This window comes from Streptomyces sp. NPDC000941, from assembly GCF_053599555.1.
The window spans coordinates 1-53,409 of the sequence record NZ_JBSFMM010000059.1 but is presented as its reverse complement, the minus strand read 5'-3'; the positions used below and the strand labels follow the sequence as shown (position 1 = coordinate 53,409).

General features: G+C 70.8%; 55 protein-coding genes. 36 read left to right on the top strand and 19 right to left on the bottom strand.

What is annotated here, in order from left to right:
* Positions 1-120: 120 nt before the first annotated feature.
* Positions 121-339, bottom strand: a complete 219-nt coding sequence (locus ACWDSL_RS20715; RefSeq protein ID WP_450487384.1) for a hypothetical protein — start codon at positions 337-339, stop codon at positions 121-123.
* A 272-nt stretch (positions 340-611) separates the two neighbouring features.
* On the opposite strand from ACWDSL_RS20715, the gene ACWDSL_RS20710 reads away from it, so the two are divergent.
* The 4 genes from ACWDSL_RS20710 to ACWDSL_RS20695 all read left to right on the top strand — a co-directional run bounded on the left by ACWDSL_RS20710 (position 612) and on the right by ACWDSL_RS20695 (position 4,740).
* On the top strand, positions 612-1,976 hold the full coding sequence (locus ACWDSL_RS20710; protein WP_450487382.1) for an NYN domain-containing protein: 1,365 nt from the start codon (positions 612-614) through the stop codon (positions 1,974-1,976).
* 82 nt (positions 1,977-2,058) lie between these two features.
* Entirely contained in the window at positions 2,059-3,078 is a 1,020-nt protein-coding gene (locus ACWDSL_RS20705) for an ABC transporter ATP-binding protein (RefSeq protein ID WP_450487380.1), read from the top strand.
* A 130-nt stretch (positions 3,079-3,208) separates the two neighbouring features.
* Positions 3,209-4,009, top strand: coding sequence for an ABC transporter permease (locus ACWDSL_RS20700; RefSeq protein ID WP_450487390.1), 801 nt, complete (start codon positions 3,209-3,211; stop codon positions 4,007-4,009).
* A gap of 59 nt (positions 4,010-4,068) precedes the next feature.
* Positions 4,069-4,740 (top strand): DUF2567 domain-containing protein, encoded by a 672-nt coding sequence (locus tag ACWDSL_RS20695; protein ID WP_450487378.1) that lies wholly within the window; start codon positions 4,069-4,071, stop codon positions 4,738-4,740.
* A gap of 117 nt (positions 4,741-4,857) precedes the next feature.
* Here the strand turns inward: ACWDSL_RS20695 and ybaK are convergent, their stop codons facing one another.
* The 3 genes from ybaK to ACWDSL_RS20680 are packed head-to-tail and all read right to left on the bottom strand — an operon-like array spanning position 4,858 to position 7,739.
* Complete coding sequence (gene ybaK / locus ACWDSL_RS20690; RefSeq protein WP_450487376.1) at positions 4,858-5,358, bottom strand: Cys-tRNA(Pro) deacylase; 501 nt, start codon at positions 5,356-5,358, stop codon at positions 4,858-4,860.
* 14 nt (positions 5,359-5,372) lie between these two features.
* Positions 5,373-6,113 carry an LON peptidase substrate-binding domain-containing protein gene (locus ACWDSL_RS20685; protein WP_450487374.1) on the bottom strand — a complete coding sequence of 247 codons (741 nt, stop codon included), beginning with the start codon at positions 6,111-6,113 and terminating at the stop codon, positions 5,373-5,375.
* A gap of 33 nt (positions 6,114-6,146) precedes the next feature.
* Positions 6,147-7,739, bottom strand: a complete 1,593-nt coding sequence (locus ACWDSL_RS20680) for an oxidoreductase (RefSeq protein WP_450487372.1) — start codon at positions 7,737-7,739, stop codon at positions 6,147-6,149.
* Positions 7,740-7,908: 169 nt separating this feature from the next.
* Between ACWDSL_RS20680 and hisD the strand changes: the two genes are divergently transcribed.
* From hisD to hisF, 8 genes are all read left to right on the top strand, one after another.
* On the top strand, positions 7,909-9,234 hold the full coding sequence (hisD, locus tag ACWDSL_RS20675) for a histidinol dehydrogenase (RefSeq protein ID WP_450487370.1): 1,326 nt from the start codon (positions 7,909-7,911) through the stop codon (positions 9,232-9,234).
* Positions 9,231-10,349, top strand: a complete 1,119-nt coding sequence (locus tag ACWDSL_RS20670; RefSeq protein WP_450487368.1) for a histidinol-phosphate transaminase — start codon at positions 9,231-9,233, stop codon at positions 10,347-10,349. The genes hisD and ACWDSL_RS20670 overlap by 4 nt, the downstream gene beginning before the upstream one ends.
* Positions 10,346-10,939, top strand: coding sequence for an imidazoleglycerol-phosphate dehydratase HisB (gene hisB, locus ACWDSL_RS20665; RefSeq protein ID WP_450487366.1), 594 nt, complete (start codon positions 10,346-10,348; stop codon positions 10,937-10,939). Before ACWDSL_RS20670 ends, hisB begins: the two co-directional genes overlap by 4 nt.
* Positions 10,936-11,100, top strand: a complete 165-nt coding sequence (locus ACWDSL_RS20660; protein ID WP_450487364.1) for a hypothetical protein — start codon at positions 10,936-10,938, stop codon at positions 11,098-11,100. The genes hisB and ACWDSL_RS20660 overlap by 4 nt, the downstream gene beginning before the upstream one ends.
* Positions 11,097-11,762, top strand: a complete 666-nt coding sequence (gene hisH, locus ACWDSL_RS20655; RefSeq protein WP_450487362.1) for an imidazole glycerol phosphate synthase subunit HisH — start codon at positions 11,097-11,099, stop codon at positions 11,760-11,762. Before ACWDSL_RS20660 ends, hisH begins: the two co-directional genes overlap by 4 nt.
* 61 nt (positions 11,763-11,823) lie before the next feature.
* A complete protein-coding gene (priA, locus tag ACWDSL_RS20650; protein WP_014180482.1) occupies positions 11,824-12,555 on the top strand; it encodes a bifunctional 1-(5-phosphoribosyl)-5-((5-phosphoribosylamino)methylideneamino)imidazole-4-carboxamide isomerase/phosphoribosylanthranilate isomerase PriA in 732 nt (243 codons plus the stop codon).
* Complete coding sequence (locus tag ACWDSL_RS20645) at positions 12,552-12,959, top strand: RidA family protein (RefSeq protein WP_450487359.1); 408 nt, start codon at positions 12,552-12,554, stop codon at positions 12,957-12,959. Before priA ends, ACWDSL_RS20645 begins: the two co-directional genes overlap by 4 nt.
* Complete coding sequence (hisF, locus tag ACWDSL_RS20640) at positions 12,956-13,729, top strand: imidazole glycerol phosphate synthase subunit HisF (protein WP_450487357.1); 774 nt, start codon at positions 12,956-12,958, stop codon at positions 13,727-13,729. The genes ACWDSL_RS20645 and hisF overlap by 4 nt, the downstream gene beginning before the upstream one ends.
* Before the next feature lie 58 nt (positions 13,730-13,787).
* On the opposite strand, the gene ACWDSL_RS20635 is transcribed toward hisF, so the two are convergent.
* The 3 genes from ACWDSL_RS20635 to ACWDSL_RS20625 form a co-directional block, all read right to left on the bottom strand.
* Entirely contained in the window at positions 13,788-15,242 is a 1,455-nt protein-coding gene (locus ACWDSL_RS20635; RefSeq protein ID WP_450487355.1) for an outer membrane protein assembly factor BamB family protein, read from the bottom strand.
* Positions 15,243-15,371: 129 nt separating this feature from the next.
* A complete protein-coding gene (locus ACWDSL_RS20630) occupies positions 15,372-16,292 on the bottom strand; it encodes an MBL fold metallo-hydrolase (protein ID WP_450487353.1) in 921 nt (306 codons plus the stop codon).
* A gap of 234 nt (positions 16,293-16,526) precedes the next feature.
* Positions 16,527-17,282 carry a TetR/AcrR family transcriptional regulator gene (locus tag ACWDSL_RS20625; protein WP_450487351.1) on the bottom strand — a complete coding sequence of 252 codons (756 nt, stop codon included), beginning with the start codon at positions 17,280-17,282 and terminating at the stop codon, positions 16,527-16,529.
* Between the two features lie 118 nt (positions 17,283-17,400).
* Here ACWDSL_RS20625 and ACWDSL_RS20620 point away from each other — a divergent pair, with 118 nt between their 5' ends.
* From ACWDSL_RS20620 to ACWDSL_RS20600, 5 genes are all read left to right on the top strand, one after another.
* Positions 17,401-18,000, top strand: coding sequence for an NADPH-dependent FMN reductase (locus ACWDSL_RS20620; protein ID WP_450487349.1), 600 nt, complete (start codon positions 17,401-17,403; stop codon positions 17,998-18,000).
* A 17-nt stretch (positions 18,001-18,017) separates the two neighbouring features.
* Positions 18,018-19,598, top strand: a complete 1,581-nt coding sequence (locus ACWDSL_RS20615) for an MDR family MFS transporter (protein WP_450487347.1) — start codon at positions 18,018-18,020, stop codon at positions 19,596-19,598.
* A gap of 41 nt (positions 19,599-19,639) precedes the next feature.
* Positions 19,640-20,758 carry an NADH:flavin oxidoreductase gene (locus ACWDSL_RS20610; protein WP_450487345.1) on the top strand — a complete coding sequence of 373 codons (1,119 nt, stop codon included), beginning with the start codon at positions 19,640-19,642 and terminating at the stop codon, positions 20,756-20,758.
* 184 nt (positions 20,759-20,942) lie between these two features.
* Positions 20,943-21,503 carry a hypothetical protein gene (locus ACWDSL_RS20605; protein WP_450487343.1) on the top strand — a complete coding sequence of 187 codons (561 nt, stop codon included), beginning with the start codon at positions 20,943-20,945 and terminating at the stop codon, positions 21,501-21,503.
* 70 nt (positions 21,504-21,573) lie between these two features.
* Entirely contained in the window at positions 21,574-21,915 is a 342-nt protein-coding gene (locus ACWDSL_RS20600; RefSeq protein WP_089511400.1) for a nuclear transport factor 2 family protein, read from the top strand.
* A gap of 76 nt (positions 21,916-21,991) precedes the next feature.
* Here the strand turns inward: ACWDSL_RS20600 and ACWDSL_RS20595 are convergent, their stop codons facing one another.
* A complete protein-coding gene (locus ACWDSL_RS20595) occupies positions 21,992-22,732 on the bottom strand; it encodes an SDR family oxidoreductase (RefSeq protein WP_450487341.1) in 741 nt (246 codons plus the stop codon).
* A 100-nt stretch (positions 22,733-22,832) separates the two neighbouring features.
* On the opposite strand from ACWDSL_RS20595, the gene ACWDSL_RS20590 reads away from it, so the two are divergent.
* Positions 22,833-23,174: an ArsR/SmtB family transcription factor gene (locus ACWDSL_RS20590; protein WP_450487339.1), complete on the top strand. Its 342-nt coding sequence runs from the start codon at positions 22,833-22,835 to the stop codon at positions 23,172-23,174.
* Positions 23,175-23,397: 223 nt separating this feature from the next.
* Positions 23,398-23,529 (top strand): hypothetical protein, encoded by a 132-nt coding sequence (locus ACWDSL_RS20585; RefSeq protein ID WP_450487337.1) that lies wholly within the window; start codon positions 23,398-23,400, stop codon positions 23,527-23,529.
* Positions 23,530-23,630: 101 nt separating this feature from the next.
* On the opposite strand, the gene ACWDSL_RS20580 is transcribed toward ACWDSL_RS20585, so the two are convergent.
* The 5 genes from ACWDSL_RS20580 to ACWDSL_RS20560 form a co-directional block, all read right to left on the bottom strand.
* Positions 23,631-24,194 (bottom strand): hypothetical protein, encoded by a 564-nt coding sequence (locus tag ACWDSL_RS20580; protein ID WP_450487335.1) that lies wholly within the window; start codon positions 24,192-24,194, stop codon positions 23,631-23,633.
* A gap of 19 nt (positions 24,195-24,213) precedes the next feature.
* Entirely contained in the window at positions 24,214-24,708 is a 495-nt protein-coding gene (locus ACWDSL_RS20575) for a hypothetical protein (RefSeq protein ID WP_450487333.1), read from the bottom strand.
* 562 nt (positions 24,709-25,270) lie between these two features.
* Positions 25,271-25,825, bottom strand: coding sequence for a hypothetical protein (locus ACWDSL_RS20570; protein ID WP_450487331.1), 555 nt, complete (start codon positions 25,823-25,825; stop codon positions 25,271-25,273).
* Positions 25,826-25,844: 19 nt separating this feature from the next.
* Positions 25,845-26,027 (bottom strand): hypothetical protein, encoded by a 183-nt coding sequence (locus tag ACWDSL_RS20565; protein ID WP_450487329.1) that lies wholly within the window; start codon positions 26,025-26,027, stop codon positions 25,845-25,847.
* Positions 26,028-26,194: 167 nt separating this feature from the next.
* Positions 26,195-26,914 carry a FadR/GntR family transcriptional regulator gene (locus ACWDSL_RS20560; RefSeq protein WP_450487327.1) on the bottom strand — a complete coding sequence of 240 codons (720 nt, stop codon included), beginning with the start codon at positions 26,912-26,914 and terminating at the stop codon, positions 26,195-26,197.
* Positions 26,915-27,116: 202 nt separating this feature from the next.
* Between ACWDSL_RS20560 and leuA the strand changes: the two genes are divergently transcribed.
* Positions 27,117-28,931, top strand: coding sequence for a 2-isopropylmalate synthase (gene leuA, locus ACWDSL_RS20555; protein WP_450487325.1), 1,815 nt, complete (start codon positions 27,117-27,119; stop codon positions 28,929-28,931).
* A 133-nt stretch (positions 28,932-29,064) separates the two neighbouring features.
* Here leuA and ACWDSL_RS20550 read toward each other — a convergent pair whose 3' ends face one another.
* Positions 29,065-29,697, bottom strand: coding sequence for a TIGR03085 family metal-binding protein (locus ACWDSL_RS20550; protein ID WP_450487323.1), 633 nt, complete (start codon positions 29,695-29,697; stop codon positions 29,065-29,067).
* Positions 29,698-29,814: 117 nt separating this feature from the next.
* A complete protein-coding gene (locus ACWDSL_RS20545) occupies positions 29,815-30,837 on the bottom strand; it encodes a hypothetical protein (protein ID WP_450487321.1) in 1,023 nt (340 codons plus the stop codon).
* A 135-nt stretch (positions 30,838-30,972) separates the two neighbouring features.
* Here ACWDSL_RS20545 and hisI point away from each other — a divergent pair, with 135 nt between their 5' ends.
* The 14 genes from hisI to ACWDSL_RS20475 all read left to right on the top strand — a co-directional run bounded on the left by hisI (position 30,973) and on the right by ACWDSL_RS20475 (position 47,858).
* Entirely contained in the window at positions 30,973-31,338 is a 366-nt protein-coding gene (gene hisI, locus ACWDSL_RS20540; protein WP_385628309.1) for a phosphoribosyl-AMP cyclohydrolase, read from the top strand.
* Between the two features lie 11 nt (positions 31,339-31,349).
* Positions 31,350-32,864 carry an anthranilate synthase component I gene (locus ACWDSL_RS20535; RefSeq protein ID WP_450487319.1) on the top strand — a complete coding sequence of 505 codons (1,515 nt, stop codon included), beginning with the start codon at positions 31,350-31,352 and terminating at the stop codon, positions 32,862-32,864.
* A gap of 79 nt (positions 32,865-32,943) precedes the next feature.
* The gene (locus ACWDSL_RS20530) at positions 32,944-33,636 is read left to right on the top strand and encodes a TIGR02234 family membrane protein (protein WP_450487317.1); all 693 of its coding nucleotides are present in this window, start codon (positions 32,944-32,946) and stop codon (positions 33,634-33,636) included.
* A 110-nt stretch (positions 33,637-33,746) separates the two neighbouring features.
* Positions 33,747-33,995, top strand: a complete 249-nt coding sequence (locus tag ACWDSL_RS20525; RefSeq protein WP_450487315.1) for an HGxxPAAW family protein — start codon at positions 33,747-33,749, stop codon at positions 33,993-33,995.
* Between the two features lie 238 nt (positions 33,996-34,233).
* Positions 34,234-34,644, top strand: coding sequence for a DUF2752 domain-containing protein (locus ACWDSL_RS20520; RefSeq protein ID WP_450487388.1), 411 nt, complete (start codon positions 34,234-34,236; stop codon positions 34,642-34,644).
* Between the two features lie 203 nt (positions 34,645-34,847).
* Positions 34,848-35,657, top strand: a complete 810-nt coding sequence (gene trpC, locus ACWDSL_RS20515) for an indole-3-glycerol phosphate synthase TrpC (RefSeq protein WP_450487313.1) — start codon at positions 34,848-34,850, stop codon at positions 35,655-35,657.
* A 7-nt stretch (positions 35,658-35,664) separates the two neighbouring features.
* On the top strand, positions 35,665-35,823 hold the full coding sequence (gene trpM, locus ACWDSL_RS20510) for a tryptophan biosynthesis modulator TrpM (protein WP_450487311.1): 159 nt from the start codon (positions 35,665-35,667) through the stop codon (positions 35,821-35,823).
* Positions 35,824-36,667: 844 nt separating this feature from the next.
* A complete protein-coding gene (gene trpB / locus ACWDSL_RS20505; protein WP_450487309.1) occupies positions 36,668-37,900 on the top strand; it encodes a tryptophan synthase subunit beta in 1,233 nt (410 codons plus the stop codon).
* A complete protein-coding gene (trpA, locus tag ACWDSL_RS20500; RefSeq protein WP_450487307.1) occupies positions 37,900-38,709 on the top strand; it encodes a tryptophan synthase subunit alpha in 810 nt (269 codons plus the stop codon). Before trpB ends, trpA begins: the two co-directional genes overlap by 1 nt.
* Positions 38,710-38,790: 81 nt before the next feature.
* Positions 38,791-39,555, top strand: coding sequence for a DsbA family protein (locus ACWDSL_RS20495; protein WP_450487305.1), 765 nt, complete (start codon positions 38,791-38,793; stop codon positions 39,553-39,555).
* Between the two features lie 78 nt (positions 39,556-39,633).
* Positions 39,634-40,647 carry a prolipoprotein diacylglyceryl transferase gene (lgt, locus tag ACWDSL_RS20490; RefSeq protein WP_450487303.1) on the top strand — a complete coding sequence of 338 codons (1,014 nt, stop codon included), beginning with the start codon at positions 39,634-39,636 and terminating at the stop codon, positions 40,645-40,647.
* A 178-nt stretch (positions 40,648-40,825) separates the two neighbouring features.
* The gene (locus tag ACWDSL_RS20485) at positions 40,826-41,557 is read left to right on the top strand and encodes a VIT1/CCC1 transporter family protein (RefSeq protein ID WP_450487301.1); all 732 of its coding nucleotides are present in this window, start codon (positions 40,826-40,828) and stop codon (positions 41,555-41,557) included.
* A 330-nt stretch (positions 41,558-41,887) separates the two neighbouring features.
* The gene (gene gltB, locus ACWDSL_RS20480; protein ID WP_450487386.1) at positions 41,888-46,405 is read left to right on the top strand and encodes a glutamate synthase large subunit; all 4,518 of its coding nucleotides are present in this window, start codon (positions 41,888-41,890) and stop codon (positions 46,403-46,405) included.
* A complete protein-coding gene (locus tag ACWDSL_RS20475) occupies positions 46,398-47,858 on the top strand; it encodes a glutamate synthase subunit beta (protein ID WP_450487299.1) in 1,461 nt (486 codons plus the stop codon). Before gltB ends, ACWDSL_RS20475 begins: the two co-directional genes overlap by 8 nt.
* 366 nt (positions 47,859-48,224) lie before the next feature.
* Here the strand turns inward: ACWDSL_RS20475 and ACWDSL_RS20470 are convergent, their stop codons facing one another.
* A complete protein-coding gene (locus tag ACWDSL_RS20470; RefSeq protein ID WP_450487297.1) occupies positions 48,225-49,652 on the bottom strand; it encodes a zinc ribbon domain-containing protein in 1,428 nt (475 codons plus the stop codon).
* Positions 49,649-50,263 (bottom strand): IS607 family transposase, encoded by a 615-nt coding sequence (locus ACWDSL_RS20465; RefSeq protein WP_450487295.1) that lies wholly within the window; start codon positions 50,261-50,263, stop codon positions 49,649-49,651. The genes ACWDSL_RS20470 and ACWDSL_RS20465 overlap by 4 nt, the downstream gene beginning before the upstream one ends.
* 18 nt (positions 50,264-50,281) lie before the next feature.
* Between ACWDSL_RS20465 and ACWDSL_RS20460 the strand changes: the two genes are divergently transcribed.
* Entirely contained in the window at positions 50,282-50,851 is a 570-nt protein-coding gene (locus ACWDSL_RS20460) for a hypothetical protein (RefSeq protein WP_450487293.1), read from the top strand.
* A gap of 89 nt (positions 50,852-50,940) precedes the next feature.
* Here ACWDSL_RS20460 and ACWDSL_RS20455 read toward each other — a convergent pair whose 3' ends face one another.
* Positions 50,941-51,414, bottom strand: a complete 474-nt coding sequence (locus tag ACWDSL_RS20455) for a PPOX class F420-dependent oxidoreductase (protein WP_450487291.1) — start codon at positions 51,412-51,414, stop codon at positions 50,941-50,943.
* Between the two features lie 45 nt (positions 51,415-51,459).
* On the bottom strand, positions 51,460-52,356 hold the full coding sequence (locus tag ACWDSL_RS20450) for a hypothetical protein (RefSeq protein WP_450487289.1): 897 nt from the start codon (positions 52,354-52,356) through the stop codon (positions 51,460-51,462).
* A gap of 221 nt (positions 52,357-52,577) precedes the next feature.
* On the opposite strand from ACWDSL_RS20450, the gene ACWDSL_RS20445 reads away from it, so the two are divergent.
* Positions 52,578-53,375: a S1 family peptidase gene (locus tag ACWDSL_RS20445; RefSeq protein WP_450487287.1), complete on the top strand. Its 798-nt coding sequence runs from the start codon at positions 52,578-52,580 to the stop codon at positions 53,373-53,375.
* Positions 53,376-53,409: the final 34 nt, after the last annotated feature.

Sequence of the window (53,409 nt, the reverse complement as noted above, 5' to 3'; positions counted from 1 at the left end):
GGGGGTGCGGGGGCCCCTTTCGGGGGGGGGGGGCCGGGCGCGGGGGGGGGGTTAAACCCACATCTCTGGGGGGGGGGCCCCCCCCCCGGGCCCCGCCCCTCAACCGCCGTGCGGCGGCGGTCAATTGTGGCCGAAGCTCTTCTGCCGGTCCTTACGGGCGGTGCTCGAAGGGGCCGTCGCCGGGCCGCCCTCCGACTGCATGGCCTGCGACTGCGCGTCCGCCTGGGAGTTCTGCGAGTTCTGCGCCTGCTCACCCTGACGGTCGGCCATCCCGCGGCCCTGGCGCTGCTGCTGCTGCTGTTGCTGCTGCTTGCGGTCGCGGTTCCGGTTCTTAGCCATGGTGCTGTGCCTCCAGTTGGGATCGCCCCCCAAGGGAAGAGCCCTCCGGGAAGAAACACTGACACGCCCGGGCGCAGGATGCATTTCGGGCAATTACCGTGAGTGAGAAGGAGGGTCTTCGAGGGTAGGCCGTATCCGCCACGCCAGTGATCCAGTTCGGACTGATAACCCCGGTACGGTCGGGCAGACTCCAGTTGAGACCGAAGACAGGAAAACGAGCACGGCTGTGCACGGGGGGCAACCGAGGACTGCTTCAGGAAAGAGGGTGGAACGTGGACCGCTGCGTCGTCCTGGTGGACGCCGGGTATCTGCTGGGCGCCGCCGCGAGCCTGCTCGCCGGGGAGCCGGCCCGGTCCCGCATCTCCGTCGACCACGCGACCCTCATCCAGGGGCTGCGCGAGCGCGCCGAAGCCGAGACCGAGCGACCGCTGCTGCGCATCTACTGGTTCGACGGAGCCCCCGACCGCGTCCCCCAGCCCGAGCACCGGCGGCTGCGCGTCATGCCCCGGGTCACCGTCCGGCTGGGCGCCCTGACCCGCAGCGACGGCCGCTGGGCGCAGAAGGGCGTGGACGCCGCCATGCACGCCGAGCTCACCGAGCTGGCCCGTAACCGCGCCTGTTCCGACATCGTGCTCGTCACCGGCGACGGCGATCTGCTGCCCGGCCTGATGTCCGCCAAGGAACATGGCGTGGCCGTCCACCTGTGGGCCGTCCAGGCCGCCGACGGCGACTACAACCAGTCGGAGGACCTGGTCGCCGAGGCCGACGAGCGGCGGGTCCTGGACCGTGCCTGGATCACCCGGGCCGTCCGCGCCAAGGACCTCACCGGGGCGTGCGCGCCCGTCTCCGAGCCCCGGCCGGAGATCGCGGCCATCCTCTCCGCCCCGCTGCCCGAGACCGCAGCCGCGGCCGCCGCGGGCGCGGTGAGCGGTGTCTCCGGGGTGCCGGGCGTCCCCGGCGACCTGGCACCGGGCCGTAACGGCGCCACGCGGCCGGGTGGCGCGCCCACGCGCGCCGCGGGCGCCCCCGGGCGGGCCGCGGCCCCTGCGGGCGGCTCCGGCGCCGTCGCCGGCGGCCCCGGCACCGCTCCCGCGGACGACACGGAGGCGGGCTCCGCCCCCGGTGGCAGAGGTGTGCCCACCCCCAAGGACCTCGCCGACCTCGGCCGCGGCCCCGCAGGCGGTCAGACGGGCGCCCAGCCCGCCCCCAGCGCCACCCTGCGCTGGTCCTCCGACAAGGGCTGGATCGAGCGCGGCTCCGGCACCGGGCTCGGCGAGCCGCCCGAGACCGCCGGGCTGCCCATGCTGGCCCAGCTCACCAGCCCCGAGCAGCGCTGGGCCGACCGCGAGGAGGACATCACCACCGTCAGCGGCGACCCCTTCGAGGTGGGCCAGGTCTTCGCCCGCCGCTGGATCGAGCGGCTCTCCGACCCGGGCCACCTCCAGCAGCTCTCCACCGAATACCCGCGCATCCCGCACCGCATCGACGGGGAACTGCTGCGCTACGCGGCCCGCTTCGGACTGCTCGCCCACAAGGACGACCAGATCGACGAGCACGACCGTTATGCGATCCGGGCCGGCTTCTGGCGCGAGATCGACACCCGTACGGCCGCCGACCACGCCCCGGCCGCGGATTGACGGCGCCCGGCGAACCGAGCCCTGAAAAGAGGTGCTGACCCGAGAGCAGGCGCGGATGATTGGGCGCGTACCCTCATAGCTCGTGAGGACGGGCGCGAAACAGGCTGCGGGCGGCGATGTGGTGTGTACCGTGCGCGGCCTGGTCAAGACCTATCCGGCCGCGCGCCGCCGCAGGGGCGTGCCCGCCGCGCCCGCCGTCCGGGCCAGCGACGGCATCGACCTCGATGTGGGCCGCGGTGAGGTGTTCGGGCTGCTCGGCCCGAACGGCGCCGGGAAGTCCACCCTGGTGCGCCAGCTCACCGGGCTGCTCCGCCCCGACGAGGGCAGCGTCCGGGTGCTCGGCCACGATCTCGTACGCCACCCCGAGCGCGCCGCGCGCCTCCTCGGCTATCTGGGGCAGGACTCGACCGCACTGGACGAGCTGACCGTCGCGCTCGCCGCCGAGACCACGGGGCGGCTGCGCGGGCTTGATGTCCGCGCGGCCCGCGCGGAGCGGGACGCGGTGATCGGGGAACTGGGCCTCGGCGAGGTGGCCGGGCGCCCGCTCAAGAAGCTCTCCGGCGGGCAGCGGCGGCTGGCCTGCCTCGCCGCCGCGCTGGTCGGGGAGCGGCCGCTGCTGGTACTGGACGAGCCGACCACCGGGATGGACCCCGTCGCACGGCGGGCCGTATGGGCCGCCGTCGACCGGCGGCGGGCGGAGCGGGGCGCGACGGTGCTGCTGGTCACCCACAATGTGATCGAGGCGGAGACCGTCCTGGACCGGGTGGCGGTGCTGGAGCGCGGCCGGGTCATCGCCTGCGACACCCCGGCCGGGCTGAAGGCGCTGGTCGCCGACGAGGTCCGGGTGGAACTCGTATGGCGCGGGGAGCCGCCGCTCGAGGTGCCCGAGGTCGCGGCGCTGCGGGAGGCCGCGCTGGCCTCCGGGCGGCGCTGGACGCTGCGGATGGCCCCGGAGCAGGCCCGGGCCGCGATCGCCGCGGTGACCGGCGGCCCGGCTTTCGCCGCGCTGGACGACTTCACGCTCGCCACGCCCAGCCTGGAGGACGTCTATCTCGCGCTCGGCGGCCGCTCGGAGGGGGCGGAGGGGCTGGTGAAGGCGTGAGGACCGTAGGGACCGCCGTAAGCACCGCCGTAGGCACTGCCGACCCCGCACGGGGCGCGGCCGGTACGGGGAACAGGAGCAGCGCAAGGTGAGTGTCGTGCCCGCGGAGGCCGTGTCCGGCGGAGAAGCCCTGACCCAGGCCGCCGAGGCGCCATGGCCCGGCGGAGACGCCGCCCCCGCCCCTCTGGCGGCGCGGGCGCGGCTGCTGCCCGCGCTGGCCGCCGTCTACCGGGCGCAGCTGTCCAGGGCCCGGGTGGCGCGGATCCCGCTGCTGTTCGTGGCGACCTTCCAGTCCGTGGGGATCATGATCCTGATGCGTGGGGTCGTGGACGGCGGGATGGAGGCGCGGTCCGTGGTCGCCGGGTCCAGCGTGCTGGTCGTGGCGTTCGTCGCGCTGAACCTGCTGGCGCAGTACTTCGGACAGCTGCGGGCGAGCGGCGGGCTCGACCACTACGCGACCCTGCCGGTGCCGCCCGCCGCCGTCGTACTCGGCGCCGCCGCCGCGTACGCCTCCTTCACCGCGCCCGGGACGCTGGTCACCGCGGTGGTGGGGAGCGCGCTGTTCCAGCTGCCGATGGCGCATCTGTGGGTGCTGGTCGCGGTGATCCCGCTGTCCGGCGCCGCCCTCGCGGGCCTGGGCGCGGCGCTCGGGCTGCTCGCGCCCCGCCAGGAACTGGCCACGCTGTGCGGGCAGTTGGGCATGTCGGCCGCGCTGTTGCTGGGCGTGCTGCCCGCCGAGCGGATGCCCGCGCCGGTGTCGTACGCGCGCGATGTGCTGCCCTCGACGTACGGTGTGGAGGCGTTGGCGCGGTCCTTCGACGGGAACCCCGACTGGCTGGTGGTCTGCGCGGACCTCGGGGTGTGCGCGGGCGTCGCGGTGATCTCGCTGACCGCCGCGACCTGGGCGTATCGGCGCGCGGCCGTGCGCTGACGCGCCGCGGCGGGCCTCCCGCCGCCCGATGTACGTCCGCCGCCTGGCACCATGACGGGGTGACCGCACCGTTGACTCCGCACGATCAGCCCGGGCAGCCTTCGCCGCACGACCCGTCTCCGCTGGGAGGTGCAGTGCCTTACCCCACCGCCCCGGACCCCTCCGGGCCGGGCCCCTCGGCTCCTGACTACTCAGAGCCCGGCCCCGAGCTGCGCGCCGAGCTGGTGCAGGCGGCGCTGGTGGCGATCGGGGTGGCGGTGTCCGGGGTGCTGCTCGGGCTGGTGTGGCTGTGGCTGGCGCCGCGGATTCCGCTGGTCTGGATCGGCGACGGGATCTACCCGAAGGACGCCGAGGGCGAGCAGGCGATGGGGGCGGACGGGGTGTTCACGCTGTGGGCGCTGGCCTTCGGGGCCGTGTCCGCGGGGCTCGCCTTCCTGTTCTTCCGGCGGGGCGGTGTCGCGCTGGTCGTGGGGCTGGCGATCGGCGGGGTGCTGGCTTCGGTGATCGCCTGGCGGCTCGGTGTATGGCTCGGACCCGAGGCGAGCATCGAGGCGCACGCCAAGGCGGTGGGCAAGGGCGTGACGTTCGACGCGCCGCTGAAGCTGGGCGCCAAGGCGGCGCTGCTGGCGTGGTCGTTCGCGGCCATGGCGGTGCACCTGGGGCTCACATCGCTCTTTGGGCCGCGAGACGAAGAGCCCATGGCGCAGCCGGCCCCGGCCCCTGGCGAGTGAGCCGAAGGGGCGCGGCCGCTGTCGAAAGTGGAGAGCGCGCGGAGGCCGCGAGGTACGAGTGGCCGAGCACGGTCGACCGTCGACAGGGGCTGTAGCGCCCCGGAGGCGAACCGAGCCCTAAAAAAGGGGGTTGCGCGCGATCGGCGCCAGCACCGCGTCCGTGAGCGCCGCGAGGTCCCCCGGCGACAGCTCGACCTCAAGACCCCGCCGCCCCGCCGAGACGCAGATCGTCCCGTGCCCGGCCGCCGACGCGTCCAGGGCCGTGGGCAGGCGCTTGCGCTGGCCGAGCGGGGAGATCCCGCCCAGCACATAGCCCGTGGTGCGCTCGGCCGCCGCCGGGTCCGCCATCGCCGCGCGCTTGCCGCCCACCGCCGCCGCCAGGGCCTTGAGGTCGAGCGTGGCGGAGACGGGCACGATCGCGACGGTCAGGCCGCCGTCGACGCTTGCGATGAGGGTCTTGAAGACCCGGGCCGGGTCCACGCCGAGGGCCTGTGCGGCCTCCTCGCCGTACGAGGGGGCCGCCGGGTCGTGCTCGTAGGCGTGCACCGTGAAGGCGGTGCCGGCGGCGGTCAGGGCGGTGGTGGCCGGGGTGCCGGCGGAGCTCTTCTTCTTGGCCATATCCGGTGCGCGCCTCAGTTGGGGCTGGTGGGGTGGCGGGTCAGATCGACCGCGGGAAGCGAGGGGAGCTTACCGATCACCGCGCTCTCCGCGCGCAGCAGTTTCAGCTCCTCGGCCAGCCGGGTGGCCGTGTCCGGGGCCTGCAGCAGCCGCTGCTTGGTCGGCGTGTCGAGTACGGCGGCGGCCGCGACCAGATAGGAGAGCACGGACGGCTCACCCGGCAGGTCCTGCTGGGCGGCCAGGGTCCGCTCGCGGGCCCCGGCGAGCCGCTTCTGGTACGTACGGAAGGCGCGTACGACACCGGAGGCCAGCACCCCGGCCCCGTCCCCCGGCTTCTCGTCGAGCTCGTCGATCTCGGCCGTCAGATACGGGCCCGAGGCGTCGACCGAGCGCAGTTGGAAGCGGGTGGTGCCGGTGGCGAGCACTTCGAAGGTGCCGTCCTTCTGCTCCCGGATGGTGGCCGCGTCCGCGACACATCCCACCGCGTGGAAGGACTTCATCGGCTCAGGCCCGAACCCGGCCGCCGCGCCGCGTTCGGGGTCGGCGGTGGGGTCCGGGAGGCCGAGTGCCGTCGGTGCGACCTCGCGGCCGTCCCGGATGGCGATGACACCGAAGCGGCGCGGCGCGTCTTCGGGGATCGCCAACAGTTCGCGCATGATGGCGCGATACCGCTGCTCGAAGACGTTCAGGGGCATGACGAGCCCCGGGAACAGCACCGTGTTCAGCGGGAAGAGCGGTAGGCGCGCGGAGGTCACGGGCGTTAAGCCTAATGGCCCCGCGCGCCCCGATCACTGGCGGCGCAGCAGTCGGGAGGCTCCGGCGGCCACTGTGGTGGCCAGGATCCAGCCGAGCATGACCATCACGATGGCCGCCCATTGGACCGCGCCGTCGGGTTTCCAGTAGCCGTCCTGGCCCAGATCGATCACCGGGAGCAGCAGGTCGAGGGTGTACAGCGAGGCGTTCCAGTTCGGCGACTCGCCCGGCTTGATGGGGTCCGGCCGGTTGTGGGCGAAGAACACCGAGCCGATCGCCCAGAGCACCGCCATCCACACCGCCGCCCGGCCGGGGCGGTAGCCGTAGGCCACGGTCCAGTCCTGGAGATATCCCCACAGTTTCCCGGCCGGCGGCAGCGTTTCGCGGCGCCGCCGCTCCTTGGCGAGCAGCACCTCGCGCGCCTCCGAGTCCTCGCCGCTGGTGCGCATCGCCGTGGCGAGCATTTCGTACGGCCCCCGGGAGAACTCCGGGGTCGCGGCCGACACCCACTCCAGCCGCCGGGCGAGTGGGAAGTGGCCGACCGGGATCAGACACTCGTAGGAGAAGCCCGCCATGGTCAGCCCGCCGGGGCCCGGCCAGCTGACCGACTTGTCCACCAGGTTGACCACCCGCGCACCGGAGAGGATCACCCGTCCGCGCTGCGGCCGCTCGCCGACGAACCGCAGCTCGGGCGTCTGGATGCGGCGCAGCGACAGCTCCTGGTCGTTCTCCATGACGAAGCGGGCCTGGTCGAAGTCGACCGCGTCATTGAACCGCCCGTCGTCCAGGCGGATCCCGCCCTCGCATTCGAAGCGCTGGATACGCGTCCCGCGCGTCGGCGTGTTGCTGGTGCCGTACGGCGGGGTGGAGCTGCCGTAGCTGCTCACCCCGGCGGCGGTGAGGTAGAGGCTGCGCTCGACGGTCAGCTGCGGGGCGTTCAGCGCCCGGCGGCCGTACGGATTGCGCAGCTGGGCGCCGCGCAGGCTGAGCGACACGCCGATCTGCGCACCGCGCATGCTCAGCTCGCCGTGTGACTCGATCATCTCGGCCTGAAGGTCCTGGCCGACGGTCAGTCCGTCGGCGCTGATCGACTGGCCGCGCCGGTCCCGGCGCACCACTAACTGGTTGAGCAGCAGATCCGTGCCTATATGGGCGTCGGTGAGCCGGATGCCGTGCTCCACGACACAGCGCGGCAGATGCAGATCGCCCTCGGTGCGCACCCGGGCCGCCTCCAGCCGGGGCAGGGCGCAGCCGACCAGCCGGAGGGTGGTGAAGTGGGCTTCGGGGAGCAGCACCTCCCGCTCGAAGCGGCAGTTCTTCATCTCCACATACGGCTCGACGGTGGCGCCGGCCAGGTCGAGCGTGCCCGTGATGTGCACCCCGTTGAGCTTGAGCGCGGCGACCCGGCCCGGCTGCGGGGGAGGGCCGTCGAGCAGCAGCAGGGCCACGACCCGGGCGCGCACACTGCGCTCGGGTCCCCAGGCGTAGGGACCGGAGGGGTCGTTGCGCTGGGGGTGGGAGGTGCGCAGATCGTGGGTGCTGCCGTTGCGGAACGCCTGCCACATGCCCCACTCCGCGGTGGTCAGGTCGAGCCCCGGGGGTGGATCGCCGTCGCGTGGCTCGGTCACAGCCGTGTTCCCTCCTGTTCTCCGTACCCCCGTACGGATCCCCATGCCCGCTGAGTAACCGCTTGAACGCTTGCGGTCAGGGTCAACTTCCAGGGTCAACTTAGGGGGTACGTATCACTCACTGATACGGGGGGCAGGCCGCCGGTGCGGGTCTGAGACAATTGATCGCGTGATCTCCCGTATCGATCTGCGCGGTGCCGCCTTCCCGGAGGGCGGGATCGACCGCGACCTGTTGCCCCGTGCCGAGCTCGACGTCGAGGCCGCCCTGGAGAAGGTGCGGCCGATCTGCGACGACGTGCGCCATCGCGGCACCGCGGCGCTGGTCGACTACGCGCAGCGGTTCGACGGAGTGACCATCGAGCGGGTGCGAGTGCCCCAGGAGGCGCTGACGCGCGCCCTCGAGGAGCTGGACCCGGCCGTACGGGCTGCCCTGGAGGAGTCCATCCGGCGGGCCAGGCTGGTCCACCGCGAGCAGCGCCGCACCGACCACACCACACAGGTCGTGCCGGGCGGCACGGTCACCGAGCGCTGGGTGCCGGTCGAGCGGGTGGGGCTCTATGTGCCGGGCGGCCGGTCCGTCTACCCGTCCTCCGTTGTGATGAATGTGGTGCCCGCGCAGGAGGCCGGGGTCGGCTCGATGGCCGTCGCCTCGCCGCCCCAGCGTGACTTCGGCGGGCTGCCGCACCCCACGATCCTGGCGGCGTGCGCGCTGCTCGGCGTGGACGAGGTGTACGCGGCGGGAGGTGCCCAGGCCGTCGCCATGTTCGCGTACGGCACCGAGGAGTGCCGCCCGGTCTCCCTGGTCACCGGGCCCGGAAACATCTGGGTGGCCGCGGCCAAGCGGCTGCTCAAGGGGCGTATCGGCATCGACGCCGAGGCCGGTCCGACCGAGATCGCGATCCTCGCCGACGCCACCGCAGACCCGGTGCATGTCGCCGCCGACCTGATCAGCCAGGCCGAGCACGACCCGCTGGCCGCCTCGGTGCTCGTCACCGACTCCGAGGAGCTGGCCTCGACGGTCGAGAAGCAGCTGGACGTGCAGGTCGCCGCGGCCAAGCACGTCGAGGACCGGATCCGCCCGGCGCTGACCGGGCGCCAGTCCGGCATCGTGCTGGTCGACGGCCTCGACCAGGGCCTCGCGGTCGTGGACGCGTACGCCGCCGAGCACCTGGAGATCCAGACCAGGGACGCGGCGGCGGTCGCGGCCCGGGTGCGGAACGCCGGGGCGGTCTTCGTCGGGCCGTACGCGCCCGTCAGCCTCGGCGACTACGCGGCCGGGTCCAACCATGTGCTGCCCACCGGCGGCTGCGCCTGCCACTCCTCGGGGCTTTCGGTGCAGTCCTTCCTGCGCGGCATCCATGTCGTGGACTACACGCGGGAGGCGCTGGCGGAGGTCGCCGGCCATGTGGTGACACTCGCCGAGGCGGAGGATCTGCCCGCCCACGGCGCCGCGGTGAAGGCAAGGTTCGACTGGAAGGTGCCAGGGGACAAGTGACCCGGATCGACGATCTCCCCATCAGGGACGAGCTGCGCGGCAAGTCCCCGTACGGCGCCCCTCAGCTGGACGTGCCCGTACGGCTGAACACCAACGAGAATCCGTACCAGCTGCCCGAGGCGCTGGTGGCCCGGATCTCCGAGCGGGTCGCCGAGGCGGCCCGCCACCTCAACCGCTACCCGGACCGGGACGCGATCGAGCTGCGCACCGAGCTCGCGAAGTATCTGACCCGCACCGCCGGGCACGAGGTCGGTGTGGCCGATGTGTGGGCCGCCAACGGTTCGAACGAGGTGCTGCAGCAGCTGCTGCAGACCTTCGGCGGACCCGGGCGCACCGCCATCGGCTTCGAGCCCTCGTACTCGATGCACGCGCTGATCTCCCGCGGCACCGGCACCGGCTGGATCTCCGGCCCGCGGAACCCCGACTACACCATCGATGTCGACGCGGCCCGCGCGGCCATCGCCGAGCACCGCCCCGACGTCGTCTTCGTCACCTCGCCGAACAACCCGACCGGCACCGCCGTCGAGGCCGAGACCGTCCTGGCCCTGCACGACGCGGCCCAGAAGGCGCGGGCGAGGGCGGCCGGGGCGCTGGTGGTGATCGACGAGGCGTACGGCGAGTTCAGCCACCGCCCCTCGCTGCTTCCGCTGATCGAGGGACGGCCGCGGCTGGTCCTCACCCGGACGATGTCCAAGGCGTTCGGCGCGGCCGGGCTGCGGCTCGGCTACCTCGCCGCCGACCCGGCGGTGGTGGACGCCGTCCAGTTGGTCCGGCTGCCGTACCACCTGTCCACCGTCACCCAGGCCACCGCGCTGGCCGCCCTCGAACACACCGATACCCTGCTCGGGTACGTCGAGGCGCTCAAGGCCGAGCGCGACCGGCTGGTGCGCGAGCTGCGCGCACTCGGCTGCGAGGTGACCGAGTCGGACGCCAACTTCGTACAGTTCGGCCGCTTCGAGGACGCCCAGAAGGCGTGGCAGGCCCTGCTGGAGCGGGGGGTCCTGGTCCGTGACCTGGGCGTACCGGGCATGCTGCGGGCCACCGCGGGCACCCCGGCCGAGAACGACGCGTTCCTCGACGCGGTCCGCGAACTGATGAAGGAGACAAGCGCATGACCCGCGTGGGCCGTGTGGAGCGCACCACCAAGGAAACCTCGGTCGTCGTCGAGATCGACCTCGACGGCGTCGGCAAGGTCGACGTCTCGACGGGCGTCGGCTTCTACGACCACATGCTCGACCAGCTCGGCCGCCACGGCCTCTTCGACCTCACCGTCAAGACCGAGGGCGACCTGCACATCGACACCCACCACACCATCGAGGACACCGCCCTCGCGCTCGGCGCCGCGTTCAAGCAGGCGCTCGGCGACAAGGTGGGGATCTACCGCTTCGGCAACTGCACGGTGCCGCTGGACGAGTCGCTGGCCCAGGTGACCGTCGACCTCTCGGGCCGCCCGTACCTGGTGCACAGCGAGCCGGAGAACATGGCGCCGATGATCGGCAGCTACGACACGACGATGACCCGGCACATCCTGGAGTCCTTCGTCGCACAGGCGCAGATCGCCCTGCACGTCCACGTCCCGTACGGGCGCAACGCCCACCACATCGTCGAATGCCAGTTCAAGGCGCTGGCGCGGGCGCTGCGCTATGCGAGCGAGCGCGATCCGCGGGCAGCGGGCATTCTTCCCTCTACGAAGGGCGCCCTGTGAGCGGTCTTTCCACTGCCTTTATCGTTGTCGGCCTGTTTCTGCTCGGCGGGGTCTACTCCTTCGTCAAGCAGGGTCTGCCCAAGAGCGTCATCGTGCTGCTCGGCATCGGCGCCACGATGTCGCTCATGGCCGGAATCCTTCGGCTGGAGGTCTGGAATTGACCGCGGGCGCGAAGAAGGCCGCCAAGGCCGCCAAGAAGGTCGTCGTCTTCGACTACGGCTTCGGTAATGTACGGTCCGCCGAGCGGGCCCTCGCCCACGTCGGCGCTGACGTCGAGATCACCCGTGACTTCGACCGCGCCACCGCCGCCGACGGCCTTCTGGTTCCCGGCGTCGGCGCCTTCGCCGCCTGTATGAAGGGGCTGCGCGAGGCTCGCGGCGACTGGCTCGTGGGGCGTCGGCTGGCCGGCGGGCGGCCGGTGATGGGCATCTGCGTCGGCATGCAGATCCTCTTCGGGCGCGGTATCGAGCACGGCGTCGAGGCCGAGGGCCTGGACGAATGGCCGGGCACCGTCGAGCAGCTGAACGCCCCCGTCGTCCCCCACATGGGGTGGAACACGGTCAAGGCGCCCGAGGACTCCCAGCTCTTCGCGGGCCTGGACGACGACGCCCGGTACTACTTCGTGCACTCCTACGCGGTCCGCACCTGGGAGCTCGAAGTGACCAACCCGAACATCCGCGCCCCCAAGGTCACCTGGGCCACGCACGGCGAGCCGTTCGTCGCCGCGGTCGAGAACGGGCCGCTGTGGGCGACCCAGTTCCACCCCGAGAAGTCCGGCGACGCCGGGGCGCAGCTGCTGCGCAACTGGCTCGACACGCTCTGACCGTCGGCCCGACCCGCCCTGGCCTTCCCGTACCAGCCCGCACCTCACCGTAAGGTCTCCCATGAGCACGCACCGCCTCGAACTCCTCCCCGCCGTCGACGTCCGCGACGGCCAGGCCGTACGCCTCGTCCACGGCGAGTCCGGCTCCGAGACGTCCTACGGCGACCCGCTGGAGGCCGCCCTCACCTGGCAGCGGGCGGGCGCCGAGTGGCTGCACCTGGTGGATCTCGACGCGGCCTTCGGCACCGGCGACAACCGCGAGCGGATCGCCGAAGTCGTGCGCACCATGGACATCAAGGTCGAGCTCTCCGGCGGCATCCGCGACGACGCGTCGCTCGCCGCCGCCCTCGCCACCGGCTGCACCCGCGTCAACCTCGGCACCGCAGCGCTGGAGTCCCCGGAGTGGGTCGCCAAGGTCATCGCAGAGTTCGGGGACCGCATCGCGGTCGGCCTCGACGTCCGCGGCACCACCCTGCGCGGCCGCGGCTGGACCCGCGACGGCGGCGATCTGTACGAGACCCTGGCCCGTCTGGACTCCGAGGGCTGCGCCCGCTACGTCGTCACCGACATCGCCAAGGACGGCACCCTCCAGGGCCCCAACGTGGAGCTGCTGAAGAACGTCTGCGCCGCGACCGACAAGCCGGTCGTCGCCTCCGGCGGCGTTTCCTCCCTTGACGATTTGCGCGTCCTTGCGACCCTGGTACCGGAGGGTGTGGAGGGCGCCATCGTCGGCAAGGCCCTCTACGCCAAGGCGTTCACCCTGGAAGAGGCGTTGGAGGCGGTTTCCGTATGACCTCACCCGAGCCCGTGCGGCGCGTCCAGGCGGACAGCCCCTGGGAAGAGACCATCGGCTTCGCCAGGGCCGTCGCGGCCGGCGACCGGGTCTTGGTCGCCGGGACGATGCCGCTGGTGGGCGGGGTCCTCCAGGGCGAGGGCGATCCGTACGAACAGACGCTGGCCGCCTTCCGCAACGCGCTGGACGCGCTGCGGAAGTTCGACCTCGATGTCGAATCGGTCATCCGTACCCGTATGTACCTCACCCACGCGCGCGATGTGGACGAGGTGGGCCGCGCACACAAGGAGCTCTTCGACGCCGTACGCCCCGCCGCGACCCTCGTCGTGGTGTCCGGTTTCGTCGACTCGCGCGTCCTGGTGGAAGTCGAAGTAGAAGCATTCCGAGGAGCCCGAGCGTCATGACCCTGGCGGTCCGAGTCATCCCCTGCCTGGACGTGGACAACGGCCGGGTCGTCAAGGGAGTCAACTTCCAGAACCTGCGGGACGCCGGCGACCCCGTCGAGATGGCCAAGATCTACGGCGAGGAGGGCGCCGACGAGCTGACCTTCCTCGACATCACGGCCTCCTCGGGCGACCGCGAGACCACGTACGACGTGGTGCGCCGCACCGCCGAGCAGGTCTTCATCCCGCTCACCGTGGGCGGCGGTGTGCGCACCGTGGAGGACGTCGACAAGCTGCTGCGGGCCGGCGCCGACAAGGTCGGCGTCAACACCGCCGCCATCGCCCGCCCCGAGCTGATCCGGGAGATCGCCGAGCGCTTCGGCAGCCAGGTCCTGGTCCTGTCCGTCGACGCCCGCCGCTGCGGTGAGGGCACCGTCACCGCGTCCGGCTACGAGGTCACCACCCACGGCGGCCGCCGCGGCACCGGCATCGACGCCGTCGAATGGGCCCACCGCGCGGCCGAGCTGGGCGCGGGGGAGATCCTGCTGAACTCGATGGACGCCGACGGCACCAAGGACGGCTACGACACCGCCATGGTCGAGGCGGTGCGCAAGCACGTCACCGTCCCCGTCATCGCCAGCGGCGGCGCCGGGAAGCTCGCCGACTTCTCCCCGGCGATCGTCGCGGGTGCGGACGCGGTGCTCGCGGCCTCCGTCTTCCACTTCGGCGATCTGCGCATCGGCCAGGTCAAGGAGGCGCTGCGGGAGGCGGGGCACCCGGTGCGGCTGTAGGCCCCTCCGTGCTCCGGACGGCGAGGGCACGCCGCCGCCCGGAGCGCCGGGGCCCGGTTCAGCTCCCGCTGATGTCGAAGGCGCGCAGGACGAGCTTGCCCTGGGGGTCGTCGATCGGGTGGCCGATCACGTAGAGCGTGTTGCCCAACGCGCCGACGCTCATCATGTCGACACGGTTCAGCGAGTGCTTCGGCGTGTAGAGCACGCCCCGGGACTCCTCTTTGCCGTCCCGCAGCCCGACGGAGACCAGGGTCGGATCCCCGCCCAGTTGCTCGGCGGCCTTCAGCGCGACCACCTTGCCGTCCTCCAGGCCGACCTGCCTCGTCTGCTTCTTGGACCACAGCACCTTGCCGGTCTTGAGGTCGGTGGCCCCCAGGCCCGCGGTGTCGTCATAGTTGGACAGCAGCACCGACTCGTCCCTGACGACGACGTCCGTGTTCCCGAACTGGACGTTCGCCAGTTTGCCCGTCAGACGGAAGCTCTTGCCGGGCTTTCCCTCCTTCGTATAGGTCTGGAGATAGCGCTTGGCGTCGTCGTTGCCCTCCTGGTCGACCAGGACCAGGGTCAGCGGGTCGTCCCCCACCACCTGCTCCACGTCCCGCTTCTCGCCCGGGAACTTCCAGACGTCCCCGTACCGCAGATCATGGATGCTCAGCTGGTCCTCGGGTTTGACGTCGCTGCAACTGCTGGAGGCAGCCAGGTAGTCCGAGGACCACACGATGTCGTTCCCGCAGTCGTGGCCGCGTGAGTACACCGTCCATTTCTTCTCACCGCCGGAGATGGAGTACGCCGACACCGGGCCAATGCTGGCGACCACCGTGTCATCGCTGACCTCGACGTGCGGCGCGACCGTCTTGTAGCTGCTCGACAGGTTCTTCGACCACAGCGTCTTTCCGGTCTCCGTGTCGAAGACGACGAGGAACGCACAGTCGTTGCCCCCCGCGTCGTAGACGGCGGCGCCGACGCCATCGGAGTTCGGCTGCGGAGCGATGGCGCAGACCTCGCTCGCCCCCTTGGGCGTCTTCACCGTCCACAGCTTCTTGCCGGTCTCGGGGTCGAAGGCGCGCACGCCGTTGTCGTCGGCGTAGACGGGGCCGCGATCGGTCGTCCACAGCGCGGGCAGCCCGCTGAGGCTGCCCAGGACGTGCGACTTGGGCAGCTCCGCCTGCCACTTCTGGTGCAGGGCGTTGGCCGGGGGCGATGACTGGTTCGCCGCGGGGCCGCCGGAGCTGCCGGAGCCCGAGCTGCTGTTCTTGGACAGCGCGACCGCCATGCCGCCCGCCAGCAGCAGCACGACGAGGGCGATGACGGTCGCGACCTTGCCCCCGCCGCGACGCGGGGGCACGGGCGGGGGCGGAGGCGGCGGCCACTGGGACGCGGGGGCGGGGCCGCCCCCGGGTTGCGGCTGCGGCTGCGGATACGGCGGATACGAGGGCGGGCCCGGCTGCCCGGGCTCGCCCTGCCCGTTCGGCGCGCCCCGCCCGGGCGCGCCGCTGTCGTCCTCGTACGTCATGGTTCGTTCCAACCCCCGTCCACCGACCGGGCCACGACCTGCGGCCCGCATGAACACAAGGACAGACGCCGATCGGAGCCGTGGCGTTGCACCCGGAGCGGGACCAGGAAGAGAAGGTTCCGGCCGCCGTCAGTAGCGGACCTTCCCGTAGTCGACCTCCTGCACGGGATACGTGGCGGCCCGCTGCCCGAGGGCCCGCATCCGCTGCCGCATCTCGTCGGCCGGCAGCCGGTGGTAGCTGCCGTGTCCCGGCAGCACCCACTCGAACGTCAACTCCTCCGCGCCGCGCGCCACGGACTCGGCCAGCGTCTTGATCGATTCGTAGACGACGCTGTCGGCGACCTCCAGGTCCTGCTCGGAGCGCGACCAGAAGACCGCGTCGCCGCTGAAGCAGAACTTCTCGTCCGCGATGAAGAGCGTGCTGCCCTTGGTATGGCCGGGGAATGGGTGAGCGATCACACCCGGGCCGATCTCGATCGGATCCTGACCGCGGATGACCGAGTCGGCATCGGGGCGGGAGTGCAGATCCCCCTCGTGGATCCACAGCCGGGCGCCGAAGGCGTCGGCGTACTTGCGGCCGTGGGCGACGTGGTCGAGGTGGGTGAGCAGCACGTCGGTGATCTTCCCGACCGCTTGCGAGTAGCGGCGGGCGAGCGCGGGCTGCCAGCGCGGGGTGTCGATCATCATCGCGGTGCCGCCGGGGCGGCGCAGAAGATACGAGGTGGCGCCGTACGTCTGTGCCGAGGCATGCCCGCACAGGAGCACGATCCCGTCCTCGTCCAGGGCCATCGGGTACGGGTCGGAATCCGGGGCCCACTCATTGGCGGGCGGATGCACGGACCGGGTCGGACAGGCGTGCGCGGCCATGTAGAGCTGCCGCGTCTCCTCCTCGTTCGCGGGCTGGCGCAGGACGGTCGACGAGCCGCCGTAGTCCCCGCTGGGCTGGTAGCCGATCAGGCCGGGGGCGTACTGACGGGCGATATTGCAGTTCAGGCAGCGATCGTCGACGTACCAGTGCGAACTCTTCACACCGGGGGTGGGGTTGCTCAAGAAGGGTTCCCGCTTTCACAGGGATCGGAGCGACACCCCTGCCGTCGCTGGTCCGAGGCACGGGCTGACGCTGTGGCGAGTCAGGCCATGGATCGCGCGACGGAAGGCAAAGCAACGGACGACGTTTCCGAGCTGAACCCTAACGGTGCCTACGGGGGTGGGCTGCCGAATCGTTATCGACGGTGCGTATGCGGGCGTTGTGTTTCGGCCACTCCGCTCGTACGTGGTGACCGCTCAGATGCCCAGCCGGGCGGCGATCCCGTCGAGGACGGCGTCGAGCCCCGTCTCGAACTGCCACTGAGCGTCGTCCTTACGGGTCGCCTCGTTGATATAGCGCTGGTAGGTCGGGTAGCGGCCGGTGTTCATGAGCCAGTTCATGCGCGGGGCGAGGGCGATGCGCGTCTCGTCGGGGCTGGCCCACCCCTGCTCCTGCATCAGCTCCGAGAGGCCGATCTCCCGGTCCACGGCGCCTTTCACGTAGGAGTCCACTGCGCGGCAGACCGCCATCATCGTGTCGACGTCCAGATCGAGCTCGTCGAGCGAGGCCAGGGCGCTTTCGGCCACGGCCACTTGGTTCGGGGTCAGCGTGAACACCGCCGCGCGGGCCACCCAGGGGTGCTGGAGGAGCACGGATCTGGTGCGCCGGGAGAGCGTACGCATGGCCTGCCGCCAGTCCTTGGCGCCCTCCGGTGGCGACATCTCGCCGTACACATGGTCGACCATCAGCTCCAGGAGCTCGCCCTTGCCGGATACATAGCGGTATGCCGCCATCGGCGCGACCCCCAGATCGGTCGCGAGGCGGCGCATGGTGACGGCGTCGAGGCCTTCCGTGTCGGCGATCGCCACGGCGGCCTGGGCGATGCGCCGGGGGGTGAGCGTGGAGCGCGGGGCGGGGGCCGGGCGGTCCAGCCGCTCCCACAGGAAGGCGGGCTCCGGCCGCTCGGGCCGCTCCGGCTTCGCCTGCGGCTCCCGCTTTTTCCGAGGAGGCATGGGGTGAGCTCCTTTCAGGGCCGCCCAGTGTACAGAGTATCCGCATGTGGACAACGTACACACCGATGTGTACGTTGTATCGCGACGGATACGTTGTACACATCGAACGGAGTTCTCCATGAACGACCTCAACGACGGCCCCCTGCGGGTGGCGGTCCTCGTCGGCAGCACCCGGGACGGCCGCTTCGGACCCGTGGTGGCCGAGTGGACGGTCGGCCACATCGCGCAGCGCGAGGACCTGGAGGCCGACCTTGTCGACCTGGTCGAGACCCCGGTCCCGACCGTCATGCCGGCGTTCGGGCAGCAGCCGTCGGAGGAGGGCATGGCGCTGCTCGGCGCCGTCGCCCCGCGGCTGGCGGCGGCCGACGCGTTCGTCATCGTCACGCCGGAGTACAACCACAGCTACCCGGCGGCCCTGAAGAACGCGATCGACTGGCACAACCCGCAGTGGCACGCCAAGCCGGTCGCCTTCGTCTCCTACGGCGGTATCTCCGGCGGCCTGCGCGCGGTCGAACATCTGCGGGGCGTCCTGGCCGAACTGCACGCGGTGACCATCCGCAACACGGTCAGCTTCCACAACTACGGCGACAAGTTCGACGCGGACGGCAAGCCCCTGGACCCGGAGTGCGACGCCGCGGCCAAGTCCCTGCTCGACCAGCTGACGTGGTGGGGGCTCGCACTGCGGGACGCCCGCGCCGCCCGACCGTACACCGGCTGAGGCGGGGGAGCGCGGCCATGACCGGCGACGCCATGACCGGCGACCCGGGGGACACGCCCCCTCCCGTCCGGCGGAACTCTCCCTACCTGGGCATCTTCGGTCTGATGCTCGGCATCTTCCTGGCGACGCTCGACGGACAGATCGTCGGCGTCGCACTGCCGACCATCGTCGGCGACCTGGGCGGCCTCGACCACTTCTCCTGGGCCGTCACGTCCTACCTGCTCACCTTGGCCGCGACCACCCCGATCTGGGGCAAATTCGGCGACCTCTACGGCCGCAAAGGCGCCTACCTCTGGTCCGTGGTGCTCTTCCTGATCGGCACCGTGCTGTGCGGCCTCGCGCAGAACATGGGACAGCTCATCGCCTTCCGCGCCGCCCAGGGCCTCGGGGCCGGCGGTCTCATGGTCGGTGCGATGTCCATCATCGGCGTACTGATCCCCGCTCAGGACCGCGGCCGCGTCCAGTCGATGATCGGCGTGATGCTGCCCGTCGCCTTCGTCGGCGGGCCGCTGCTCGGCGGATTCATCACCGACGTCCTGGACTGGCGCTGGGTCTTCTACGTCAACGTGCCCTTCGGTATCGCCGCGCTGCTCGCCGTCGGCAAGGGCGTACGCCTGCCACAAGCGCGCGTCGGCGGACGGATCGACTACCCCGGTACGGCCCTGCTGACCGCCGCCATCCTGTCCCTCACCCTGCTGGCCGGCTGGGGCGGCACCCGCTACGACTGGACCTCACCGCAGATCGTGCTGCTCGGCGCGGTGGCCGCCGTGGCCCTCGCCGCCTTCATCCGGGTGGAACGGCGCGCGACGGAGCCCGTCATCCCGCTGCGGCTGTTCCGCAGCCGCGACTTCACCCTCGCCCAGGCCCTCAGCTTCCTGGTCGGCGCCGCGCTGATCTCGGTGGCGAGCTACCTGCCCCAGTACATGCAGTTCGTGCAGGGCTCCTCCTCCACCGTCAGCGGCATGCAGGGCCTGCCCCTGATGATGGGCATGCTGGCGGCGCAGCTCATCACCGGCCGGCTGATGGACCGGGGCGGTCTGGAACGCGTGGTGCCGATCACCGGCGCCGCCCTCACCGTCACCGGCGTGTTCCTGCTGCTCCTGCTCGACACCGGCACCCCGGTGTTCGCCGCCTCGGCGCTCCCCCTGGTGTTCGGCGCCGGCGTCGGCATGCTGATGCAGAGCACGCTGCTCACCACGATGAGCACCGCCCCGCCGCGCGACATGGGCGCCGCCACCGGCACCGTCACCCTGCTGCGTACGATCGGCGGCTCACTCGGCGTCGCCGCCCTCGGCGCCGTACACATCGGCCGGATGACGGCCGAACTGGCCGACCGGCTCGGCCACCGCACCGCCGAACAGCTCACCTCCACGGGCGAGGTGACCCCGTCCTCGGTCGACAGGATGCCCGCCCAGATGCGCCACGCCGTCCAGGAGGCGTTCATCGGCGGACTGCACGGCGTCCTCATCGGCACGGCCGTCCTCGCCGCGGCCGCCTTCGCCCTCGCCTGGTTCGTCCGGGGGAAGGCGGCCGCCGAGCCGTCCGATCCGGCCGAAGAGACGGACCGGGCGCGAATCCCGGCCACGGCCACGGACTGAAGCCTTGTCACGTACCCCGACAGAGAAAGCAGACCACCACCATGCCCAGCACCTCCGCCACGCGCGCCAAGGACATCCTTCTGCGCCCCTTCGCCCTGGGTGGCCTCACCCTTCCTAACCGGATCGTGATGGCGCCGATGACCCGTGAGTTCTCGCCCGGCGGCGTACCGGGCGAGGACGTGGCGGCGTACTACGCCCGGCGGGCCGCGGGCGGGGTCGGCCTGATCATCACTGAGGGGACGTACATCGGTCATGAATCGGCGGGCAGCAGTGACCGCGTCCCCCGTATCCACGGAGAACAGGCCCTGGCGGGCTGGGCCGGGGTGACGGGCGCGGTGCACGGCGCCGGCGGGAAGATCATGTCGCAGTTGTGGCATGTGGGCATGGACCGCAAGCCCGGCACCCCGCCCGTGCCCGCCGCCCCGCCCATGGGCCCCTCCGGGATCGCTGTCGACGGTACGGAGTCCGGCCGGGCGATGACCCAGACGGACATCGACGATGTCGTCGCGGCCTATGCCACGGCTGCCTTGGCTGCCCAGCGGATCGGGTTCGACGGCGTCGAGGTCCATGCGGGCCACGGCTATCTCATCGACCAGTTCCTCTGGGAGCGGACCAACCGGCGCACCGACGCCTACGGCGGCAACCTCGCCGCCCGCTCCCGCTTCGCCGCCGATGTCGTCGCCGCGGTCCGCGGGGCGGTCTCCCCGGACTTCCCGATCACCTTCCGGTTCTCACAGTGGAAGATGGGCGCCTACGACGCCAGGCTCGCCCGCTCGCCGCAGGAACTCGAAGCCCTGCTCGCCCCGCTGGCGGACGCCGGAGTCGACGCCTTCCACTGCTCCACCCGCCGCTTCCACCAGCCCGAGTTCGAAGGGTCCGAGCTCAACCTCGCAGGCTGGGCGAAGAAGCTCACGGGCAAGCCCGCGATCTCGGTCGGTGCGATCGGCCTCGACAACGAGTTCACCGATGTGATCCAGGGCCGGCAGGGCGAGGTCACGGGCATCGGAGAACTGCTCGACCGGATGGAGCGCGACGAGTTCGACCTCGCGGCGGTCGGCCGCGCGCTGCTCGGCGACCCCGACTGGCTCACCAAGGTCCTGACCGACCGCACAGCGGACCTCAGCCCGTTCCACGTGGGCCTGCTCGCCGCCCTGAACTGAGTTGAGCTGAGCTGCCATGCAGACCAAGGTCTGACTCCCCTTGTCTCGTATGCGCCTCAAGGCGGATGCCCTCCCGCCTTGAGGACGGATGTGGCCCCCGATGGCGCGTGACAACCTCCGGGATGTCGAACTCCGGGATCTCGAACTCCGGGATGTCCAAGCCAGCTCGTACAGGAGCCCCCTCATGCCCACCAGCGCGCCGCCACCCGCCCTCTCGCCCCTCGCGACCGCCGCCCCCGTCCCCCCGTGGGCCAGACGCGCGGCGGCCGCGACCTTATGGACATCCTTGCCTTCCGCGCTGTGGCGGTTCGCCGTGGTGCTCGGTGTTCCGTTGGGGCTCGCCGAGTCCGAGTACGACTCGATGCTCATACCCGGATGGGGATATCTCGTCCTGCCGTTGCTGTCAGCGGTGCAGGAGGCGCTGGCCTTCCTGACACTGGGGCTGGTACGGCCGTGGGGCGAGGTGTGGCCGCGCTGGATCCCCCGCCTGAGAGGCCACCGCATCCCCGTGTACGCCGCGGTCGTGCCCGCGGCGCTGGGCGCGGTCGCCTGCACGGTCTACGGCGCGCTCTTCGCCTGGACGACGCTGCACGCCGACATGGAGGTCACGCAGTGGGGGGAGTGGCTGATGAACGCCTGCTACGTGCCGATGGTGGCGTGGGGGCCGCTGCTGGGTGTCGTCACCGTGCACTACTACCGGCGCCGCACACGCGGCTGGACGCATGCCGACGGCGATCGCCGATGAGTTCCGGCGGCGGGATCGGTCTGCCCTTCTGGGGCCAGGAGAAAGACCCGGACCGGAAGGAAGGGCAGCCATGGCGAACGTCGACGTCGTCCGCGCATGCATGGAGAGCTACCTCGCACAGGACCGTGACACCGCGGACCGGCTGATCGCCGAGGATTTCGTCTTCACGAGCCCGCAGGACGACCACATCGACAAGGCCGCGTTCTTCGAACGCTGCTTCCCCACGGTCGACCGCCTCCGGTACCAGAAGGTCCTGGAAGCGGTCCCCGCCGGGGGCGACGACGTCTTCCTCCTCTACGAGTACGAACTGAAGGCCGGCGGACGCTATCGCAACGTCGAGCTGATCACCGTACGGGACGGAAGGCTCACCGAGACCCAGGTCTTCTTCGGCGGCCGGGTCCGGGAGACATGAGCGTCCGAACTCCACGGTCACGCGTCGACGGGGGTGGGGCTGGACAGCCGGAGGTCCTGACCGGGCCCGACCCGTGTCAGGCGGTGAAGCCGCCGTCGATGGTAAGGCTGGCCCCCGTGATGTAGCCGGCCTCCGGGCCGGCCAGGTAGGAGACCAGTCCGGCGATCTCCTCCGGGGTCGCTATGCGGGAGAGCGCGAGCCACTGGAGCATGGCATCCGCGGCCGGGCTGTCGGCCGACATGCGGTCGTTGGCGGTCGGGCCGGGTTGGATGTTGTTCACGTTGATGCCACGCGGGCCCAGGTCCCTGGCCAGGCCGCGCACCAGTCCGGCTATGGCCGCCTTGGTCATGGCGTAGGCGGCGCCCCCGGCGAAGGGAACGCGCTCGGCGTTCACGCTGCCGATGGTGATGATCCGTCCGCCGTCGCCGAGATGGGGAAGCGCGGCCCGGATGACGTGGAGGACGCCGCGCACATTCACATCAATCATCCGATCGATCTGTTCGGGTGCGAGTTCCTCCACGCGGCCGACAGCGGCCACACCGGCGTTGCTGACCAGGACGTCCAGGCGCCCGAAAGCGGCGGCTGTCCGTTCGACCGCTGCAGTGACAGCCTCAGGGTCGGCAGCATCGGCCTGCAGACTCAGTGCGCGCCCGCCGGCATGTTCGATCTCCCGCACGACCTGATCCGCGCGGTCCGGCGAAGCTGAGTAGGTGAGCGCCACCCGCATGCCGTCGCAGGCCAGGCGCCGTGCGATGGCCGCCCCGATGCCGCGCGACCCGCCGGTGACCAGGACCACTTTTTCCACGCCCATGCTCATGCGCAACCGCCTCCGCAGGACGACACCCAATCACGTCGATACTCATCGAACACTACGATGATCATCGACATGGCGGCAAGCCTCCGCTACGCTCGCCAGGGTGAGCACGCCGATCGAGACACCCCACCCGAGCCCTGCCGACCTGCGATTGGCCACGGTCCTGGCGGCACTGGCCGACCCCGCGCGACTGTGCGCCGTGCGCATGTTGGCCGCGATAGGCGAATCGCCGTGCGCGGAATTGCAGCAGGCGGCGGGGCTCGCCATCAGTCGGTCGACCTTCTCCCATCACCAACGTGTGCTGCGCGAAGCCGGTGTGCTCAAAGTCCGAGTGGACGGGGCCCGGCGCATGCTCAGCGTGCGCCGCGATGAGCTCGACGCCTGCTTCCCCGGCCTCCTCGACGCGGTGCTCGCCACCGCCCCGGAACGTATCGGCGCGCGGTGATACACCCCGTCAGGTTCATTGTCCCTACCGCTCAGAGCGCGGCCCTGAGCCGCTGAGCGGTATCCGGTACGACGCCTGACGGCCCTCGATGATGACCGCGATCCCGTCGAGCAGTGACCCAGGCCGAACTCGAAGCGTTCGTCGAGGCGGAGGTCGTAGCCGTCTGGGAGGGAGGCGGTGAGGCGGGTGAACGTCGGGTAGCGGGGGAGGCGGTGATCGTGGCGTGGCGTTCGACGACTATGAGCGGCGCCTGCGGCTGTTCGTCGGGCTCAATCGGGCGCTGGCCACGGAGAATCCGGGCGGGCCGGCCTCCGAGGCCTCGGTCGAGCGGGCCAAGAACGCGATCTCGCTATAACCAGGCCAATCGGTCATCAGGAGGCGGCCGTCGCGTAGGCGCGGGGTGGGAGGGCGCCGGGTCGTGCGCCCCGACCACCCCATGGCCACCGGGCTCCACCGTCACCCCCATCTAATCTCCCGCACACCCTGGTACTGGGCGTGGCCCGCGTCGGACGGGTCTCCGCCGTGGACCTTGGCCAGTGCGCGCTTGACCAGACGGTCGGTCGTGACGGCCCGGCTAATTTTTTCTTTGATGGTATTGGTGTACGACTTCGCCATGTCCCGTGCCAACCGCGAATCGTCACCCTCAGGAGGATCGAAACGCACGGTGCCGTCGGAGTTGTCGGAGAACTTGTACCCATAGGCCTCCGCCGTTACGACGACCTTCTTGACTATGTCCTGCATCTCAGTCAGCTGGTCATACGCGTCGTTCAGGATGGCATAGATGCTGCTGGCTTCCTTGTACAGGTCCTCGAACTCTTTCACGGTCTTGCGGACGAATTCATGCGTGACGGTCGCGTTGAGCCCAGCCCACCGCGCACCCTCCGACTTCTTCAGCAGGCCCGAACGCGCATCGCTCTCCAGCTTCTTCAGACCATCGACAACGGACTTCCAGTCGTCGGCTGCGAGCATGAGATTTGACAGATCGACCTCGACGAGATCCGTGTAAGTGAGAGTCCCCATCGTCATTCCCCCGTTTCCGCTACTTCACTATCTTGGATATCTCGGAAACGCTGACGGCCGAGCCGTCCCGGTGTCGAAGCGAGGCCGCGATCAGCTCGTCGTCTTTCGCGTGACTCTTCTTCGAGTAGTCCAGGTGATTGGAGATATGGGCGCACATCTGCAGCATGGTGTTCACCTGGGAAGTCCAGACGGACACCGTCGTGCTCAGCTCGTCGCCCATGGTGAAGTTGCGGTCGCTCATCGACTTGGCCGCCTGCATGGACGACCCCACGCCGTCCTCGTACGCCCCGGCCCCGGCGATGTCGGCCGCCTTCTGCAGCTGCCCGTGCAGGACGAAGGCCTCGTGTCCCACGGCGCCCAAGTCGTCCTGATGAACGATGAGATCGGAGGCCTTGCCGCCGTCCTTGCCCCCGCCGCCACCGCCGGCCGCGGCAAGTTGGTTGAGTCGCGTATGGGCGCTCTGCTGCCCGGCCGCGTCCGCCTTGAGCTGAGACCACTCGCTGTCGAACGACATTTCCCCGTTACCTCCCGAAAAGAACATCAGCGCGTCCGGTGCCGCGGCCGTCGCTCCCCTGGCTCGCCGCACCACATCGCGAATTGAAACGCATGCTAGCTGAATTGGATTACATCACTCCGGCTGCGGCCGGGCAAAGTCAGCCTCGATTCGTCAGCGGGGTTCGATTGCTGATCGATCCGGCGGTTCGCCCGTAATGTTCTTGGCCGGTGCGGGATGGGCTGTCGCGTGATGCCGCGGCTGCGCCGGGTTCCATGGGCTCGGAGACTGCGAAGGTCCCTTTTTCCTACCCGTACGCGACAAATTCCGATTCGAGGATCACCTTCGGCTGGGCGGCGGCCGGGCCCCAGGAGCAGCGGATCGACCACCGCGACATCGAGGGGCGGACGGCGGTCACGGCGCGGCGTTCGACGACTACGAGCGGCGCCTGCGGCCGTTCGTCGCGGTCAACCAGGCGCCGGCCACGGAGAATCCCGGCGGGCCGGCCTCCGAAGAGCCGGTTGAGCGGGCCGACACCTTGGGCTTCCCATGGCCACCGGGCTCCACCGTCACGACTCCCCTGTTATACGTCCAGCAGAGAGTGGTACTGGGCGTGGCCCGCGTCGGACGGGTCTCCGCCGTGGATCTTGGCCAGTGCGCGCTGGGCCAGAAGGTCGGTCGTGGCGGCCCGGCGAATTTCTTGATTGACGGCTTCGGTGTACGACTGCGTGGAGTCCAGTGACCACCGCGACCCGCCCTCCCCGGACTCATGGAAACTCACGGTGCCGTCGGAGTCGTCGGAGACCGTGAATCCGTCTTCCTGCGCCCTTGCGACGAGCCACTTGACTTTGGACTGAATCCTGGTCAGCTGGTCATACGCGTCGTCCAGGATGGCGTAGATGCTGCTGGCCTCCTTGTGCAGGTCCTCGAACTCTTTCGCGGTCTTGCGGACGAATTCATGCGTGACAGTCGCGTTGAGCCCAGCCCACCGCGCACCCTCCGACTTCTTCAGCAGGCCCGAACGCGCATCGCTCTCCAGCTTCTTCAAACCATCGACAACGGACTTCCAGTCCGTGACCGCGGTACTGAGCTTTCCCAGACCGACCCCGACGAGATCCGTGTAAGTGAGGGTCCCCATCGTCATTCCCCCGTTTCCGCTACTTCACCATCTTGGATATCTCGGAAACGCTGACGGCCGAGCCGTCCCGGTGTCGCAACGAGGCCGCGATCAGCTCCTCGCCCCCGCCGCCGGCCGCGGCAAGCTGGTTGAGTCGCGTATGGGCGCTCTGCTGCCCGGTCGCGTCGGCCTCGAGCTGAGACCACTCGCTGTCGAACGACATTTCCCCGTTACCTCCCGAAGAGGACATCAGCGCGCCCGGCGCTGCGGCCGTCCCTCATCTGGCCCGCCGCACCACATCGCGAATAAAACGCATGCTAGTCGAATCGGATGACATCACTCCGGCTGCGGCAGGGCAAAGTCAGCCTCGATTCGTCAGCGCGGTATCGCTCAGTCGAGGTCGCCGTTGCCGTCGCCGTCGCGCAGCCGGGTCAGGGTCTGTTCCAGCTCGGCCTGGAGCACGCGGCCCGCCGTATCCGCGTCGCCCCGCTCGACGGCCTTGACCAGGGCGGAGTGGGCCTCGTCGCCCGGGTTCGGTGTCCCGGTGGCCCCGGTGCGCAGGGCGAGCAGGTCCACCAGGTCGATCAGGGCCTGCCGCAGCCGAGGGACGAACTCGGCGAACAGATCGATGAGTACGGGGTTGTGCGCGGCGCCGACCACCGCCGCGTGCAGTGCGATGTCCGCGTCCACGAACGCGGCGTCGTCGCCCGCGGCGGCGGCGCTCCGGGCGTCCAGCGCCGCGTTCAGGGTGGTGAGGTCGGCGTCGGTGCGGCGCAGCGCGGCCAAGCGGGCGGCCTGGACCTCGACCAGCATGCGCACCTCGAAGACGTCGGTGACGGCCGCGCGGCGGAGCCGGGCGGGCCAGCCCTCGGCGGGCTCGGTGGCGATGACGAAGACGCCGGAGCCCTGGCGGGCCTGCACCAGCCCCGCGCCCGCCAGGACACGGATCGCTTCGCGCACGGTGGAGCGGCCCACGCCCAGGGTCTTGGCCAGGGTGGTCTCGCCGGGGAGCCGGGTGCCGACCGGCCAATGGCCTCCGGTGATCTCCTCGCGCAGCCGCGCGGCCGCCTGTTCGATCAGCGGCGTGGGGCGGAGGGCGGCCAGCGGCATCCGGTTCACCTTTCAAGGAGCAGGTCCTCGAGTAAGTTCTCAGCTTGTCTGAGGACCTGACATGTGGCTAGCCTATCCCGCATGTCGCTGCGCGGACTCCTTCTTCTCGGCTGCCGCGGCGGGGCCTGACCGGACCGGCACCCCGCCGCGGAGTGCCGTGCTTGCCGGTCGACCCCGATCGAGCGAAGGACATCCCGGCCTCATGGCTGTTCAGTACGACGAGCCCATCCAGCACAACACCCCCGCGCCCCCGGCACTCCGCACCCCGCACGGGCCCCTCCCCGCCGACGCCCCCTCCTGGAACCCGCAGCGCCCCAGCGCCATGCCGCACCACCGCTACCGGTCCGTGTACGACAGGGTCGCGGTACCGCTGACCGGCGACCGCACCTGGCCGGGCCGCCGGATCGAACGGGCGCCACTGTGGGTGCCGGTGGATCTGCGCGACGGCAACCAGGCCCTGGCCGAGCCGATGGACACCCCGCGCAAGCGCCGGATGTTCGATCTCCTGGTGGCGATGGGCTTCAAGGAGATCGAGGTCGGCTACCCCTCCGCGAGCCAGACCGACTTCGACTTCGTACGCCACCTCGCGGAGAGCGACGCGGTCCCCGCCGATGTGACCGTGGTGGTCTTCACCCCGGCCCGCCGCGATCTGATCGAGCGGACGTACGCCGCCATCGAGGGCCTGCCCCGCTCGGTGGTGCATCTGTACACCGCCACCGCCCCCGTCTGGCGCGAGGTGGTGCTCGGCCGTGGCCGCGCCGAGGTGTACGGGATGATCCGGGACGCCGCCGGGCAGCTGGCCCGGCTCGCCGAGGCGCGCCCCGAGAACATCCGGTTCCAGTTCTCCCCGGAGGTTTTCAACCTCACCGAACCCGACTTCGTACTGGAGGTCTGCAACGGCCTCACCGAGTTGTGGGACGCCTGCCCCGAGCGGCCGGTGATCCACAACCTGCCCGCCACCGTCGAGTGCGCCACCCCCAATGTGTACGCCGACCAGATCGAGTACATGCACCGCCACCTGGAGCGGCGCTCGGACGTCGTCCTCTCCGTGCATCCGCACAACGACCGGGGCACCGGGGTCGCCTGCGCGGAGCTGGCCGTGCTGGCGGGCGCCCAGCGGGTCGAGGGCTGTCTGTTCGGCAACGGCGAGCGGACGGGCAATGTGGACCTGGTCACGCTCGCCCTGAACCTCTACGCCCAGGGCGTGGACCCGATGATCGACTTCTCCGATATCGACGCGATCCGCGACACCGTCGAGCACTGCAACCGGCTGCCGGTCCACCCCCGCCACCCCTACGGCGGCGAGCTGGTCCATACGGCCTTCTCCGGCACCCACCAGGACGCCATCAGCAAGGGGCTGGCCGAGCACGCCCGGCGGGCCGCCGAGTCCGGGGTGCCGGAGGGTCAGGCGCCGTGGGCGGTGCCGTATCTGCCGATCGACCCGGCCGACGTGGGACGCAGCTACGAGGCCGTGATCCGCGTCAACAGCCAGTCGGGCAAGGGCGGTATCGCCCATCTGCTCCAGGCGCACTACGGTCTGGACCTGCCCAAGCGGCTGCGCGCCGACTTCTCCCGCATCGTGCAGGCCGCCACCGACAACAGCGGCCGGGAGGCCGCGGCCGAGGACCTGTGGGAGCTGTTCCGTACGTCGTATCTCGTCCCCGGTCACGACGACGGCCCGGTCACCCTCGGGTCATGGACGACCGAGGAGACCGGCCCCGGTCGGCACCGCTTCGTCTGTGAGCTGCGCACGGGCGACGACAAGCGTGTGTACGAGGGCACGGGCAACGGGCCGCTGTCCGCCTTCGCCGACGCCCTGGCCGGTGCCGGGATCGCCGTAGACATCCTCCACTACGCCGAGCACGCGACCGCCGCCGGACCCGGCAGCCCCGCCATGGCCTATGCCGAATGCCGCGTCGGTGACAGCACGCGGTGGGGCGCCGGTCAGGACACCTCCGTGCTCACCGCGTCGGTGCACGCCGTGCTGGCCGCCGTGAACCGGGCGCGGGTGTGGTGACGGTTGGGGTGAGGTGAAGGACTGATGCGGTGAGGGGGCGGTGCGCCGGTGCTCGGTTGGACGCCGAGTCAGGACGCCGAGTCAGGACGCTGGGTCAGGACGCCGAGTCGGGACACCGAGTCAGGACGTCGGCTCAGATGCCGAGCTTGGCGGCCTGGAGCTTGGCCACCGCCTCCTTGTCGCCCTCCAACTCGACCCGGGCGGCGTCCTGGCGGCCGAACAGAAACACCGCCAGCTCGCTCGGTTCCGCGGTGACCGTGACCACCGGGGTGCCGCGGTGCGCCACCACCGTACGGCCGTCCGGGCGGCGCAGCACCAGGCCGACCGGGGACTTACGGCCGACCGTCTTGGCGATCCGCTCGATCCGGGACCACAGCGCGTCGGCGAAGACCGGGTCGATCTCGCGCGGCTGCCAGTCCGGCTGGGCCCGGCGGACGTCCTCGGCGTGGATGTAGAACTCGACGGTGTTGGCCGCCTCATCCACCTGCTTGACGGCGAACGGCGACATCCGCGGCGGGCCCTCGCGGAAGAGCTGGATCAGCTCCTCGTGCGGCTTCGCGGCGAACTCCGCCTGGACCCGGTCCAACCGCCCGGCCAGCGGCTTGAGCAGCAGACCGGCGGCCGCGTCCGCGCGGCGCTCGCGGACCACCAGATGGGCGGCCAGGTCATGGGTGGTCCAGCCCTCGCACAGCGTCGGGGCATCGGAGCCGGCGGTCTCCAACAGGTCGGCCAGCAGCAGCCGTTCGCGCCTCGCGTGAGTGGACATACCGCCCACCCTACGGCCGCCGTCCGGCCCCCGCCACCGGCGCCGGGCCGTCGCTGTTGGGCCGCGACCACTCCTGGGCCGCGATCCCCTCTTGCTTCCCGTCAGTCTTGCGTCCCGTCACCCCGGAAGCGGCTTGGTCAGCTTCTTGCCACCCGGGCCCGAGCTGAGCGTCAGCGCGCAGGAGACCTGGTCCTCGCCCCGGATCCGGTAGGTGGCCAGCGCCGGATAGAGCGCGTAGTAGTAATACATCCGGCCGTCGTTCGGTATGGACTTCAGTCGCTTCTTGGCATCCGTCTCGCACAGCGAGAGCGCCTTGTCCTGAATGGCCTTCTCGGTGGAGAAGTCCCCGGTCAGCGTCTCGTTGGCGACCACCTCACCGTCGTGCGGACTGCTGCACCCCCGCTTCTCGATCTTCGTCACGCTGCTGTCGAGCGCGGGGTGGTCGAAGCACTCGCCGGGCTTGAGCACCGCATACGGCACCAGGTCGCCGGGGCCTCCCGACTCGGAGGCCGAGGGGGACGTACCGCCGTCGGAGGCGTCGCTGCCGCCGCCCAACGGCGCGCCCTCTCCGGGGTCCGCCGAGCCGGACGCTCCCTCGGACGGGGAGGCGGAGGCCGACGGGGAAGCCGAGGCCGAGGGGGAGTCCGACGACTTCGCGTCGGCCGACGCGGGTGCCGTCTCCTTGCCGGATGCCTCGCTCTTGTCGCCGTCGTCGCGCGTGCCGATGAGAATCCCGCCGATGACCAGCGCGCCCGCCACCACCGCGGCAATGGCTATCGCCGCGGTCCTGCCCCCGCCCGGACCAGGGCGCGGCGGCGGGGGCGGCAGCGGGCCGGGGGCAAAGGCGCCGGGCGGGAGCGCGCCCGGCGGAAGCGACCCGAAGGGCAGCGGACCGGGAGCCGGGGCGCCGGGAGGCAGTGCGCCGGCGGGCGGTCCGAAGCCGCCGGACGGCGGCAGCTGGCCCTGCGGTGCGGGCAGGCCGGGCTGCGCGGGCGGCCCGAAACCCTGCTCCGGAGGCGGCCCGAAGCCCTGTCCCTGGCTCTGCTCGGGCGGTGGCCCGAAACCTTGCTCCGGCGGCGGCCCGAACCCCCCGCCGTTTCCAGACCGGTTGGAGTCGTTCGGCGACGGCGGAAACGTCATGCCCGAAGCATGCCCCATCCCACCGACAACCGAGCCATCGGGCTCCGCGGTGGGACCCGACTTCGGCCCGATCCCTGCCCCCTGTCTCGGGGAGTGCGGAATCAGTCCCCGGAGTGGGGAGTGCAGAATGGTCGCATGACCGGCTCCGACCGCCCCTCCGCCCTCGACCCGGCCCTCGCCGCCCGCCTCAAGCGCAACGCCGACGGCCTCGTCCCCGCCATCGCCCAGCAGTACGACACCGGCGAGGTGCTGATGCTCGGCTGGATGGACGACGAGGCGCTGCACCGCACCCTCACCACCGGCCGGGCCACCTACTGGAGCCGCAGCCGCCAGGAGTACTGGGTCAAGGGCGACACCTCCGGCCACATACAACTGGTCAAGTCCGTGGCCCTCGACTGCGACGCCGACACCGTCCTGGTGAAGGTCGACCAGGTCGGCGCGGCCTGTCACACCGGCGACCGCACCTGCTTCGATTCCGACGTCCTGCCGCTCGGCCAGTAGGCTCGCCAGCCATGACCCAGGGTGCGCACACGATGGACCTCGAGACCTTCCGCAAGCTGGCGGCCGACCGCCGCGTCATCCCCGTCACCCGGCGGCTGCTCGCGGACGGCGACACCCCGGTCGGCCTGTACCGCAAGCTCGCCGCCGAGCGCCCCGGCACCTTCCTCCTGGAGTCCGCCGAGAACGGCCGGTCCTGGTCCCGCTACTCCTTCATCGGCGTACGCAGCGCCGCCACCCTCACCGAGCGTGACGGCCAGGCGCACTGGCTGGGCACCCCGCCCGTCGGCGTCCCCACCGAGGGCGATCCGCTGCAGGCGCTGCGCGCGACCATCGAGACCCTGCACACACCCCGCGACCTCGGCGGTCTTGTCCATCTGCCGCCGTTCACCGGCGGCATGGTCGGCTACCTCGGCTACGACATCGTGCGCCGCCTGGAGAAGATCGGCGAGAGCGGCCGGGACGATCTGCGGCTGCCCGAGCTGACCATGCTGCTCACCTCGGATCTCGCCGTGCTCGACCACTGGGACGGCACGGTCCTGCTGATCGCCAACGCGATCAACCACAACGACCTCGCCACGGGCGTCGACGAGGCGTACGCGGACGCCGTGGCGCGGCTCGACGCGATGGCCGCCGACCTGGCCCGCCCCGTCCCCACGGACCCCACCGCCCTTCCCGCCTCCGAGCTCCCCGAGTACACCGCTCTATGGGGCGGGCCGGACTTCATGGCGGCCGTGGAGGACATCAAGGAGCGCATCCGGGCGGGCGAGGCCTTCCAGGTCGTGCCCTCCCAGCGGTTCGAGACGCCCTGCGCGGCGAGCGCCCTGGACGTCTACCGCGTGCTGCGGGCCACTAACCCGAGCCCGTATATGTACCTCTTCCGCTTCGACGGGTTCGACGTCGTGGGCTCGAGCCCGGAGGCGCTGGTCAAGGTCGAGGACGGCCGGGCGATGGTGCACCCGATCGCCGGTACGCGCCCCCGCGGCGCCACCCCGCAGGAGGACGCCGCCCTCGGCGACGAACTCATCGCCGACCCCAAGGAGCGTGCCGAGCACCTGATGCTCGTCGACCTCGGCCGCAACGACCTCGGCCGGGTCTGCGAGCCCGGCAGCGTCGAGGTCGTCGACTTCATGTCGATCGAGCGCTACAGCCATGTCATGCACATCGTCTCCACCGTGACCGGCCGGCTCGCCGAGGGCCGTACGGCCTTCGACGTGCTCACCGCCTGCTTCCCCGCCGGCACCCTCTCCGGCGCCCCCAAGCCGCGCGCCATGCAGATCATCGAGGAGCTCGAGCCCAGCCGCCGCGGCCTGTACGGGGGCTGTGTCGGATATCTCGATTTCGCCGGCGACTCCGACACCGCGATCGCCATCCGTACGGCGCTGCTGCGGGACGGGACCGCGTACGTCCAGGCCGGCGCGGGCATCGTCGCCGACTCCGACCCGGTGGCGGAGGACGCGGAGTGCCGGAACAAGGCGGCGGCGGTGCTGCGGGCCGTGCATACGGCGGGGCGGCTGGAGCGGGGCTGAACCCGGGTTTTCGGCGTCGAATCAGGCAAACCGTATCCCCGCGGCGGGGCTGTCCGACCCGTGGGGGATAGTGGTACGCGTGAGTGCAGCAGCCGTACCCCAGCCCCGGGCCCATCACGAGCCCACCGCCTCAGCCGAGCGCGGCCGTAGACGCAGCCTCGGCGTCGCCCTGCTGTCCGGCGCGCTCGGCGCCGCGCTCGTGCTGCTGGCCACCAGCCGCACCTGGGCCAAGGGCACGGCGGCGGTCGCCAAGGGCACCCTGCCGCAGCATGCCAACGGTGACGACATCACCGGGCTGCCCGGAGCGCTGGCGGTCGTCGGCCTCGCCGCGCTCGTCGCGGTGTTCGCCGTCAAGCGCGTCGGGCGCTGGGTCGTCTCCGGACTGCTGGCCCTCAGCGGGGCGGGCATCGTGGTCAGCGCGCTGCTCGGCGCGTCCGACAAGGCGGCGCTCGAGGAGAAGGCGTCCCAGGCGACCGGCCTGGCCGACAGCGCCATCCACGACGTCGCGTACACCCCGTGGCCGTGGGTCGCCATGGTGGGCGGGCTCCTGCTGCTGCTCGCCGGGTTGCTCGCGCTGGGCTACGGCCGCCACTGGCCCGCCATGTCCGGCCGGTACGAGCGCGCGGGAGACGGCAAGGGGAGCCGCGGCCCGGCGGCGCGGGCGCGGCGCGGTGCGGCGGCCGCCGGGGATCCGGAGCGGCCCGAGGAGCTGTGGAAGGCGCTTGACCGGGGCGAGGATCCGACGGAGCGGTCGGCGGGCCGCGAGGCCTGAGCGGTTAGGACCCCCCGCTCAAGACATTTGCGCGGGTCGGGGACAATGGCGTGGGAGCGTTCGCCCCGCGCGCCCGGAACCCGGGGGCAGTAGAGCAACGAGGAGTATTCATGGCGGGTAACAACCACGGACACACCCCGGCCGCCTGGACCGGCGTCACCATCGCCTTCATCGGCTTCTGTGTCGCCGGTGCGTTTGTCGTGCTGGCCAACCCGATCGGCTTCTGGGCGGGCATGGTCGTGGTGGCCCTCGGCGGCGTGGTCGGCCTGGCGATGCGCGCGGCCGGCCTCGGCATGGTGCCGAAGCGGCAGCCCCAGGTGCAGCGGGCGGCCCAGCCGCAGGCGCAGACCCAGCAGTAGGCCGCGGCCGGGTCGGGGGCGACCCGGCAGGTCTGTTTCGAGGCGCGGCGCGGGGTCCGGGCGCTGCGGCCGTACGGTCGTAGCGCCGTACGGAGGCAGCTGCGCGGATCCTGAGCTGCGCCTTCTTGTATCCGCGGGGAGACTCGGCGATGTGACCGAGGAAACACCTGCGCCGACGGACGTTCCGGGGGACGGCCTTGGGGCCGGCGGCCGTGGGCTCGGTGGCCGTGGGGTCGGGCTGGTGCGTCGGCTGGGGGCCCCTGTGGGCGCGCTTGCGGCGGTCGTGGCCGCCTTCGCCTTCGTCGGGCTCGTCGACCCCAACGAGCCGGGCCACTACCCCGCCTGCCCGCTGCTGCGGCTCACCGGCGTGTACTGCCCCGGCTGCGGCGGGCTGCGCAGCGCGTACGCGATCGCTCATGGCGAACCGTTCACCGCGCTCGGGGCCAATGCGCTCGCCGTCCTCGGCTACCTCGGGTTCGCCGTGGTGTGGCTGCGGTGGTTCGTGGCCTGCGTACAGGGGCGGCGGACGGTGGGGGTGGCGGGGCCGGTGGTCCCGCTGCGGGCCGTACATGGGTGGGTGCTCGGCGGGGTGGTTCTCGGTTTCACGGTTATCCGGAACTTCCCCTTCGGAGGTTTCCTCACGCCGTGACCGTTGACTTGATGGGGGTACCCGTTGGTTCCGTATCGGGTTCACGGCGGCGGATTGTGCAGGTCCGCGTCAACCGGATGCGAGACCTCGGTTCTCCGCCAGATACCATCGCAGTGCCTGGTGAAGTGCTCGTCCCTCGGAGGACGACCGCTGGGCCAGTAGTGATCAGAAGCTCCATCCCCGTCCGGAAGGGGGCCGCTCGCGTGAGTGTGCTCGACGAGATCATCGACGGAGTCCGTGCCGACCTCGCGGAGCGGCAGGCGCGCGTCACCCTCGACGAGCTCAAGGAGCGGGCCGCCAAGGCACCCGAGGCCAAGGACGGCGCCGCCGCGCTCAAGGGCGACAGCGTCAAGGTGATCTGCGAAGTCAAGCGGTCCAGCCCTTCCAAGGGCGCGCTCGCCGCGATCGCCGACCCGGCCCGGCTCGCCGCCGACTACGAGGCGGGCGGCGCCGCGGTCATCAGCGTCCTCACGGAGCAGCGCCGGTTCGGCGGGTCGCTGGCCGACCTGGAGGCCGTGCGGGCCAAGGTCGACATCCCGGTGCTGCGCAAGGACTTCATCGTCACCTCGTACCAGCTGTGGGAGGCGCGGGCGTACGGCGCGGATGTCGCCCTGCTCATCGTCGCCGCGCTGGACCAGGAGGCGCTGGTCTCGCTCATCGAGCGTGCCGAATCGATCGGGCTGACGCCGCTGGTCGAGGTGCACGACGAGGAGGAGGCCGCGCGGGCGGTCGACGCGGGGGCGCGGGTGATCGGCATCAACGCGCGGAACCTGAAGACGCTCGAGGTGGACCGCGGGAACTTCGCGCGCGTCGCGCCCGAGATCCCGGACCGCATCGTGAAGATCGCGGAGTCGGGTGTGCGCGGCCCCCACGATCTGATCGCCTACGCGAACGACGGCGCGGACGCCGTGCTGGTGGGCGAGTCCCTGGTCACCGGCCGCGATCCGAAGGGCGCTGTCGCGGACCTGGTCGCGGCTGGTGCGCACCCGGCGCTGCGGCACGGGCGGGACTGAGGCCGCCATGGACACGTACGCGCGCCTGGCCCGGGGGTGCCGCCCCCGTGGCTGCCGTGCGCCCGCCAGGCGGGTGCGGGGGCGACGTGTGCGCTACCACATCGGATGCGAGCCGGGGCAGGTCAACGGGCGCCGATGGCGTGGCGCGCGTCGCGCTGCGCGCTGAGGTTGCGCGGGGTGCGCTGAGCGTTCGTGGTGGGTGCCGGGGGCGGGGCCTCCGGGGCTGTCACCCTGGACCGTATATTTACGGCGCCGCGGCAGCCGATATGCGGCTCCGCCGCGTGGCCGGAAGCGTGGTGTTGCCCGGAACTTGGCGCCACAAATACACGTAAGCGTCCAGGGCACCACCCCTGCACCCCCACCCCCTCCCGCCTCGTCGGCGACTCCCAGCCGGTGACCCCGGCCCGGGGCCGTCGCGGCTGCGGTGCGGGTGGGCTTCGCCTGATCCGGTTGAGGGCAGGCGGGCGCGCCTCCTGCAGCCGACGCGCGGCTTCCCCTCGGGTGGCTCCGATTCGGGCCTGGCCTGGTTCCGGGTGCGGGGCTGGTGGTCTCTGGCTTCCCCTCGGGTGGTGTCTGGCTTCAGATGCGGCTCGGGTGCGGGGCGGGGCGGCCTCCCGGCTGAATTCGGGCCCGGGCGACGTCTCACGTCACCCCCGGCCCGCCTGCCGGCGGCGCGCGTGCCAGTGGTGCCCGGCTCCACCGGCAGCGCCCTGACCGACGCCACCCGCCCAGCGACCGCTGGGGCCCGGGGGCGAAGCGCCCGGCGCCTCCCCGGCTACCGCTGGGGTCTGGGGGCCTGGGGCGGAGCCCCGTGCCACCTGCCCCCAGCCACCGCTGGGGTCTGGGGGCGCAGTCTCCGCCACCCTGCGCTTCCCGCAGCTCGGGAAGGGGTGGGGTAGGGGAAAGCCCCCCGCGCCCTCCCCGCGTGTGTCGCCGTCGCGTAGCGATCATCTTGGTCATTTGTCCGTTATGAGTTGTGGGGCATCCGCCCCGACTGAGGAGTACGTCAGATGCCGTCTGACTTCTTTGTTCCGGACCCGGAGGGTCATATCCCCACCGCCGAGGGGTATTTCGGCGCCTTCGGCGGCAAGTTCATCCCCGAGGCGCTGGTCGCCGCGGTGGATGAGGTCGCCGTTGAGTACGACAAGGTGAAGAGCGATCCGTCGTTCGCCGCCGAGCTCGAGGATCTGCTGGTCAACTACTCGGGGCGGCCCAGTGCCCTGACCGAGGTGCCGCGGTTCGCGGAGCATGCGGGGGGTGCGCGGATCTTTCTCAAGCGGGAGGATCTCAACCACACCGGATCCCACAAGATCAACAACGTGCTGGGCCAGGCGCTGCTCGCCAAGCGCATGGGCAAGACCCGGGTGGTCGCCGAGACCGGTGCGGGGCAGCACGGTGTGGCTACGGCCACCGCGTGTGCGCTGTTCGGGCTTGAGTGTGTCGTTTATATGGGGGAGATCGACACCGAGCGCCAGGCGCTCAACGTCGCGCGGATGCGGATCCTGGGCGCCGAGGTCATCTCCGTGAAGACCGGCAGCCGGACGCTCAAGGACGCGATCAACGAGGCGTTCCGCGACTGGGTGGCGAACGTGGACCGTACGCACTATCTGTTCGGGACCGCCGCCGGACCGCACCCGTTCCCGGCGCTGGTGCGCGACTTCCACCGGGTGATCGGCGTGGAGGCGCGGCGGCAGATCCTGGAGCGGGTGGGGCGGCTGCCGGACGCGGTCGCGGCGTGTGTGGGGGGTGGGTCGAACTCGATCGGGTTGTTTCACGCCTTCCTGAAGGACGAGTCGGTGCGGCTGTTCGGCTTTGAGCCGGCCGGGCACGGTGTGGAGACGGGGGAGCACGCGGCCACGCTGACGAAGGGGGAGCCGGGGATTCTGCACGGTTCCCGGTCGTATGTGCTGCAGGACGAGGACGGGCAGATCCTGGAGCCGTACTCGATCTCGGCCGGTCTGGACTATCCGGGGGTCGGCCCGGAGCACGCGTATCTGAAGGACACGGGGCGGGCCGAGTACCGGGCGGTCACCGATGACGCCGCGATGCAGGCGCTGCGGCTGCTGTCGCGGACCGAGGGGATCATCCCGGCGATCGAGAGCGCGCATGCCTTGGCGGGGGCGCTGGAGCTGGGGCGTGAGCTGGGCCGCGACGGGTTGGTGCTGGTCAATCTGTCGGGCCGGGGCGACAAGGACATGGACACGGCCGCGCGGTATTTCGGGCTCTATGAGGGAGAGAAGTGATGAGCGCAGAGCTGCTGGGGTCCGTGCTGGCGAAGGCCAAGGAGGAGGGGCGCGCCGCGCTCATCGGCTACTGGCCGGCCGGTTATCCGACCGTCGACGACGGCGTGCGGGCGATGACGGCGATGGTCGAGGGCGGCTGCGATGTGATCGAGGTCGGCCTGCCGTACAGCGATCCGGTGCTGGACGGCCCGGTCATCCAGACTGCCGACGACATCGCGCTGCGGGGCGGTGTTCGCATCCGCGATGTGATCCGTACGGTCGGCGAGGTGCATGCGGCGACGGGGGCGCCCGTCCTGATCATGACGTACTGGAATCCGGTGGACCGGTACGGCGTCGAGCGGTTCGCCGCCGATCTGGCCGCGGTGGGCGGGGCGGGCTGCATCCTGCCCGATCTGCCGGTCCAGGAGTCGGAGGCGTGGCGGAAGGCCGCCGAGCAGCATGGGCTGGCCACGGTCTTCGTGGTGGCCCAGAGCAGCAGTGACGAGCGGCTGGCGAAGATCACCGCGGCGGGCAGCGGCTTTGTGTACGCGGCCTCGATCATGGGCGTGACCGGCACTCGCGACTCGGTGGGGGAGGGGGCGCGGGGGCTGGTGGCGCGCACCCGTGCGACGACCTCGCTGCCGGTGTGCGTGGGCCTCGGGGTGTCCAATGCCCGGCAGGCCGCTGAGGTGGCCGAGTACGCGGACGGCGCGATCGTCGGGACCGCGTTCGTGCGGCGGCTGATGGACGCCGAGGACCTGGAGACGGGGTTCACGGGCGTCCGGGAGCTGGCCGGTGAGCTGGCGCAGGGCGTTCGCGTTCGCCGGTAGAAGTCCCCGGTAGGGGTCCCTCGATAGAGCGAATACGGGGCGGAGGGGTTCAGTGGGGCTCCTCCGCCTCGTTGTCGTGGCGTGAGCGAGAAAAACCGTGAGGCGAAGCGCAGCGCCCGGGAGCGGCTGCGGGAACAGCGAGAGAAGGACCGGGTCCGCGCCAAGCGCAGGCGCGGCCTGGGCGTGGCCGGGGCGGTGGTGGCCGTGCTCGGGGTGGCGGCCGGGGTGGGCATGGTCGCCTCGAAGAGCGGCGGGGACTCGGGGAAGTCCGGCAGCCGGGCGGTGGCCCCCCGGGGCGCGACCGGCACGGTGATCCCGACCGGGAAGGCGGGTGCGCAGAAGACGCTGACCGTGTACGAGGACTTCCGCTGCCCCGGCTGCAAGCAGTTCGAGGACGTCTTCCGCAAGACCGTGCACCAGCTGCAGGACAAGGGCCGGATGAAGGTCCGCTACCACCTGGTGACGATCATCGACGGCAATATGGGCGGCACGGGCTCGCTGTACGCGGCGAACGCGGCGGGCTGCGCGCAGGACGCCGGGAAGTATGTGGCGTACCACGATGTGCTCTACAAGAACCAGCCGTCGGAGACCAAGGACTCGTACGCGAACAAGTCGAAGCTGATCAAGCTGGCGGGCAAGGTCCCGGGGCTGGACACGGAGACGTTCCGCAGCTGCGTCGAGGAGGGCAAGCACGACGGGTGGGTGCGGAAGTCCAACAGCGTCTTCACCCGCTCGGGGTACAGCATGACGCCGACCGTTCTGCTGGACGGGAAGTCGATCTACGGGGACCCGAACAAGCCGCTGAGTCCGCGGAAGCTCAAGCGGATGGTCACCGGGAAGGGCTAGGAACCCGTGCCGTTACGGAGCCGTTGCGCCGGGCGGGTTGCCGTATTGACCGCCCGGCACGGTAGCGTCGACTCCGACATGAACCTCGCATACATTCCCAGCCCGTCGTCCGGCGTGATCTACCTCGGCCCGATCCCGCTGCGCGGCTATGCCTTCTGCATCATCCTCGGTGTCTTCGTGGCGGTCTGGCTCGGCGGCAAACGTTGGGTCAAACGGGGCGGCCAGGTCGGCACGGTCGCCGATATCGCCGTATGGGCGGTGCCCTTCGGCCTGGTCGGCGGTCGGCTGTACCACGTCATCACCGACTATGAGCTGTACTTCACCGACGGTCGCGACTGGGTGGACGCCTTCAAGATCTGGGAGGGCGGCCTCGGGATCTGGGGTGCGATCGCGATGGGCGCCCTCGGCGCCTGGATCGGCTGCCGGCGCCGGGGGATCCCGCTCCCGGCGTGGGCGGACGCGATCGCGCCGGGGATCGCCTTCGCCCAGGCGATCGGCCGTTGGGGCAACTGGTTCAACCAGGAGCTGTATGGCAAGAAGACCGATCTGCCGTGGGCGCTGAAGATCGACGCGGACCCCGACATAGGGCGCGTCGCCGGTACGTACCACCCGACGTTCCTGTACGAGTCGCTGTGGTGCGTGGGCGTGGCGCTGCTGGTGATCTGGGCGGACCGGAAGTTCAAGCTGGGCCACGGCCGGGCCTTCGCGCTGTACGTCGCCGCGTACACTGTCGGCCGCTTCTGGGTGGAGTACCTGCGGGTGGACACCGCCCACCACGTGCTGGGCATGCGGCTGAACAACTGGACGTCGATCATCGTCTTCCTGGCGGCGGTGGCCTACTTCGTGATCTCCGCGAAGAAGGCCCCCGGGCGGGAGGAGATCGTGGAGCCCGCCGCCGCAGCGGTCGAGGCCGAGCAGGCCCAGGGCGAGAGTGGCGGCGAGACCGAGCCCGAGGCTGAAGGCAAGACTGAGGCCAAGGCTGAGGTCAAGACCGAAAGCAAGACTGAGGCCAAGGCGGAGGGCAAGACCGAGTCCAAGGCCGAGCCCGGAGCCGAGGCGGAGTCGAAGCCGGAGGCCGAAGCCTCGAAGTAGCGAGCGTCACAGAGAGGCCGCCGGACCCGCACGGGTTCGGCGGCCTTTGCGTTTCCGCAGGTCAGCGAGGTAAGTTCGGCCTTCCTTGCTGGCGGAGGCAGGGAATTCGTGCGTACCTTCGAACTGTTGGGTTGAGGGCGGCCGCGCCCGCACCCCCTGAAGGGAGCGCAGATCCGTCATGTCTGTCATCGCTAGTACCGAACCTCCGCACATCGCGCACCGTGACAACCACACCCACCGCGATGTGAACGGCGGCTGGCTGCGCCCGGCCGTATTCGGTGCGATGGACGGTCTGGTCTCCAACCTCGCGCTGATGACCGGTGTCGCGGGCGGCGCCGTGGACCGCCAGACGATCGTGATCACCGGTCTTGCGGGTCTTGCCGCCGGCGCGTTCTCGATGGCGGCCGGGGAGTACACCTCCGTGGCCTCCCAGCGTGAGCTGGTGGAGGCCGAGCTGGAGGTGGAGCGGCGCGAGCTGCGCAAGCATCCAGTGGACGAGCTGGAGGAGCTGGCGGCGCTGTACGAGTCGCGGGGTGTGGAGCCCCAGCTGGCGCGTCAGGTGGCCGAGCAGCTGTCGAAGGACCCCGAGCAGGCGCTGGAGATACACGCCCGTGAGGAGCTGGGCATCGACCCGGACGATCTGCCGTCGCCGCTGGTGGCGGCGGTGTCGTCGTTCGGCTCGTTCGCGCTGGGCGCGCTGCTGCCGGTGCTGCCGTATCTGCTGGGGGCGACGGTGCTGTGGCCGGCCGTGGCGCTGGCGATGATCGGACTGTTCGCGTGCGGTGCGGTGGTGGCGCGGGTGACCGCCCGCAGCTGGTGGTTCAGCGGGCTGCGGCAGCTGGCGCTGGGCGGCGCGGCGGCCGGTGTGACATATGCCTTGGGCATATTCTTTGGTACGGCCGTGGGTTGATTTACCATACGGCGAGCCGCAAGATTACGCCGTTACTTGACGGTTTCAATCCGTTTACCGACGGGCATAACGCCGTAGCGCCGTGGGCAGCGTCGCCCGCTTCGCGCTTCGGCGGGGCGATCTTTTGATCCCCCCTTGCCTTACTTCACCCCTCGTGTCCGGTGTCCGCATGATGGAACGCGCTATCCACTTCTCGAGAAGCGACCCATCATGTAACCTGCACGAAAATTTCTTGGCGGAGGGCCAGCGTCGTCCCTCGGCACACCCAAATGCCGTATGACGACGACGGGAGAGCCGATGCGTTCCGCGTCCCACCCCGCCCGACAGGGGATGTACGACCCCCGCGATGAGCACGATGCCTGTGGCGTCGGCTTCGTGGCGACCCTCACCGGCGAGGCCAGCCATGAGCTCGTGGAGCAGGCTCTGACCGTGCTGCGCAACCTTGAGCACCGCGGAGCCACCGGTGCCGATCCCCGGTCCGGTGACGGCGCGGGCATCCTCGTCCAGGTTCCGGACGCGTTCCTCCGGACGAGTGTCAGCGGGTTCGAGCTGCCCGAGGCCGGCTCGTACGCCGTGGGCATCGCGTTCCTCCCGGACGGAGAGGCCGACGGCGCCGCTGCCGCCGGCCACATCGAGCGGATCGCCGCCGAGGAGGGCCTGACCGTCCTCGGCTGGCGCGAGGTCCCGGTCGCCCCCGACCTGCTCGGCGAGGCCGCCCGCTCCGTCATGCCGGCCTTCGCCCAGCTCTTCGTCACCGACGGCGCCAGCAGCGGGCTCGCCCTGGACCGCAAGGCGTTTGTGCTGCGCAAGCGCGCCGAGCGGGAGGCCGGGGTCTACTTCCCGTCGCTGTCCTCGCGCACCCTGGTCTACAAGGGGATGCTGACCACCGGGCAGCTGGAGCCGTTCTTCCCCGACCTGTCCGACCGCCGCTTCGCCACCGCCATCGCGCTGGTCCACTCGCGGTTCTCCACCAACACCTTCCCGAGCTGGCCGCTGGCCCACCCGTACCGTTTCGTCGCCCACAACGGCGAGATCAACACGGTCAAGGGCAACCGCAACTGGATGCGCGCCCGGGAGTCGCAGCTGGTCAGCGACCTGTTCGGGGACAAGGAGCTGGAGCGGATCTTCCCGATCTGCACCCCCGACGCCTCCGACTCCGCGACCTTCGACGAGGTCCTGGAGCTGCTGCACCTCGGCGGCCGCTCGCTGCCGCACAGCGTGCTGATGATGGTCCCCGAGGCATGGGAGAACCACCCCTCCATGGACCCGGCGCGGCGCGCCTTCTACCAGTACCACTCCACGCTGATGGAGCCCTGGGACGGCCCGGCCTGCGTCACCTTCACCGACGGCACCCAGGTCGGCGCGGTCCTGGACCGCAACGGTCTGCGGCCCGGGCGCTACTGGGTCACCGACGACGGCCTGGTCGTGCTGGCCTCCGAGGTCGGCGTGCTCGACATCGACCCGGCCAAGGTGGTGCGCAAGGGACGGCTGCAGCCCGGCCGGATGTTCCTGGTCGACACCGCCGAGCACCGCATCATCGAGGACGACGAGATCAAGGCCACGCTCGCCGCCGAGCAGCCGTACGGCGACTGGCTGGACGCGGGATTGGTCGATCTGACGGATCTGCCCGAGCGTGAGCACATCGTGCACACCCACGCCTCGGTCACCCGCCGCCAGCAGACCTTCGGCTACACCGAGGAAGAGCTGCGCGTCATCCTGGCCCCGATGGCCAAGACCGGCGCCGAGCCGATCGGCTCGATGGGCACCGACTCCCCGATCGCCGCCCTCTCCGAGCGCCCCCGGCTGCTGTTCGACTACTTCACCCAGCTGTTCGCGCAGGTCACCAACCCGCCGCTGGACGCCATCCGCGAGGAGCTGGTCACCTCGCTGATCTCCTCGCTGGGCCCGCAGGGCAATCTGCTGGAGTCGACCCCGGCCGCCTGCCGCAGCGTCACCCTGCCCTTCCCGGTGATCGACAACGATGAGCTGGCCAAGCTCATCCACATCAACGCCGACGGCGACATGCCGGGCCTGAAGGCCGCGACCCTCTCCGGCCTGTACCGGGTCGGCGGGGGCGGCGAGGCCCTTGCCGCGCGCCTCGCCGAGATCTGCGCCGAGGCCGACGCCGCCATCGAGGACGGCGCCCGGCTGATCGTGCTCTCCGACCGCCACTCGGACGCCGAGCACGCCCCGATCCCCTCCCTGCTGCTCACCTCCGCCGTCCACCACCACCTCATCGGCACCAAGCAGCGCACCCAGGTGGGCCTGCTGATCGAGGCGGGCGACGTCCGCGAGGTGCACCATGTCGCGCTGCTGATCGGCTACGGCGCCGCGGCCGTCAACCCGTACCTGGCGATGGAGTCGGTCGAGGACCTGGTCCGCGCCGGTACGTTCCTGCCGGGCGTCGAGGCCGAGACCGCGATCCGCAACCTGATCAAGGCGCTCGGCAAGGGTGTGCTGAAGGTGATGTCCAAGATGGGCATCTCCACCGTGGCCTCCTACCGCGGTGCGCAGGTCTTCGAGGCCGTCGGCCTGGACGAGTCCTTCGTGGACGGCTACTTCCACGGCACCGCCACCAAGATCGGCGGCGCGGACCTGGACGTCATCGCCCAGGAGGTCGCCGCGCGCCACGTCCAGGCGTACCCCGTCTCCGGTATCCCCTCCGCCCACCGGGCGCTGGAGATCGGCGGCGAGTACCAGTGGCGCCGCGAGGGCGAGCCGCATCTGTTCGACCCCGAGACGGTCTTCCGGCTGCAGCACGCCACCCGCTCCCGCCGCTACGACATCTTCAAGAAGTACACCGAGCGGGTGAACGGGCAGTCCGAGCGGCTGATGACGCTGCGCGGCCTGTTCGCGTTCAAGGGTGAGCGGACCTCGATCCCGATCGACGAGGTCGAGCCCGTCAGCGAGATCGTCAAGCGCTTCTCCACCGGCGCCATGTCGTACGGCTCCATCTCCAAGGAGGCGCACGAGAACCTGGCGATCGCCATGAACCAGCTGGGCGCCAAGTCCAACACCGGCGAGGGCGGCGAGGACCCGGAGCGTCTTTACGACCCGGCGCGCCGCTCGGCGATCAAGCAGGTGGCCTCCGGCCGCTTCGGCGTCACCAGCGAGTACCTGGTCAACTCCGACGACATCCAGATCAAGATGGCCCAGGGCGCCAAGCCCGGCGAGGGCGGCCAGCTGCCCGGCCACAAGGTCTACCCGTGGGTCGCCAGGACCCGGCACTCCACCCCGGGCGTCGGCCTGATCTCCCCGCCGCCGCACCACGACATCTACTCCATCGAAGACCTCGCCCAGCTGATCCACGACCTGAAGAACGCCAACCCGAAGGCGCGCATTCACGTCAAGCTGGTCTCCGAGGTCGGCGTCGGCACCGTGGCCGCGGGCGTCAGCAAGGCCCACGCCGATGTGGTGCTGATCTCCGGTCACGACGGCGGCACCGGCGCCTCCCCGCTCACCTCGCTCAAGCACGCGGGCGGCCCCTGGGAGCTCGGCCTGGCCGAGACCCAGCAGACGCTGCTGCTCAACGGCCTGCGCGACCGCATCGTGGTGCAGACCGACGGCCAGCTCAAGACCGGCCGCGACGTCGTGATCGCCGCGCTGCTCGGCGCCGAGGAGTTCGGCTTCGCGACCGCCCCGCTGGTCGTCTCCGGCTGCGTGATGATGCGCGTATGCCACCTGGACACCTGCCCGGTCGGCATCGCCACCCAGAACCCGGTGCTGCGCGAGCGGTTCAGCGGCAAGCCGGAGTTCGTGGTGAACTTCTTCGAGTTCATCGCCGAGGAGGTCCGCGAGCTCCTGGCCGAGCTGGGCTTCCGTACCCTGGATGAGGCCGTCGGCCACGCCGAGCTGCTGGACACCACCCGCGCTGTGGCGCACTGGAAGGCGCAGGGCCTGGACCTCGCCCCGCTGCTGTACGTCCCGGACCTGCCCGAGGGCGCGGTGCGCCACCAGGCGGTGGGCCAGGACCACGGCCTGGAGAAGGCGCTGGACAACGAGCTGATCAAGCTCGCGTCCGATGCGCTGAACGCGGAGAGCGCCGAGGCGGCCCAGCCGGTCCGCGCGCAGGTCGCGATCCGCAACATCAACCGGACCGTGGGCACCATGCTCGGCCACGAGGTGACCAAGAAGTTCGGCGGCGCGGGCCTGCCCGAGGACGCCATCGACATCACCTTCACCGGCTCGGCCGGCCAGTCCTTCGGCGCGTTCCTGCCGCACGGCGTCACGCTGCGCCTGGAGGGCGACGGCAACGACTACGTCGGCAAGGGCCTGTCCGGCGGCCGGGTGATCGTCCGCCCGGACCGCGGCGCCGACCACCTGACCGAGTACTCGACCATCGCGGGCAACACCCTCGGGTACGGCGCCACCGGCGGCGAGATGTTCCTGCGCGGCAGTGTCGGCGAGCGGTTCTGCGTCCGTAACTCGGGCGCGACCGTCGTCTCCGAGGGCGTGGGCGACCACGGCTGCGAGTACATGACGGGCGGCCGGGCCGTGGTGCTCGGCCCGACCGGCCGCAACTTCGCGGCGGGCATGTCCGGTGGTATCGCCTACGTCGTCGACCTGGACCGGGACAACGTCAACGCCGGCAACCTCGAGGCCGTCGAAGCGCTCGATACGGCCGACCAGCAGTGGCTGCACGACGTGGTGCGCCGCCACCACGAGGAGACCGCCTCCACCGTCGCGGGCACCCTGCTCGCCGACTGGGACGCCGCCCTGCCCCGCTTCAGCAAGATCATCCCCACCACGTACAAGGCAGTGCTCGCCGCCAAGGACGCCGCCGAGCGAGCCGGGCTCTCCGAGTCCGAGACCACCGAGAAGATGATGGAGGCGGCGACCAATGGCTGATCCCAAGGGCTTTCTGAGCACGGACCGCGAGGTCGCCAGGACCCGTCCGGTGGGCGAGCGCCTCCAGGACTGGAACGAGGTCTACGTCCCCGGTTCGCTGCTGCCGATCATCAGCAAGCAGGCCGGCCGCTGCATGGACTGCGGCATCCCGTTCTGCCACAACGGCTGTCCGCTCGGAAACCTGATCCCCGAGTGGAACGACTACGCCTACCGCGAGGACTGGCGGGAGGCCAGCGAGCGGCTGCACGCGACCAACAACTTCCCGGAGTTCACCGGGCGGCTGTGCCCCGCCCCGTGCGAGGCCGCGTGTGTGCTGGGCATCAACCAGCCCGCCGTGACCATCAAGAACGTCGAGGTCTCCATCATCGACAAGGCCTGGGAGACGGGCGACGTCACCCCGCAGCCGCCCGAGCGGCTGTCCGGCAAGACCGTCGCCGTCATCGGCTCCGGGCCGGCCGGCCTGGCCGCCGCCCAGCAGCTGACCCGGGCCGGCCACACGGTCGCGGTGTACGAGCGCGCCGACCGCATCGGCGGGCTGCTGCGCTACGGCATCCCCGAGTTCAAGATGGAAAAGCGCCACATCAACCGGCGGATCGAGCAGATGCGCGCGGAGGGCACCAAGTTCCGCACCGGTGTGGAGATCGGCCGCGACATCGACGCCGCCAAGCTGCGCAAGCGCTACGACGCCGTGGTCATCGCGGCCGGCGCCACCACCGCCCGCGATCTGCCGGCGCCCGGGCGCGAGCTGACGGGCGTGTACCAGGCCATGGAGTATCTGCCGCTGGCCAACAAGGTGCAGGAGGGCGACTACGTCACCGCCCCGATCAGCGCCGAGGGCAAGCACGTCGTGGTGATCGGCGGCGGCGACACCGGCGCGGACTGCGTCGGCACCGCCCACCGCCAGGGCGCCGCCTCGGTCACCCAGCTGGAGATCATGCCGCGGCCGGGCGACGAGCGCTCCGCGGCACACCCCTGGCCGACCTTCCCGATGCTCTACAAGGTCACCTCCGCGCACGAAGAGGGCGGCGAGCGGGTCTACTCCGTCTCCACCACCCACTTCGAGGGCGATGAGGACGGCAATGTGCAGTGGCTCCACCTGATCGAGGTGGAGTTCAAGGACGGCAAGCTGGAGCAGAAGCCGGGCACCGAGCGGAAGATCCCGGCCCAGCTGGTCACCCTGGCCATGGGCTTCACCGGTACCGACCAGGAGAACGGCCTGGTCCAGCAGTTCGGCCTGGAGCTGGACGCCCGCGGCAACGTCGCCCGCGACGCGGACTTCGCCACCAACGTGGACGGCGTCTTCGTGGCCGGCGACGCGGGCCGCGGCCAGTCGCTGATCGTCTGGGCCATCGCCGAGGGCCGCTCGGCGGCCCGCGGAGTGGACCGCTTCCTGGCCGGGACCAGCGCCCTGCCCGCCCCGATTCGCCCGACGGACCGCGCCCTGGCCGTCTGATCAGGTAACTCAACCTCAGGACTCCGCCCGTACAACGGCGTACGGACCGGGCGCACGGCGCCCGCCCCCTTCCCGACCGGGGGCGGGCGTCGTGTGGTTTTACGCGCCTGCCGCCACCTGCCGCACCTGGCGCCACCTGCTCGCCTTGACTTTGCCCGGGAACGTCACACCGGCCTCGTCCACCAGTTCAGGACTGATCTCCTTGGTCAACACGCCGAGCCGGACATGTTGGTTGATCCACGAGGGTCGGGGTGAAGCGCATGTGAAAGCGAGGGCGTCTGGCCAGCCACGTCCTGATGGCGGGCCTTTTGTGGTTGCCGTAGTTGTCACAGATCAGCTGGAGACCGCTACGTCCTCTACTGCTTCCTATTCATTGCTCGGAGTTGAGCATCGAGGTCGGATAATTCGCTCTCCGCACCGGCAGAGTTGACGGGTGCTGGAGTCCTGGTCCAGGAGCAGTCCGGACCGTTGGCGATCGGCACGATCGGAGAGGATCTGCTTCACCCGCGTGTGCGGGGTGTACAGGGTGATGTCGGGGTCACCATCTCGCTGCTCGATGTTGATCGCTCCGGCGTGGTCTGCTTGCCATACCGCCCCGCACTCGGTGCAGTAAAGCCGGTCCCCTTTGCGGACACCGAGGATGTCCGTGAAGGGGACGGCTTGCGAGGTATAGGCAGCGTTGACCAGCCGCACCGCAGAACCTCTGCGGTCCGACACAGTCGCCAGCGCCTCGGCTGTGATGCCCTTGGTCCAGGCAGCCAGGCGCCGGTTGGTGTTCTTTCCCAGCTTCTTCCGGCTGGAGAACGTCTTCGTCAGGTCTTCGGCCACGATGACGCCGGCCTTGTCGACGACCGCGTGCACGGCCTTGAACGTGATGTCACGCACCCGGCACTTCCATGCCACTGTGCGGCGGTCGCGCTTGATGGTGCCGAGGTTGCTGTCCCTGATCCGCTTCGCTTTCGCCCAGTCGCCGCGTTTCTCCGCCTTCTCCGCGATGGCGCGGAGCTTGGCCCGCCGCTGTCCCTTGACCTTGCGGTAGTCCGACACGCTGGTGAGGAGTTCGCCGAGCTCGGTACCGTGGTGCTCGCCGTCGGAGTCGGTCAGGGCCTCGGTGTAGCCCTTGTCCACGCCGACCTTCCGGCTACCGCACGGCCGCTGGGAGGACTTCATACCGGCTGCGTCGATGGCGTAGTGCACCTCGACCCGGCCCGCCCGGAGGATCAACCTGAGTGTGCCTGTGGGGGCAATGGTGGTGTTCAGGGGGATCTTGACCAGCTGGCGTCGCTGGAGTCCGGGCACCGCGAGCCAGACGTTGCTGCCCGGGGTCAGGGTGAAAGTGCGGTACTGATCGCAGCGCACGACGATCTGATTCGCGGTCTTGTTCCTGCCGCGCCGCCAGTGCTTACGCATCATCCGGCGCAGGTACGGCTCGCTCGTCCACTGGTCGCGCTTCAGCGCCGTGTACAGGCGCTTCTTCTCGGCGTCAGAGACGTCCAGCCTGCTGATAGCCCGCCGGACTTTTGCCTTGGCGGCCTCACGGCCTGCGGTGATGTCGGCGACCGCATCCCGCACGGTCTCCTTCCACGCGTTCGCCAGCAGCCCGAAGCCGGTCGCCGTACCATCGGCCATCCACTGGTCCCGGATCGTGCGGTCCTTGATGCCGACACCGGCTACGGAGCCGTACCGGCGCCACGCCAGCGAACGTACCCGGCCGAGGCGGACGGCCTGTTCTTCGAGCTGGACGTACTTACCGTGGTTGAGGTTCTTCGAGTAGGCGACGCGTGTGACCTTCACCGGCCACCGCCGGCAAGTTCGTCCCTGAGTGTCTTCTCGTAGCGGCGCAGTCCGTGCAGGCGGTTGGAGAAGGTGTGCACGATCGCCAGGAGGTCCTGCATCATCTCTTCTTGCGGAGACAGCGACTCCTGGTTCGCCACGATGATCTCGCAGCCGTTCTTGCCCGCGACGTGTTCCAGGTACTCGAAGCCGAACCGGGCAAGCCGGTCCTTGTGCGCGATGACCAGCGTGCCGACTTCGCCCCGCTCGATCGCGTCCATCAGAGCAAGGAACTTCTTCCGTTGCAGGTCCATGCCGCCGCCGACCTCGCGAACCCACTCATCGACAGCAAGGCCCCGACCCCGGCAGAACTCCTCCATCGCCTCCACCTGCGAGGCGAGGTCGCCCTTCTGCCCAGGCGAGGACACCCGGCAGTACACAACCGTCTTGCGAGCCGACTCGTCGAAGCCGGGCTGCAAGACACGGCGCACGTCGGCGTCGGTGAAGTACCGCTGCCCGGAAGCGGTCCGACGCGCCACGATACGGCCTTCCCTCTCCCACCGCCGCACGGTGGAAGGGGAACGCCCAATGCGCTGCGCGAACTCGCCGATCCGATATATGACGACCAACATACACAACTCTGAGCATGAGTGGGCAAGGATTCACCACCACTAGACGTCACCTCCTACGCCGGATTCGCCCTGCTGGCGGGCGCCGGGCTCGAGGCCGCGCTGCGCGCCGTCCCGTATCCGAAGGCCGCGGCCGCGGTGCTCGCCGCCGTCGCGGTGACCGCCCTGCTGCTGTACTCGATCCAGCTGCGGACGCCGCAGAGCCGTCTGGACGACCCGATGGCCGCGGCGCGCGCCGTACGGGAGCTGACCCGGCCCGGGGACGGGGTGCTGTTCATGCCCGCGCGGCGGCGCGAGCCCATCCTGTCGAGCCCGGGGGAGTTCCGCGGCCTGAAGGAACTGGCCCTGGCCCGGCACGCGGCGCCCTCCGGAACCCTGCACGGCATCGAGCTGCCCGCGCCCCGTATCCGCGCCCGCATGCTGACCGTCCAGCGGATCGCCGTGGTGATGGACCCGCCAGGCCGGCCGCTGGACGACACCCCCCAGGAGCGGATGAAGCGCGAAGTCCTCGACGGCTCCTTCCGCCGCTGCGCCGAGCGGGAGGTCCGGGGGATGGTGGTCGTCCTCTACGCCCGCCCGGGCGCCTGCTGACCCCGGGCGCGTGCTGACCGGGCGCCTGCTCACCGGGCGCCTGCTCACCGGGTGCGGCAGGCCACGGTGGACCTGCCGCGCCCAGACCCCTACTTCTCGTCCTCGACCAGGCGGGCGGGGAAGCCGCCGGTGGCGATCGGGCCCCAGCGCTCCGGGGTGATCCGGATCAGCGACTTGCCCTGCTTGACCATGGCGGCCCGGTACTCGTCCCAGTCCGGGTGCTCGCCCGCGATATTGCGGTAGTACTCGACCAGCGGCTCCACGGACTCGGGGGTGTCGATCACCTCGGCGGTGCCGTCGATCTGCACCCACGGCCCGTTCCACTCGTCGGAGAGCACCATGACGCTGACGGCCGCCTCGCGCCGTACGTTGCGGACCTTGGCGCGCTCGGGGTAGGTCGACACGACGACGTGCCCCGCGTCGTCGACGCCGCACGTCAGCGGCGAGGCCTGCGGCGAGCCGTCGGCCCGGCGGGTCATCAGGATGGCGCGGTGGCGCGGCCGTACGAATTCCAGCAGTTCGTCGAGGCCGACCCGGGTGTTGGTGGCGATGGAGGGGCTCATGCGGCCGAGCCTACGGCGTCGGGCGCGCGGTGCGGCATGCACCGGTCAGGTGTCGCACTCCAGCACCGTGCGGCACAGCCCGCAGCGGGCCCGCATTCGGCCGCGCACCGGGACCCGGATGCGCTGCCGGCAGGTCGGGCAGGGGAACGAGACGCGCAGCGGGGAGCCTCTTTCGAAGGCGTATCCGGCCGGGCCGACCGGCGGCGGCGCCTCGGGGTCGGCTTGTGCGAACCGGCGGTCCCGCGCATAGCGGCGGCGGCCCGCCCAGCCGCTCGCGGCCAGCGGCGGCTGCCGCTCGTCGCCGCGCGCCATGTCCAGGCCCTTGCCGTACGCCTCGTACGCCTGCGGGCTGGTGAACCAGATGGCGGGGTCCTCGCCGAACGCCAGCGCCCGCTTGGCCAGGACGTATCCGAACTCCTCCGGGGTCAGATAGCCGAGCTTCTGGCTGGAGACGGAGTCCTGGCGGAACGCGTCGAGCAGCAGCCAGCCCGCGCCGAGGTAGGCGGCGGTGGTGTCGGTGAGGATCTCGTTGGCGCGGGTGCCGGGGAACGACAGGTCGAGCCGGTGCAGATAGACGTGGGTGACCTCGTGGGCGAGCGCCGCGCCGATGTCCCGGCGGTGGGTCTTGAAGCGGGAGTTGAGCTCGATGAAGTACTCCGGTCCGGCGGCCAGCTCGATGTTTCCCGCGTGCCGCATCTCGCGGAAGCTGACGATCATGCGCGCGTCCGGGAGGCGCAGCTGCCGCACCATGACCCGGGCGACGCGCTGGACGCCGAGGTAGAGATCGTCCTGGTCGCAGAAGGCCACATCGCCGGGGGCCACGCTCAGCTCGTAGGTCCGCACCCCGTCGTACGACAGCCGCTTGTAGAGCGCGGTGAGCGCGGCCCGGACGGTGTCCAGGTGCGGGAATCCGTGCTCGATGTCGCTGCCCGGTGCCGCCACGCCGTCACCCCGTAGCCGTTGTGATGCCCCCTGACTCGTGTCCCCCTGATTCAACTCTACGGGCGCCGGACCCGGTCGCGCCGCAGGCCGGGCCGATCGGTGTGGCCGACGGGTGTGGCCGGAAAGCGACCCTTGTCAGGCCGATCGGTGCGTCCAGATAATCGCAACGCTGCTTGGCATGAGCCTGGCAAGTAGCTCAACCCCCCACGAAAGGAACTCCGTTGCGGAATCTCCGGAAGCCCGTGAAGAGATCAGCCGCCGTCGGAGCGGTCGCGCTCGCCGCGTTCAGCCTGATGCCCGGCACCTCCCTGGCCCAGGCCAAGAGCGCCGAGCCCGGCCCCTCCGTCGTCGGCGGCACCCGCGCCGCCCAGGGTGAATTCCCCTTCATGGTGCGGCTGTCCATGGGCTGCGGCGGCGCACTGTACACCCAGGACATCGTGCTCACCGCCGCCCACTGCGTCGACGGCAGCGGCGCCAACACCTCCATCACCGCCACCGCCGGCGTGGTGGACCTGCAGAGCTCCAGCGCCGTCAAGGTCAAGTCCACCCGGGTGCTGCAGGCCCCGGGCTACAACGGCACCGGCAAGGACTGGGCGCTGATCAAGCTCGCCCAGCCCATCAACCAGCCCACCCTGAAGATCGCCGAGACCACCGCCTACAACAAGGGCGACTTCACGGTGGCGGGCTGGGGCGCCGCCGTCGAGGGCGGCGGCCAGCAGCGCTACCTGCTGAAGGCCACCGTGCCGTTCGTGGACGACGCCACCTGTAAGTCGGCGTACAGCGATCTCGTCGCCGGCGAGGAGATCTGCGCCGGAATCATGGCCACCGGCGGCGTCGACACCTGCCAGGGCGACTCCGGCGGCCCGATGTTCCGCAAGGACGACTCCGGCGCGTTTATCCAGGTCGGCATCGTCAGCTGGGGCGAGGGCTGTGCCCGCCCCGGCAAGCCCGGCGTCTACACCGAGGTGAGCACCTTCGCCAAGGACATCAAGGCGGGCGCCACCCAGCTCGGCGGCTGACCCACCGCCCCGGGGCCGGCTCCCCGCCGGCCCC

Excerpts from the sequence above, each read along its gene's own strand:
- ACWDSL_RS20715 (WP_450487384.1), bottom strand. The coding sequence starts at position 339 with ATGGCTAAGAACCGGAACCGCGACCGCAAGCAGCAGCAACAGCAGCAG.
- ybaK (WP_450487376.1), bottom strand. The coding sequence starts at position 5,358 with ATGGCCAAGAAGAAGAGCTCCGCCGGCACCCCGGCCACCACCGCCCTG.
- hisB (WP_450487366.1), top strand. The coding sequence starts at position 10,346 with ATGACCCGCGTGGGCCGTGTGGAGCGCACCACCAAGGAAACCTCGGTC.
- priA (WP_014180482.1), top strand. The coding sequence starts at position 11,824 with ATGAGCACGCACCGCCTCGAACTCCTCCCCGCCGTCGACGTCCGCGAC.
- ACWDSL_RS20645 (WP_450487359.1), top strand. The coding sequence starts at position 12,552 with ATGACCTCACCCGAGCCCGTGCGGCGCGTCCAGGCGGACAGCCCCTGG.
- hisF (WP_450487357.1), top strand. The coding sequence starts at position 12,956 with ATGACCCTGGCGGTCCGAGTCATCCCCTGCCTGGACGTGGACAACGGC.
- ACWDSL_RS20635 (WP_450487355.1), bottom strand. The coding sequence starts at position 15,242 with ATGACGTACGAGGACGACAGCGGCGCGCCCGGGCGGGGCGCGCCGAAC.
- ACWDSL_RS20625 (WP_450487351.1), bottom strand. The coding sequence starts at position 17,282 with ATGCCTCCTCGGAAAAAGCGGGAGCCGCAGGCGAAGCCGGAGCGGCCC.
- ACWDSL_RS20620 (WP_450487349.1), top strand. The coding sequence starts at position 17,401 with ATGAACGACCTCAACGACGGCCCCCTGCGGGTGGCGGTCCTCGTCGGC.
- ACWDSL_RS20615 (WP_450487347.1), top strand. The coding sequence starts at position 18,018 with ATGACCGGCGACGCCATGACCGGCGACCCGGGGGACACGCCCCCTCCC.
- ACWDSL_RS20610 (WP_450487345.1), top strand. The coding sequence starts at position 19,640 with ATGCCCAGCACCTCCGCCACGCGCGCCAAGGACATCCTTCTGCGCCCC.
- ACWDSL_RS20605 (WP_450487343.1), top strand. The coding sequence starts at position 20,943 with ATGCCCACCAGCGCGCCGCCACCCGCCCTCTCGCCCCTCGCGACCGCC.
- ACWDSL_RS20600 (WP_089511400.1), top strand. The coding sequence starts at position 21,574 with ATGGCGAACGTCGACGTCGTCCGCGCATGCATGGAGAGCTACCTCGCA.
- ACWDSL_RS20595 (WP_450487341.1), bottom strand. The coding sequence starts at position 22,732 with ATGAGCATGGGCGTGGAAAAAGTGGTCCTGGTCACCGGCGGGTCGCGC.
- ACWDSL_RS20580 (WP_450487335.1), bottom strand. The coding sequence starts at position 24,194 with ATGGGGACTCTCACTTACACGGATCTCGTCGAGGTCGATCTGTCAAAT.
- ACWDSL_RS20575 (WP_450487333.1), bottom strand. The coding sequence starts at position 24,708 with ATGTCGTTCGACAGCGAGTGGTCTCAGCTCAAGGCGGACGCGGCCGGG.
- ACWDSL_RS20570 (WP_450487331.1), bottom strand. The coding sequence starts at position 25,825 with ATGGGGACCCTCACTTACACGGATCTCGTCGGGGTCGGTCTGGGAAAG.
- ACWDSL_RS20565 (WP_450487329.1), bottom strand. The coding sequence starts at position 26,027 with ATGTCGTTCGACAGCGAGTGGTCTCAGCTCGAGGCCGACGCGACCGGG.
- ACWDSL_RS20560 (WP_450487327.1), bottom strand. The coding sequence starts at position 26,914 with ATGCCGCTGGCCGCCCTCCGCCCCACGCCGCTGATCGAACAGGCGGCC.
- leuA (WP_450487325.1), top strand. The coding sequence starts at position 27,117 with ATGGCTGTTCAGTACGACGAGCCCATCCAGCACAACACCCCCGCGCCC.
- ACWDSL_RS20550 (WP_450487323.1), bottom strand. The coding sequence starts at position 29,697 with ATGTCCACTCACGCGAGGCGCGAACGGCTGCTGCTGGCCGACCTGTTG.
- ACWDSL_RS20545 (WP_450487321.1), bottom strand. The coding sequence starts at position 30,837 with ATGACGTTTCCGCCGTCGCCGAACGACTCCAACCGGTCTGGAAACGGC.
- hisI (WP_385628309.1), top strand. The coding sequence starts at position 30,973 with ATGACCGGCTCCGACCGCCCCTCCGCCCTCGACCCGGCCCTCGCCGCC.
- ACWDSL_RS20535 (WP_450487319.1), top strand. The coding sequence starts at position 31,350 with ATGACCCAGGGTGCGCACACGATGGACCTCGAGACCTTCCGCAAGCTG.
- ACWDSL_RS20525 (WP_450487315.1), top strand. The coding sequence starts at position 33,747 with ATGGCGGGTAACAACCACGGACACACCCCGGCCGCCTGGACCGGCGTC.
- trpM (WP_450487311.1), top strand. The coding sequence starts at position 35,665 with ATGGACACGTACGCGCGCCTGGCCCGGGGGTGCCGCCCCCGTGGCTGC.
- trpB (WP_450487309.1), top strand. The coding sequence starts at position 36,668 with ATGCCGTCTGACTTCTTTGTTCCGGACCCGGAGGGTCATATCCCCACC.
- trpA (WP_450487307.1), top strand. The coding sequence starts at position 37,900 with ATGAGCGCAGAGCTGCTGGGGTCCGTGCTGGCGAAGGCCAAGGAGGAG.
- lgt (WP_450487303.1), top strand. The coding sequence starts at position 39,634 with ATGAACCTCGCATACATTCCCAGCCCGTCGTCCGGCGTGATCTACCTC.
- ACWDSL_RS20485 (WP_450487301.1), top strand. The coding sequence starts at position 40,826 with ATGTCTGTCATCGCTAGTACCGAACCTCCGCACATCGCGCACCGTGAC.
- gltB (WP_450487386.1), top strand. The coding sequence starts at position 41,888 with ATGTACGACCCCCGCGATGAGCACGATGCCTGTGGCGTCGGCTTCGTG.
- ACWDSL_RS20475 (WP_450487299.1), top strand. The coding sequence starts at position 46,398 with ATGGCTGATCCCAAGGGCTTTCTGAGCACGGACCGCGAGGTCGCCAGG.
- ACWDSL_RS20465 (WP_450487295.1), bottom strand. The coding sequence starts at position 50,263 with ATGTTGGTCGTCATATATCGGATCGGCGAGTTCGCGCAGCGCATTGGG.
- ACWDSL_RS20455 (WP_450487291.1), bottom strand. The coding sequence starts at position 51,414 with ATGAGCCCCTCCATCGCCACCAACACCCGGGTCGGCCTCGACGAACTG.